54 protein-coding genes and 1 tRNA gene (1 of these 55 cut by a window edge) are annotated in these 57,241 nt (G+C 57.4%); 22 read left to right on the top strand and 33 right to left on the bottom strand.

All coding sequences use genetic code 11. The features are described 5' to 3' along the window. On the bottom strand, positions 1 to 33 hold the beginning of the coding sequence (locus tag VJ464_14015) for a Spy/CpxP family protein refolding chaperone (GenBank protein HKQ06246.1). Its footprint begins 447 nt before the window's first position; the window shows 33 of its 480 coding nt (coding positions 1-33); its start codon is at positions 31 to 33; the stop codon falls past the left edge of the window. A 226-nt stretch (positions 34 to 259) separates the two neighbouring features. Here VJ464_14015 and murA point away from each other — a divergent pair, with 226 nt between their 5' ends. Together murA and VJ464_14005 are read left to right on the top strand one after the other, a co-directional pair. Then, positions 260 to 1,522, top strand: a complete 1,263-nt coding sequence (gene murA, locus VJ464_14010) for a UDP-N-acetylglucosamine 1-carboxyvinyltransferase (GenBank protein ID HKQ06245.1) — start codon at positions 260 to 262, stop codon at positions 1,520 to 1,522. Positions 1,523 to 1,659: 137 nt separating this feature from the next. Continuing rightward, a complete protein-coding gene (locus VJ464_14005; protein ID HKQ06244.1) occupies positions 1,660 to 2,013 on the top strand; it encodes a histidine triad nucleotide-binding protein in 354 nt (117 codons plus the stop codon). A gap of 100 nt (positions 2,014 to 2,113) precedes the next feature. Here the strand turns inward: VJ464_14005 and VJ464_14000 are convergent, their stop codons facing one another. The 5 genes from VJ464_14000 to VJ464_13980 form a co-directional block, all read right to left on the bottom strand. Further along, positions 2,114 to 3,502 carry an APC family permease gene (locus tag VJ464_14000; protein HKQ06243.1) on the bottom strand — a complete coding sequence of 463 codons (1,389 nt, stop codon included), beginning with the start codon at positions 3,500 to 3,502 and terminating at the stop codon, positions 2,114 to 2,116. A 267-nt stretch (positions 3,503 to 3,769) separates the two neighbouring features. Then, positions 3,770 to 4,024 carry a type II toxin-antitoxin system RelE/ParE family toxin gene (locus tag VJ464_13995; protein ID HKQ06242.1) on the bottom strand — a complete coding sequence of 85 codons (255 nt, stop codon included), beginning with the start codon at positions 4,022 to 4,024 and terminating at the stop codon, positions 3,770 to 3,772. Next, complete coding sequence (locus VJ464_13990) at positions 4,017 to 4,208, bottom strand: hypothetical protein (GenBank protein ID HKQ06241.1); 192 nt, start codon at positions 4,206 to 4,208, stop codon at positions 4,017 to 4,019. Before VJ464_13990 ends, VJ464_13995 begins: the two co-directional genes overlap by 8 nt. Before the next feature lie 62 nt (positions 4,209 to 4,270). Beyond that, positions 4,271 to 6,442 (bottom strand): peptidylprolyl isomerase, encoded by a 2,172-nt coding sequence (locus VJ464_13985; GenBank protein ID HKQ06240.1) that lies wholly within the window; start codon positions 6,440 to 6,442, stop codon positions 4,271 to 4,273. A 57-nt stretch (positions 6,443 to 6,499) separates the two neighbouring features. Next, positions 6,500 to 8,563 carry a molybdopterin oxidoreductase family protein gene (locus tag VJ464_13980; GenBank protein HKQ06239.1) on the bottom strand — a complete coding sequence of 688 codons (2,064 nt, stop codon included), beginning with the start codon at positions 8,561 to 8,563 and terminating at the stop codon, positions 6,500 to 6,502. Between the two features lie 126 nt (positions 8,564 to 8,689). Between VJ464_13980 and argH the strand changes: the two genes are divergently transcribed. From argH to VJ464_13935, 9 genes are all read left to right on the top strand, one after another. Continuing rightward, positions 8,690 to 10,063, top strand: a complete 1,374-nt coding sequence (argH, locus tag VJ464_13975) for an argininosuccinate lyase (protein HKQ06238.1) — start codon at positions 8,690 to 8,692, stop codon at positions 10,061 to 10,063. 32 nt (positions 10,064 to 10,095) lie between these two features. Beyond that, positions 10,096 to 10,422: a hypothetical protein gene (locus VJ464_13970; protein ID HKQ06237.1), complete on the top strand. Its 327-nt coding sequence runs from the start codon at positions 10,096 to 10,098 to the stop codon at positions 10,420 to 10,422. Further along, positions 10,415 to 10,822 (top strand): type II toxin-antitoxin system VapC family toxin, encoded by a 408-nt coding sequence (locus VJ464_13965; GenBank protein HKQ06236.1) that lies wholly within the window; start codon positions 10,415 to 10,417, stop codon positions 10,820 to 10,822. Before VJ464_13970 ends, VJ464_13965 begins: the two co-directional genes overlap by 8 nt. Before the next feature lie 29 nt (positions 10,823 to 10,851). After that, entirely contained in the window at positions 10,852 to 11,322 is a 471-nt protein-coding gene (locus VJ464_13960; protein HKQ06235.1) for a cupin domain-containing protein, read from the top strand. A 74-nt stretch (positions 11,323 to 11,396) separates the two neighbouring features. Beyond that, complete coding sequence (locus VJ464_13955) at positions 11,397 to 11,981, top strand: sigma-70 family RNA polymerase sigma factor (protein HKQ06234.1); 585 nt, start codon at positions 11,397 to 11,399, stop codon at positions 11,979 to 11,981. 89 nt (positions 11,982 to 12,070) lie between these two features. Beyond that, positions 12,071 to 14,875: a serine/threonine-protein kinase gene (locus VJ464_13950; protein ID HKQ06233.1), complete on the top strand. Its 2,805-nt coding sequence runs from the start codon at positions 12,071 to 12,073 to the stop codon at positions 14,873 to 14,875. Between the two features lie 135 nt (positions 14,876 to 15,010). Next, complete coding sequence (locus VJ464_13945) at positions 15,011 to 15,496, top strand: SgcJ/EcaC family oxidoreductase (protein HKQ06232.1); 486 nt, start codon at positions 15,011 to 15,013, stop codon at positions 15,494 to 15,496. Between the two features lie 532 nt (positions 15,497 to 16,028). Next, on the top strand, positions 16,029 to 16,499 hold the full coding sequence (locus tag VJ464_13940; protein ID HKQ06231.1) for a MerR family transcriptional regulator: 471 nt from the start codon (positions 16,029 to 16,031) through the stop codon (positions 16,497 to 16,499). After that, on the top strand, positions 16,496 to 18,976 hold the full coding sequence (locus tag VJ464_13935; GenBank protein HKQ06230.1) for a VIT domain-containing protein: 2,481 nt from the start codon (positions 16,496 to 16,498) through the stop codon (positions 18,974 to 18,976). Before VJ464_13940 ends, VJ464_13935 begins: the two co-directional genes overlap by 4 nt. Before the next feature lie 389 nt (positions 18,977 to 19,365). Here VJ464_13935 and VJ464_13930 read toward each other — a convergent pair whose 3' ends face one another. The 8 genes from VJ464_13930 to VJ464_13895 all read right to left on the bottom strand — a co-directional run bounded on the left by VJ464_13930 (position 19,366) and on the right by VJ464_13895 (position 27,174). Further along, positions 19,366 to 19,944 (bottom strand): DinB family protein, encoded by a 579-nt coding sequence (locus VJ464_13930; GenBank protein HKQ06229.1) that lies wholly within the window; start codon positions 19,942 to 19,944, stop codon positions 19,366 to 19,368. 24 nt (positions 19,945 to 19,968) lie between these two features. After that, positions 19,969 to 20,856, bottom strand: coding sequence for an acetylglutamate kinase (gene argB, locus VJ464_13925; protein HKQ06228.1), 888 nt, complete (start codon positions 20,854 to 20,856; stop codon positions 19,969 to 19,971). A gap of 102 nt (positions 20,857 to 20,958) precedes the next feature. Beyond that, the gene (locus VJ464_13920; protein HKQ06227.1) at positions 20,959 to 21,966 is read right to left on the bottom strand and encodes an N-acetylornithine carbamoyltransferase; all 1,008 of its coding nucleotides are present in this window, start codon (positions 21,964 to 21,966) and stop codon (positions 20,959 to 20,961) included. A gap of 14 nt (positions 21,967 to 21,980) precedes the next feature. After that, a complete protein-coding gene (locus tag VJ464_13915) occupies positions 21,981 to 23,159 on the bottom strand; it encodes an aminotransferase class III-fold pyridoxal phosphate-dependent enzyme (protein HKQ06226.1) in 1,179 nt (392 codons plus the stop codon). A 38-nt stretch (positions 23,160 to 23,197) separates the two neighbouring features. Next, a complete protein-coding gene (gene argC, locus VJ464_13910; protein HKQ06225.1) occupies positions 23,198 to 24,229 on the bottom strand; it encodes an N-acetyl-gamma-glutamyl-phosphate reductase in 1,032 nt (343 codons plus the stop codon). Next, entirely contained in the window at positions 24,226 to 25,329 is a 1,104-nt protein-coding gene (locus VJ464_13905; GenBank protein HKQ06224.1) for a hypothetical protein, read from the bottom strand. The genes argC and VJ464_13905 overlap by 4 nt, the downstream gene beginning before the upstream one ends. Before the next feature lie 85 nt (positions 25,330 to 25,414). After that, entirely contained in the window at positions 25,415 to 26,626 is a 1,212-nt protein-coding gene (locus tag VJ464_13900) for an argininosuccinate synthase (GenBank protein HKQ06223.1), read from the bottom strand. Between the two features lie 35 nt (positions 26,627 to 26,661). After that, on the bottom strand, positions 26,662 to 27,174 hold the full coding sequence (locus VJ464_13895; GenBank protein HKQ06222.1) for an arginine repressor: 513 nt from the start codon (positions 27,172 to 27,174) through the stop codon (positions 26,662 to 26,664). A 72-nt stretch (positions 27,175 to 27,246) separates the two neighbouring features. Here VJ464_13895 and VJ464_13890 point away from each other — a divergent pair, with 72 nt between their 5' ends. The 3 genes from VJ464_13890 to VJ464_13880 all read left to right on the top strand — a co-directional run bounded on the left by VJ464_13890 (position 27,247) and on the right by VJ464_13880 (position 29,248). Continuing rightward, positions 27,247 to 27,441: a hypothetical protein gene (locus VJ464_13890; protein HKQ06221.1), complete on the top strand. Its 195-nt coding sequence runs from the start codon at positions 27,247 to 27,249 to the stop codon at positions 27,439 to 27,441. 281 nt (positions 27,442 to 27,722) lie between these two features. Then, positions 27,723 to 27,798: transfer RNA gene (locus VJ464_13885), tRNA-Thr, on the top strand. A 157-nt stretch (positions 27,799 to 27,955) separates the two neighbouring features. Next, positions 27,956 to 29,248 carry an HNH endonuclease gene (locus VJ464_13880; GenBank protein ID HKQ06220.1) on the top strand — a complete coding sequence of 431 codons (1,293 nt, stop codon included), beginning with the start codon at positions 27,956 to 27,958 and terminating at the stop codon, positions 29,246 to 29,248. 122 nt (positions 29,249 to 29,370) lie between these two features. Here the strand turns inward: VJ464_13880 and VJ464_13875 are convergent, their stop codons facing one another. The 5 genes from VJ464_13875 to VJ464_13855 form a co-directional block, all read right to left on the bottom strand. Then, positions 29,371 to 29,628 (bottom strand): hypothetical protein, encoded by a 258-nt coding sequence (locus VJ464_13875; GenBank protein ID HKQ06219.1) that lies wholly within the window; start codon positions 29,626 to 29,628, stop codon positions 29,371 to 29,373. 103 nt (positions 29,629 to 29,731) lie between these two features. Next, positions 29,732 to 30,496, bottom strand: coding sequence for an ArdC-like ssDNA-binding domain-containing protein (locus VJ464_13870; GenBank protein HKQ06218.1), 765 nt, complete (start codon positions 30,494 to 30,496; stop codon positions 29,732 to 29,734). Between the two features lie 52 nt (positions 30,497 to 30,548). Next, positions 30,549 to 30,944: a hypothetical protein gene (locus tag VJ464_13865; protein HKQ06217.1), complete on the bottom strand. Its 396-nt coding sequence runs from the start codon at positions 30,942 to 30,944 to the stop codon at positions 30,549 to 30,551. An 826-nt stretch (positions 30,945 to 31,770) separates the two neighbouring features. Then, positions 31,771 to 34,239 carry a TonB-dependent receptor gene (locus VJ464_13860; protein ID HKQ06216.1) on the bottom strand — a complete coding sequence of 823 codons (2,469 nt, stop codon included), beginning with the start codon at positions 34,237 to 34,239 and terminating at the stop codon, positions 31,771 to 31,773. A 337-nt stretch (positions 34,240 to 34,576) separates the two neighbouring features. After that, positions 34,577 to 34,942 (bottom strand): hypothetical protein, encoded by a 366-nt coding sequence (locus VJ464_13855; GenBank protein HKQ06215.1) that lies wholly within the window; start codon positions 34,940 to 34,942, stop codon positions 34,577 to 34,579. A 137-nt stretch (positions 34,943 to 35,079) separates the two neighbouring features. Between VJ464_13855 and VJ464_13850 the strand changes: the two genes are divergently transcribed. Together VJ464_13850 and VJ464_13845 are read left to right on the top strand one after the other, a co-directional pair. Further along, a complete protein-coding gene (locus VJ464_13850; GenBank protein ID HKQ06214.1) occupies positions 35,080 to 35,397 on the top strand; it encodes a response regulator in 318 nt (105 codons plus the stop codon). A gap of 389 nt (positions 35,398 to 35,786) precedes the next feature. Then, on the top strand, positions 35,787 to 36,149 hold the full coding sequence (locus tag VJ464_13845) for a response regulator (protein ID HKQ06213.1): 363 nt from the start codon (positions 35,787 to 35,789) through the stop codon (positions 36,147 to 36,149). Positions 36,150 to 36,686: 537 nt separating this feature from the next. On the opposite strand, the gene VJ464_13840 is transcribed toward VJ464_13845, so the two are convergent. From VJ464_13840 to VJ464_13815, 6 genes are all read right to left on the bottom strand, one after another. Beyond that, on the bottom strand, positions 36,687 to 37,562 hold the full coding sequence (locus tag VJ464_13840; protein ID HKQ06212.1) for a metallophosphoesterase: 876 nt from the start codon (positions 37,560 to 37,562) through the stop codon (positions 36,687 to 36,689). Positions 37,563 to 37,601: 39 nt separating this feature from the next. Beyond that, positions 37,602 to 37,979 carry a PepSY domain-containing protein gene (locus tag VJ464_13835; protein ID HKQ06211.1) on the bottom strand — a complete coding sequence of 126 codons (378 nt, stop codon included), beginning with the start codon at positions 37,977 to 37,979 and terminating at the stop codon, positions 37,602 to 37,604. A gap of 125 nt (positions 37,980 to 38,104) precedes the next feature. Beyond that, positions 38,105 to 39,493 carry an ATP-binding protein gene (locus VJ464_13830; protein ID HKQ06210.1) on the bottom strand — a complete coding sequence of 463 codons (1,389 nt, stop codon included), beginning with the start codon at positions 39,491 to 39,493 and terminating at the stop codon, positions 38,105 to 38,107. Next, positions 39,486 to 40,175, bottom strand: coding sequence for a response regulator transcription factor (locus VJ464_13825; protein HKQ06209.1), 690 nt, complete (start codon positions 40,173 to 40,175; stop codon positions 39,486 to 39,488). Before VJ464_13825 ends, VJ464_13830 begins: the two co-directional genes overlap by 8 nt. A 76-nt stretch (positions 40,176 to 40,251) precedes the next feature. Next, entirely contained in the window at positions 40,252 to 42,771 is a 2,520-nt protein-coding gene (locus tag VJ464_13820) for a TonB-dependent receptor (protein ID HKQ06208.1), read from the bottom strand. A 295-nt stretch (positions 42,772 to 43,066) separates the two neighbouring features. After that, on the bottom strand, positions 43,067 to 43,552 hold the full coding sequence (locus VJ464_13815; GenBank protein HKQ06207.1) for a hypothetical protein: 486 nt from the start codon (positions 43,550 to 43,552) through the stop codon (positions 43,067 to 43,069). Between the two features lie 454 nt (positions 43,553 to 44,006). Here VJ464_13815 and VJ464_13810 point away from each other — a divergent pair, with 454 nt between their 5' ends. Then, positions 44,007 to 45,059 carry a YncE family protein gene (locus VJ464_13810; protein HKQ06206.1) on the top strand — a complete coding sequence of 351 codons (1,053 nt, stop codon included), beginning with the start codon at positions 44,007 to 44,009 and terminating at the stop codon, positions 45,057 to 45,059. Between the two features lie 356 nt (positions 45,060 to 45,415). Continuing rightward, positions 45,416 to 46,006: a hypothetical protein gene (locus tag VJ464_13805; protein ID HKQ06205.1), complete on the top strand. Its 591-nt coding sequence runs from the start codon at positions 45,416 to 45,418 to the stop codon at positions 46,004 to 46,006. A 145-nt stretch (positions 46,007 to 46,151) separates the two neighbouring features. Here VJ464_13805 and VJ464_13800 read toward each other — a convergent pair whose 3' ends face one another. Together VJ464_13800 and VJ464_13795 are read right to left on the bottom strand one after the other, a co-directional pair. After that, positions 46,152 to 46,724, bottom strand: coding sequence for a dual specificity protein phosphatase family protein (locus VJ464_13800; protein HKQ06204.1), 573 nt, complete (start codon positions 46,722 to 46,724; stop codon positions 46,152 to 46,154). 23 nt (positions 46,725 to 46,747) lie between these two features. Beyond that, positions 46,748 to 47,296, bottom strand: coding sequence for a hypothetical protein (locus VJ464_13795; protein ID HKQ06203.1), 549 nt, complete (start codon positions 47,294 to 47,296; stop codon positions 46,748 to 46,750). A gap of 393 nt (positions 47,297 to 47,689) precedes the next feature. On the opposite strand from VJ464_13795, the gene VJ464_13790 reads away from it, so the two are divergent. Together VJ464_13790 and VJ464_13785 are read left to right on the top strand one after the other, a co-directional pair. Further along, positions 47,690 to 48,454, top strand: coding sequence for a phosphatase PAP2 family protein (locus tag VJ464_13790; protein ID HKQ06202.1), 765 nt, complete (start codon positions 47,690 to 47,692; stop codon positions 48,452 to 48,454). Between the two features lie 100 nt (positions 48,455 to 48,554). After that, the gene (locus VJ464_13785; protein HKQ06201.1) at positions 48,555 to 49,604 is read left to right on the top strand and encodes a YncE family protein; all 1,050 of its coding nucleotides are present in this window, start codon (positions 48,555 to 48,557) and stop codon (positions 49,602 to 49,604) included. A gap of 56 nt (positions 49,605 to 49,660) precedes the next feature. Here VJ464_13785 and VJ464_13780 read toward each other — a convergent pair whose 3' ends face one another. After that, the gene (locus VJ464_13780) at positions 49,661 to 50,464 is read right to left on the bottom strand and encodes a hypothetical protein (protein ID HKQ06200.1); all 804 of its coding nucleotides are present in this window, start codon (positions 50,462 to 50,464) and stop codon (positions 49,661 to 49,663) included. Between the two features lie 174 nt (positions 50,465 to 50,638). Here VJ464_13780 and VJ464_13775 point away from each other — a divergent pair, with 174 nt between their 5' ends. Then, positions 50,639 to 51,247, top strand: a complete 609-nt coding sequence (locus tag VJ464_13775) for an SBBP repeat-containing protein (protein HKQ06199.1) — start codon at positions 50,639 to 50,641, stop codon at positions 51,245 to 51,247. Between the two features lie 231 nt (positions 51,248 to 51,478). Here VJ464_13775 and VJ464_13770 read toward each other — a convergent pair whose 3' ends face one another. Next, positions 51,479 to 52,456 carry a hypothetical protein gene (locus VJ464_13770; protein ID HKQ06198.1) on the bottom strand — a complete coding sequence of 326 codons (978 nt, stop codon included), beginning with the start codon at positions 52,454 to 52,456 and terminating at the stop codon, positions 51,479 to 51,481. A gap of 269 nt (positions 52,457 to 52,725) precedes the next feature. Here VJ464_13770 and VJ464_13765 point away from each other — a divergent pair, with 269 nt between their 5' ends. Further along, complete coding sequence (locus VJ464_13765) at positions 52,726 to 53,016, top strand: helix-turn-helix transcriptional regulator (protein HKQ06197.1); 291 nt, start codon at positions 52,726 to 52,728, stop codon at positions 53,014 to 53,016. Between the two features lie 6 nt (positions 53,017 to 53,022). On the opposite strand, the gene VJ464_13760 is transcribed toward VJ464_13765, so the two are convergent. From VJ464_13760 to VJ464_13745, 4 genes are all read right to left on the bottom strand, one after another. After that, complete coding sequence (locus VJ464_13760) at positions 53,023 to 53,910, bottom strand: hypothetical protein (GenBank protein ID HKQ06196.1); 888 nt, start codon at positions 53,908 to 53,910, stop codon at positions 53,023 to 53,025. Between the two features lie 621 nt (positions 53,911 to 54,531). After that, complete coding sequence (locus VJ464_13755) at positions 54,532 to 54,819, bottom strand: helix-turn-helix domain-containing protein (GenBank protein ID HKQ06195.1); 288 nt, start codon at positions 54,817 to 54,819, stop codon at positions 54,532 to 54,534. Between the two features lie 91 nt (positions 54,820 to 54,910). After that, positions 54,911 to 55,645, bottom strand: coding sequence for a hypothetical protein (locus VJ464_13750; GenBank protein ID HKQ06194.1), 735 nt, complete (start codon positions 55,643 to 55,645; stop codon positions 54,911 to 54,913). A gap of 103 nt (positions 55,646 to 55,748) precedes the next feature. Beyond that, a complete protein-coding gene (locus VJ464_13745; GenBank protein ID HKQ06193.1) occupies positions 55,749 to 56,873 on the bottom strand; it encodes a site-specific integrase in 1,125 nt (374 codons plus the stop codon). Positions 56,874 to 57,241: the final 368 nt, after the last annotated feature.

Below are 57,241 nucleotides of genomic sequence, written 5' to 3'. Positions count from 1 at the left end.
CAACGCGGCGACCATCGCGCATGCGATGCCCATTTTTTTCATTCTACCCAATTTGCTCATTGTTACCTCTCCACTACTTTCGATATTACCTGGTCCCTTTCGCAGGCTTCAATTGCAGGCTGCGAGCAGCCTCTACTGATTAAGACACCGCGCGCGGCAAAAAGGTTACACGCATCGCGGCATCTTTTTCTGTCCAGGCTTCCGGCGCGTATGCTAACATCACTGGTCAGTAATCTGCTTTCAATGATGGTGCGAGGGGATGGATAGATTCAGAATCGTCGGCGGGCGGCCTCTATCGGGCCGCGTTGCCATCAGCGGCGCAAAGAACTCGGCACTGCCGTGCATGGCGGCGGCCTTGCTCACCGCCGAAACCGTGACACTGCACAACCTGCCTTACGTGCGTGACATCATCACCATGCGGCGTCTGCTCGAAGACCTCGGCTCGCACATCCTGATGCCCGAGCTGCGGACGTTGAAGATCGCCGCCGACAAGATCGAGCTGTTCGAAGCGCCTTACGATCTGGTCAAGACCATGCGCGCTTCGGTGCTGGCGCTTGGGCCGCTGCTGGCGCGCTTCGGCGAAGCGCGGGTGGCGCTGCCGGGCGGCTGCGCCATCGGCCAGCGCCCGATTGACCTCCACTTGTCGGGCTTTGAAAAGCTCGGCGCCACAGTGACGCTCGAAGGCGGCGATGTCGTCGCCCGCGCCAAGCGTTTGCAGGGCCGCGAAATTTATTTCGACAAGGTGACGGTCACCGGCACCGAAAACTTGATGATGGCGGCGGCGCTCGCCGACGGCGAAACGACGCTAATCAATGCGGCGCGCGAGCCCGAAGTCGTTGACTTGGCCGAATTGCTCAACAAGATGGGGGCGCGCATCGAAGGCGCAGGCCGCAGCCAGATGCGCATCGAAGGCGTCGAGCGCCTGGGCGGCGCCGAGCATACGATCATCCCCGACCGCATCGAAGCCGGCACCTTCATTGCTGCCGCCGCCATGACCGGCGGCCAGCTCGACATCGTCAATTGCAACCCGCAACACCTGAGCGCCGCCATTGATAAGTTCACCGAGACCGGCGTGAAGATCGAGCGCCCGAACGCCTTTTCACTGCGCGTCAGCGCCGCCGACCGCCTGCGCCCGGCGGATGTGACGACGCTGCCCTTTCCGGGATTCCCGACAGATATGCAGGCGCAGTACATGGCGCTGATGACGCTCGCCGAAGGCACGTCGATCATCACCGAAACGATCTTCGAGAACCGCTTCATGCATGCGCTGGAGATGATGCGCATGGGCGCGAAGATTCGCTTGAGCGGGCGGCAGGCGGTCGTCGAAGGCGACGGCGGCTTGATGGGCGCGCGCGTTCAGGCTTCGGACTTGCGGGCCTCGGCGTCGCTGGTGCTGGCGGGGCTGGCAAGCAGCGGCGAAACGATCATTGACCGCGTCTATCACATCGACCGCGGCTATGAAAAGATCGAAGAGAAACTCTGCGCCGTCGGCGCGAGCATTGAGCGATTCAGGAATGAGTGATGAGCAACGAGTGGCGAGTGATGAGTACCGGACAAGGTTCTACTCATTACTTTCTTTGCTCATCACTCATCACTGTTTTAAGTTTGACTGAGATTGAAAGCGTGGACGATAATACGGGTGAGACGATTATGGAAAACATGCCGGAACAAAGCTGCCTCTTTTGTAGCATCGCCGCCAAAGATACGCCTGCGGATTTCATTTACCAGGACGATCAGGTCGTGGTGATCAAAGATATCAACCCGCAAGCGCCAGTCCATGTGCTGGTCATCCCGCGCGAGCACAACCTGGAATCGCTCAACGACATGTCAAAGCTCGACCTCTCCTTGATGGGCCACTTGCTTTACGTCGCCGCCAAGGTCGCTAACCAGATGGACATTGCCGAGAGCGGATATCGCGTCGTCATCAACACGGGCGACGCCGCCGGCCAGTCGGTGCCGCACCTGCACGCGCATGTCCTCGGCGGGCGCAGCCTGACCTGGCCTCCCGGTTGATCCCGGGCGTGCGCCGCGCCGACTGCCCTTGACGCCGCCAGCCGCGCCGATTGCTCACGGCGCATGACCGTCGCTCGCCGGCGATTTTCCCGCCTCCCGCTTACAGACCATTTTGAGATGACTTGCCGCGCCGCCGCCAGAGCGTCAGCCCGAGCAGCGCCCATGCGCCGAGCGCAATGTATTCAAATTTACCAAAGCTGCCGGGAACCCAGGGCAGCACTTTCATGGCGATCAGCGCCACGGCGATCAGCGCGCCGATAATCCCTGTGATGCGCGAGCGCGGCGTCACCGCGCCGCCCGCCCCAAAACAGAAAGCCAGGCAGGTCGCCAGCCACCCGGTTGCAGACGCCAGCGAGCCGACTTCCGAGATCGGAATCAACACCGCCTGCCCAAGCAATGCCGCGAGCGCCGTAATCAAGCCGACAAACAAGACCGGCACTGTCGGCGTGCGGTATTCGCCGTGAATGGCCGAGAGGCGGCGGTCGAGCATCCGGCGTCGGCCCATCGCGAACAGCAGGCGCGTCGCGGTGATGAAGTTGCCGTTGAAGATCTTGAGCAGCGACAGCAGGACCGCCAGCATGATGACTTCGACCAGCAGCCTTGAGCCGAAGGCGCGCTCGAAGGCCACCGCCGTCGCGAAGCGTTCGTTAATCAGCGACGGCCACGGCTGTAACCGCGTCACCACCGCGATGACGCCGACATAAAAGATGATGCCGGCGCCAAGCGCCACAAAGATGATGCGCACGAAATGTTTCGCTTGAAAATCACGCGCCGCCTCTTCGGCGCACTTCGGCGCCGCCTCGAAGCCGGTCATGAAATACGGGACGATTTGCAGCACCAGCAGGGTCGAGACCAGCGCGCCGGTCACGCCTCTTTGGTCGGCAAACAACGGCTGCCAGTTTGCCGTATCGCCGCGCAGCAGGCCGAGTGTGGCGAAGACCACAAAGACCGCAAGCAGCCCGAAGGTGGTGACGTTCTGGAAGCGGGCGCTCAGCTGTACGCCGCGATGGTTGATATAGGTTATTAGCGCCGTCAGCCCTAGCCCGGCGATCAGGTGCGGCAGGTAGACCGGGTAGCCGGCGACGCGGTACATCTCTATCGTGTTCATCTGCGGGAAGACGTAAGCGGCGACGCGCCCGATGGCCACCGCTTCGTAGGGGCAGACGATCAGGTACGCCAGCGTCATCGTCCACCCGGTGGCGAAGCTGACGCGGTCTGCGAAGACGGCGCTCGTGTAAGCGACTTCGCTGCCGGCGTCGGGCAGTTTTTCGGTCAGCCGCCCGTAGACGTAGCCGATGGGGAAGAGCGCCAGCCCGCCGATCAAAAAGCCGAGCATCGCGCCCATCGCGCCGCCCCGCCCGAGCCAATCGTCAATCACCACCATCCAGCCGACTCCGACCATCGAGCCGAAAGCGAAGGTGAAATAATCTTTCGCCCGCAGCGTGCGCCGCAACTCGGCGGCGGGCGCGGGTGTCGTGCTTGTCGTCATGCGTGGGCCTCGTTTGCGGCGGCCCGCCACCATCACATCGGCAATCAGACCTTCGCCATAAAACAGAAAGGGCGTTGACAGGTAAAGGGGATTCGGGGCGCTGGTGCATATACGGTTCTGCCAGGCCGGTAAGCGTTCCGCCGAATCAAGCGCCTCGAATGATTTTATGCCGCCATCCTTTAGCTGATCCGTTCATATCCGCGACGAGGGGTGGCGGTGCATGACGAATAAAAGACTGGCCGCCCTTATTCCTGCCTCGCTTTCAACTCAATCATAGAATTCGCGGCGGTGAGCGATTCTGATGACGGCTACCTCATTGGCGGCATCATCTATTTCGTAACCGACGCGCCAATCAGCGATGCGAATTCGCCAAAGTCGGTGTTCGCTTTTAACCTTGACGCAGCCCGGCGGGCGGGGATCATTTCCGGGAGCGAGAATGGCGGTCACGATTCGGTTCTTGACTGATCGTTCAAGTCGTTTCATGTCTCGCTCGGCACGCGAGGTTATCGTCACGCTATACATCAATCTCTCCGGCCTGCCGCATCTCTTCGACGACTTCAGCGAATGAACGACGCGGCTCGTCGCGGCTTTCTTCGTAGACACGAATCAAGTGCAGGTCTTCCAGGAGATGCTCATACTCATCTATTGGCAGGATGACGGCGGTTCGGTTGCCTTCTTCGTCAGTGATAAATTGAACGTTTTTCATCCTCTTATCTTCCCCTCTTAACCGATTTGAGCCCCGCTATCAGACGACAGTCGGGCCGCTGCTTATTTCGGCTCGATGATCTCGACGCGCTCCATCTTATCGCCGCGAGCGATGCGGTTCACCACATCCATTCCTTCGATGACCTGCCCGAAGACCGTATAGCCGCCATCCAGATGCGGCTGCGGCGCGTGCGTGATGAAGAACTGGCTGCCGCCGGTGTCCTTGCCCGACAGCGCCATCCCGACGGTGCCCGTCTGGTAACGTCGCAGGTTGATCTCATCGCGTATCTGATAACCCGGCCCGCCGTTCTGATCGCCGCGCGGGTCGCCGCCTTGAATCACGAAGTTCGGCACGACGCGCACGAACTCCAGGCCGTTGTAATAGCCTGAGCGCGCCAGCTTCATGAAATTATCCACGGTCATCGGCGCGTCCTGACTGTAAAGCTCGATGCGGATGTCGCCCTTCCGGGTATGAATCACGGCGACGGGCCGCTGCCGCGATTCCGTGAGCTGTGCCATGCGCTGCCAGTACTTCTTGTCATGGCCTGTGGCGACCTTGCCGATGGTCAGCTTCTGCGCGCTCATATCGAACTTTGATTGCACCAGCAGCTCGGCAGCCTTGCGGCGGACGACATAATCTTCGTCGCGCGTCTCGTCGGCCAGGGCTTGCAGGTTCAGCGGGTGCTTGAGCTTCTGCGCGGCTTCGAGAATAGCCACGCGGGCGTCATTCATCGGGTCCTTGCGCGCCGCTTTATAAGCCGCTTCCAGGGCGCTCGTCACCTTCTCGCTGGCGTCATCCGTATCGCCTAACAATTCGGCAGCCGTGGCGCGCACGACGACATCATCGGCTTTCAGTTGTTCGAGCAGCGTGTCGCGCAAGCCTTCGACTTTCGCGGCCGCCATGGCATTGAGAATATTCGGCAAGGCACGGCTGTCGGGCTTTCCGTAACTTTTGCCGCTGAGTAGATCGAGCAAGATCGCGCGCGCCCGCTCGCCGCCGAGCTGCCCGAGACCCTGCGCGTAATAGGCCATCGCCCGCCAATCATTCGCCGCCAGCTTTACGGCCGCCGGCACATCAAAGAACTCTTTTTCGCCGAAGCGCGCCAGCGCGACTTCGACTTCGGGGAAAGCGCCGAGCTTGCCATCGGCCTGCCGCAAGGCTTTGAGGAAGGGCAGGGCGCGCGGGTCCTTGATGTTGCCGAGCGCCGTGGCGATCAACAGCAAGAGATTTTGCTGCGGCGGCACGCCTGACTTGTCGCGGTCGAAAGCGCGGTAATCGGCCAACTGCGCATTGCCTGAGGCGACGAGCGGGTCAACCGCTTTGGCGTCGGCGATGGCGCCGAGCGCGTTGATGGCCGCGGCGACGACGCGCGCGTCGGTGTCAGCGAGCCGCTTGATTAAGCCATCCGTCGCCGGTGCCGCTTTGGCGACGCCGAGCGCGCGCGCGGCGTTGGCCCGCACCAGCGGGTTGGTGTCGTCGAGCAAAGGCAGCAGGTGAGTCACGGCGGGCTGAATGCCGTCGCGAATGCGCGCCAGGGCGTTGGCCGCCTGCCAGCGTATGTCGGGGTCGGGCGAATGCAGTTGCGTACTGATCGCTTCGACGGTCGTCGGCTGGCGCAGGCGCAAGAGCGCCGTCAAGGTTAGCTCGACCAGCAGCTTATGATCTTCGCTGGCGAACGGTTTTTCCGGCGACGGCAGCAAGGCCACAAGCTGCTCGGCGATGCCTTTGACGCCATAATCGCCGAGCGCCGCGGCGGCCATCTTGCTGGAAGCGATCTTGCCGAGCGCTTCGGCGCAGCGGGCGCGCACCAGCACGGACGACTCGACCGCCGGGTCGATGTGCTGCACCAGGTAGCTGGCGGCGTGTTGGCTTTCGATCTCGCCGAGCGCGAAAGCGGCCAGGGCGCGCAATTCCGGGTCGCGGTTTTCGGCGCTGCGGTCGGCGTTCAATACATCAACGAGCGCGCCCAGGGCGCTCGGATAGCCGATGCGCGCCATCGCCAGCAAGGCGCGGCGGCGCGCCCCCCCGTGCGGCAGTTGTAATATTTCTAACAGGTCATTCTGCGACCAGCGCTCGTCTTCATACTGAATGATCTTCGGGTAGAGGATGCGTTGCGTGCGGTCGCGTTTGAGCGAGGGCTTGCGCGATGGCGTGGTGGTCGGCGGCGCTTGCGCCGCGAGCAATGTCGACAACAGTAGAAGAAGAATTGCTGCTTGAAAAAACTTCGTCGTCATAATCGCGTGTCAGTGATGGGTTCGGATTTGCCGCCTCAATTTTACCACCAACATCCTCTAATCGGCTCTGGCGATTTCGACCAGGTTGTCGTAAAACGTCGCGCCGCCGCCCATGTCTGTCAGCGCCTGCGAGACCGTTTGATTGACGTTGCGGTGGCCGGGGCTGAGCTTATTCCACCAGGTCGAAAGCGCGCAGGCGACGCCCGGCTTGATGCGATCCGACAGGCGCGCCACCAGTAGGCATTCGCCGCGCGCATTCCAGACGCGCACGCGGTCGCCGTCGGTAATCTGACGCGGCCCGGCGTCCGCTTCGTTGATCAGCACGAACGGTTGCTTCTCGCTCTTGAGGAACGATGCGAGATGCGAGAAGGTTGAGTTGAGAAACGAATTGGCCGGCGGGCTGAGCAGTTGAATCGGAAAGCGCGCGGCCAGTTGCGGCGCGCTTTCGGGCGATTCACGCGGCGCAATATAGTCCGGCAGCGGGTCGAGCCCTTCGCCTCGCAAGCGCTCGGAGAAAAACTCGCACTTGCCCGAAGGCGTGCCGTAACCGCCTTCGGCGAAGGGCGCGAAGGTCTCCGGCACATTCAAACGCGCCCAGCCGTCGCGCGCCAGTTGCTCAAGCGTCAGCCCCGCAAACATCGGGTTATTCGACGCCAGCGCCTGACGGAGGATGTCTTCATCAGAATCATTGAAGCAGTCCTCGGCAAAGTCCATGGCGCGGGCAAGCAGGCGGAAGACTTCAGAGTTCGGCTTGGCTTCGCCCATCGGCGCGATGGCCGGCTCGTTGTGGACGAGATAGTAATGCCCATAGGGCTTGATCACATCGCGATGCTCAAGCTGCGTGGTTGCCGGCAGCAAAATGTCCGCGTAATCGGCGGTGTCGGTCTGGAACTGTTCGTGAACGACGGTGAAGAGGTCTTCACGCCTGAAGCCTTCGAGAACCTTTGATTGATCGGGCGCAATCGCTGCCGGGTTCGAGTTGTAAACGTAAAGCGCCCGCACCGGCGGCTCTAGCTCGGTCAATGCTTCGCCGAGCCGCGACATATTGATCGTGCGGGGATTGTTGCGCGCCAGGTCGGGCCGGTGCAGCACGCCTTCGTCCATCGCGAACGCCCCGCTCGTCGACAGCAAGACGCCGCCGCCGGCGTCGCGCCACGCTCCCGTCAGCGCCGGCAGACAGGCAATCGTCCGCACCGCCATGCCGCCGCCGGCGTGGCGCTGCAAGCCGTAGTTGACGCGAATCACCGCCGGGCGCGTCGCCGCGTACTCTCTTGCAAAGCCGATGATCTCTTCTTCAGTGATGCCGCAGATCGCCGCGACCCGCGACGGCGGGTACTGGGCGGCGCGCCCTTTCAACTGCTCAAAGCCGAGCGTGTGCTTTTCGACGTAATCATCATCGCACAGCCCTTCGCTGATGATGACGTTCATGACGGCGAGCGCCAGCGCCGCGTCGGTGCCCGGTCGCAGTTGAATGAACTGATGGCAATGGTCGAGCGTCTGGTTGCGATAAGGGTCAATGCCGATGAGGCGCGCGCCGTTGGCTAACGCTTCTTTGATCTCCGGCCACAGGTGAATGTTCGAGGTCAGGGTGTTCGTTCCCCACAGCACGATCAGCCGGGCGCGGTGAAAATTCTCCATGTCTGTGCCGACCTTGCTGCCGAGCGTGGCAATCAATCCGGCGCCGCCGGCCGCCGAACAGATGGTGCGCTCAAGCTTGCTCGCTCCCAGGCGGTGAAAGAATCGCCGGTCCATGCTGCCGCCCTGCACGACGCCCATCGTCCCGCCATAACTGTAAGGCATAATACTTTCCGGGCCGTCCGCCGATTCGGCGATGGCGCGGAAACGCTCGGCGATTTCGCCGATGGCTTCGTCCCACGAGATGCGCGTGAAGCGCCCTTCGCCCTTTGCCCCATTGCGGCGCATCGGGTAGAGCAGGCGGTCGGGATGATAGACGCGCTCCAGGTAGCGCGTCACCTTGGTGCAGAGAAAGCCGCGCGTCGTCGGGTGCGCGTCGTCGCCCGTGACACTGGTGGCGCGACCGTCGGTGACTTCGACCAGCATGGCGCAGGTGTCAGGGCAATCGTGCGGACAGGCGGCGTGAACGGTTCGATGGTTTGACATAGGCGTCCTCTCGTCAATCGGTTGAAAGAGCATAACGGATTTTTGCCGCGAAATGAACCCTTGAGCTGATCTGCGTTGTGCGCGCCGCGCCGGCTCAGGTATTCTCGTCACTCGGAGAGTGATGACATGAAACTCTGGGGAGGAAGATTCACCGGCGAGGCCGATGCCGAGTTCGCGCGCTTCAACGCCTCGTTCCGCTTTGACCGCCGCCTGCTCGAAGCCGACATCGAAGGCAGCCGGGCGCAGGCCGAAGCCTTGCAGGCCGCCGGCATTCTCAGTCGCGAAGAGGTCGAGCGCATCGCTAAAGGACTCGATGAAATCTTAAGCCGTGCGCGCGCCGACGCCGCTTACCTGGACAGCCGAGACAGTGAAGACGTTCACAGTTTTGTCGAAGCCGAGCTGGTCGCAATCGTCGGCGACGCCGGCTACAAGCTGCACACGGGCCGCAGCCGCAACGATCAGGTCGCCACCGACCTGCGGCTTTTCCTGCGCGGCGGGATCGATCAAACGCTCGCCATCGTGCGCGACCTCAAGCGTGCTTTGATCGATCTGGCCGAAGCCAATCAGGATGCCGTGCTGCCCGGCTACACGCACATGCAGCGGGCGCAGCCGGTGCTGTTCGCGCATTACCTGCTCGCTTATTTCGAGATGTTCAAGCGCGACGCCGAGCGCTTGACGGATGCGCGCCGCCGCGTCAACCGCCTGCCGCTCGGCGCGGGGGCGCTTGCCGGCACTGGCTTTGCGATTGACCGCGAGCTGATGGCGCGGCGGCTAGGGTTCGATGGGCTCTGCGACAATAGCCTCGATGCCGTGAGCGACCGCGACTTCGTCATCGAGTTCGTCGCGGCGGCGGCCATTGCGATGATGCACCTGAGCCGGCTGGCCGAAGATTTCATCATCTACTCGACGACCGAGTTCGGCTTCATCGAATTGTCGGACGCCGTCTCGACCGGATCATCGTTGATGCCGCAGAAGAAGAACCCCGATTCGCTCGAATTAATTCGCGGCAAGGCGGGGCGTGTCTTTGGCCATCACGCCGCTTTGCTTGCGACAATGAAAGGCTTGCCGCTGGCTTATAACAAAGACATGCAGGAAGACAAAGAGGCGCTGTTTGATTCGCTGGATACGCTGCATGGCGCACTGCGGGTGATGACGACGGTGCTCCGCAACACGCGGCTCAACGACGAGCGCACGCGCCAGGCGGTGATGCATGGCTTCATGAACGCGACCGACCTGGCCGATTACCTGGTGCGGCGCGGTCTGGAGTTTCGCCGCGCTCACGAAGTCGTCGGTCGCTGTGTTGCGTACGCCATCGAGCAGGGCAAGGCGCTGGAGCAACTCTCGCTTGATGAGCTAAGGCAATTCTCGCCACTCTTTGAAGAGAGTCTTTATGAAGCTTTGAAGCTCGAATCATCATTAGCGAACAAGCCGGCGCTCGGCGGCACCTCGCCTGAGCGAGTCGGTCAGGCGTTGGCCAAAGCGAAAGCCGAGCTGGATTAAGTGGTTTTGTGCTGTTGTCGTATAATTGTCATATGAGTAAGCAATCTATCTCAATCACGTTGTCATCTGAGAATCTGCTCTGGTTGCGTGGCAGGGCAAAAGCATCAGATGCGCGCAGCGTCAGCGAAGCTCTCGACGAGCTGATCAGCAACGTCAGAACCGGCGGCAATGATCGCCCGCATCGCTCCATCGCCGGCGCTATTGTGATCAACGAATCCGACCCCGATTTATTAAAGGCGGACGCTGACATTCGTTCTTTGTTTCGCCGTTCACTAAATCAGTTTCCGGCAACGAAGAGAACTAAGCGTAAACCAGCTACTGTAAAGCGCCCCACCTCAAAGGGGCGAAATCGTGGATGAATTAGCCGCCGTCGTTTCAGACACGCATCCGCTGATCTTTTATGCTGCGAGGCAAAGAAGTTTAAGCAAACTGGCGCTGGCCCACTTCCAAGCTTGTGAGCGACAAGAGAAGCTCATCTACATTCCGGCAGCCGTTGTATGGGAAACCTGCTTGCTTGCGCGCCGCAATCGCATTAACCTGCGCCGCTCGGCTCGAGAGTTTTTTAGCGATCTATTCAGCAATCCGGCATTTCAGCCGCTTGAGTTGGATAATGAGCAGATATATATTGCGAGCGAAATACCTCCAAACGATGATCCGTTTGATGGCTTGATCTGCGCAGCGGCTCTTAGTCTCGGCCTCCCACTCATCACGCGCGATAGCCGCATCATAGATTCTGGTTTAGTAGAGGTGATCTGGTAGTCACGCCTCTTTGAGAGAAAAGCCATATGATGAACAATGGAACAAAATCTGATTGGAAGCATCACGGCGTGCGCGTCGTGCATGCCGATGAGCTGGACACCAACACGCCGCAGACCGAAGGGATGAATCGCGCCGCCGCCATCACTCATGCCCGCGCCGGCGCAGCCAAGCTCTGGGCCGGCACGGTCGTCATTCATGCGAACGCCAAGACCGGCGCGCATCACCACGGCGAGCTTGAAAGCGTCATCTACGTCGTGCGCGGGCGGGCGCGCATGCGCTGGGGCGAGCAACTGGAGTTTACCGCCGAAGCCGGGCCGGGCGATTTCATCTACGTGCCGCCGTTCGTGCCGCATCAAGAGATCAACGCCAGCGCCTCCGATAGCCTCGAATGCGTGCTGGTGCGCAGCGGCCAGGAGCCGGTCGTCGTCAACTTGGACATCGCCGCCGTCGAAGCGCCCGAAGAAGTCCGTTGGGTTGACGACATCCACCCCGCCACTTAAATTGACGGCGACTGTGGAATTGCATATCCTACGCGCGACAAGAGATTAACCTTACGATGGCGCGGGCCTGAGTTATGGCTGTACGAACATCTAACCAGGTGACCCATTTGCTACTTGAATGGAGTGGCGGCGATCAGGCGGCGCTCGACCGGTTGATGCCTGTCGTCTATGACGAGCTGCACCGCGTCGCGGTCTCTTACTTGCGACGCGAGGCGGCGGGCCACACTTTGCAGCCGACTGCCCTGGTTCATGAAGCTTACCTGCGGCTGGTTGATGAGAGCCGCGTTGATTGGCATGGGCGGGCGCATTTTTTCGGCGCGGCGGCGCGCTTGATGCGGCAGATACTGGTCGATCATGCGCGCCGCCGCCATGCCGCCAAGCGCGGTGGCGGGGGCTTGAAGGTGACGATCAGCGAGGCCAGCGCCAGCTATGCGCCGCCGGACATTGACCTGCTCGCGCTCGACCACGCGCTTAACGAGTTGAGCGCGCTCGACCCGCAGCAGAGCCGCGTCGTCGAAATGCGTTTCTTCGGCGGTCTATCGATTGAAGAGACCGCCGAGGTGTTGGCCATCTCGCCGACGACCGTGAAGCGCGACTGGACGACGGCCAAAGCCTTTCTACGGCGTCGGCTCAAGACCGCCGCCGAAGCCCTGGATTGAGCAGGTGGCGCAAGCTAACAGCTTGCGTCTGGTCTTGCGCAAGCTAACCGCCTTGCGCCACATCCATACGCTGATAGACAGATGATTCGATGACTCCTGAACGATGGCGACAAGCGAAAGCCCTGCTCGAAGAGGCACTGGCGCGTGACCCGGCGGCGCGTGCCGCATGGCTGACCGAAGTCTGCAAGGATGATGACTCGCTGCGCGCCGAAGTCGAATCGCTGATCGTTTCTTACGAAGAAGATCAAAACTTCATGGAGATGCCGGCGGTCGCCGCCGCACCCTCGCTTGCCGGCTCTGCGCCTGCGCCCGAAGGCCGCATGATCGGCCCTTACCGGCTGATCCGCGAAATCGGCCACGGCGGCATGGGCACGGTCTTTATGGCGGCGCGCGCCGACGATCAATACCGCAAGCGCGTCGCCATCAAGCTGGTGCGCCGCGGCATGGATAGCGAGCAGATTCTCGCGCGCTTCCGTAACGAGCGGCAGATACTGGCCTCGCTCGATCATCCGAACATTGCCCGGCTGCTGGACGGCGGCACGACCGACGATGGCTTGCCTTACTTCGTGATGGAGTATATCGAAGGCCAGCCGATTGACCGCTTCTGCGACGAGCACAAGCTGACGACCGCCGAGCGCCTCAAGCTGTTTCGCACCGCCTGTTCCGCGGTTCACTTCGCGCATCAGAATCTCGTCGTCCACCGCGACCTCAAGCCGTCGAACATTCTGGTGACGCCTGACGGCACGCCCAAGCTGCTCGATTTCGGCATCGCCAAACTGCTCAAGCCAGAGCTCTACGCTCAGACCCTGGCACCGACCGTGACCAGCCTGCGGCCGATGACGCCGGATTACGCCAGCCCGGAACAGGTGAAGGGGTTGCCGATCACCACCGCCAGCGATGTCTACTCGCTCGGCGTTTTGTTGTACGAGCTGCTTTCCGGTCACCGGCCTTATCAGTTCAAGAGCTACACGCCGGTCGAGATTGAAAAGGTGATTTGTGGGCAGGTGCCCGATCTGCCCAGTGATGCGGCGACGCGGGGACGCAACGACACGGGAACGGCATCGAAAGCGTCCTCGGCCACCGCGCCGTCACGTCCGCGCGGCACGGCGTCCCAGCTTAAAGGTGATCTCGATAACATTATCCTGATGGCGCTGCGCAAAGAGCCGCAGCGGCGTTACGCTTCGGTCGAGCAGTTTGCCGAAGACATTCGCCGTCACCTCGAAGGGTTGCCGGTCATCGCCCGTAAAGACACCTTCGCGTATCGCGCCGGCAAATTCGTCACCCGCAACAAGGTCGCGGTGAGCGTCGCCCTGGCCTTCGTGCTGCTGCTCGCCGTGTCGTTAGTCGTCATCGTCCGCCAGTCGGTGCGCGCCGCCCGCGAGCGCGACAAGGCCCGACAGGTGGCGCAGTTCCTGGCGGAAATCTTCAAGGTCTCTGACCCCGGCGAATCGCGCGGCAATAGCGTGACGGCGCGCGAGATTTTGGACAAAGGCGCCGAGCGCATTGACCGAGAGTTGAGCGGCCAGCCCGAAGTGCAGGCGACATTGATGGCGACCATCGGCCAGGTTTACGAGAGCCTCGGCCTTTACGATGCCGCCGCGCCGGTGCTGGAGAAGGCGCTCAACATCCGGCTTGCGCTTTTCGGGCGCGAGCATCCCGAAGTGGCCGAGAGCATGTTGAGCCTCGCCATCCTCAACTATGACCGCAGCCGCTACGCAGAGGCCGAGCCACTCTACCGCGAATCGCTGGCCATAAGACGGCGGCTGTTCGGTGACGAGAACCCGGCGACCGCCACCAGCTTGAACGGCCTGGGGACGCTGTTGCAGGCGACCGACCGTTACGAAGAGGCCGAAGCCGTCTGGCGTCAGGCGCTCGCCATTCGCCGCAAGCTCTACGGCGCGGAGCATCGCGAGGTCGCCGAGAGCCTCGATAATCTCGGCTGGCTGCTCTACAACAAGGGCGAGTATGAAGAGGCCGAGCGGCTTTTCAACGAAGCCCTGGCCACCCACCGCCGGCTGCTCGGCAACGATCATCCGATGGTCGCCGCTGACCTGAACTACCTGGCCTTTGTCGCCGGCACGCGCGGCCACTCTGAGCAGGAGCAGGAATCGCTCTTCCGCGAGGCGCTGGAGATTCGCCGCAAGGTCTATGGCAACAATCATCCGCAGGTCGCCGAAAGCTTGAACAACCTGGCGTGGATGATGAATCAACGGGGCAAGCCCGATGAGGCCGAAGCGCTGTACCGCGAATCGCTCGACATCCGCCGCCGCGCCCTCGGCAACAACAGCCAGGAGGTCGCGCAAGGGTTGAACAATCTGGCGAAGACGCTCATGCAAAAGAATAATTACGCCGAGGCCGAGCCGCTGTTGCGCGAATCGCTGGCCATCTATGTCAGGCTCTACGGCGAGCGCGCGGCAGACACCGCCGTCGCCATGCACAACCTCGCGGGGCTGCTCTACGAAAAGGGCGATGTGGCGAATGCCGAAGCGCTCTTTCGCCAGACGCTCGACATCCGCAAGCAGAAGCTGCCGCCGGGCAACGCGCAGATCACCGCAACGATGGTCGGGCTAGGGCTAGTCTTAAGCGAGCGCGGCAAAGCGCCGGAAGCCGAGCCGCTGCTCAGAGAGGCGCTCGAAAATCGCCGCCGCGATCTGGCGGCGGGCAACTGGCAGATCGGCGACGCGGCCAGTGTGCTGGGCGGCTGCCTGACGGCGCTGCGCCGGTTCGATGAAGCCGAGCCGCTGCTGGTTGAAGGCTACACGACGATAAAGGCTAAGCGCGGCGAGTCGGACAAACAGGCGGCGCGGGCGCGGGCGCGGCTGCTGCGCCTCTACAGCCTCTGGGGCAAGCCCGACAAAGCCGCCGCCTACCGCACCACTTCGACCGGCAAGTGACCCTCGCCTTTCCGGCTCCCCGAATCCGTTCCCGATCATTTATTCACTTAACGGCAACCGCGTGAGCGGTTCGCGCCTGTTTTTACGCATGTCATATTGCGAGAGAAAATTCCCGAACGAGATGGAGAGGAAACCATGACGAAACGATTACTTGCAGCAACCGCAATGTTGATGACCCTGTGCAGCCTGGGCGCGGCGCAAAACTCACAGACGCGCGCCAAAGACGAAGCGGCGATCCGCGCCATCATCGCCGGCCTGGCCGACGCCTGGACGCGCGGCGACAGCGATGCCTGGGGCAAGGCGTTTACTACGGACGCCGACTTCACGGTCTGGAATGGCACCTACGTCAAAGGCCGCGAAGCCATTGCCCGCGGGCACGCGCAAATCTTCGGCACGATCTACAAAGACACGCGGCAGCGCCTGACGGTGCGCAGCATCCGTTTTCTGCGTGACGACATCGCGGCGGTTCACGTCGAAGGCAGCGTTGTGAAGAAAGACGAAGAATTTCCCGCGACCCCGCAAGTCGCTCCGGTCTTCATCATGACGAAAGAGAAGGGCGAATGGCTGATCGCGGTCTTCCAAAACACCAAGATTCAACCGCCGCAAAACGCCAGCCATTAAGACCCGGGGACACGGCGGCGAGGGGAAGATAGTGGATAACCACATCGCCCATGCTTTCATGTCTCGGCGGCAACGGCTTGTTCGGCGGCTCCTCGCGAGGTTGAAACCGTATGAAGATCGGATTGTTGATGGTTCTCTTGAGCGGCGTCCGCGGCTCGCAAGCCGCGCCGCGACCTGTGCCTCAGGCTCCTCGGCTCGACGCCAACCTTGATGTGCGGCCGTCAAGATTTTTCACCTGTGTCGTTACTGCTTGATTTGGCTTTATCTCCTTTCCGGCTTCTGCCTATCAGGATAGACGCTTGGTTTTGCTGCTTCCGCTCTTGCCCGTCGAGCGGAAGCAGCGCTCCGGGCAGGAATCCTTTGCCCGTAATGACCCATCTCATCTCGCGTTTTCTTTAAACAGTTCCCAGCAGCCAGCCCATAGTACTCAAGAAAATATGAAAAATTAACTTGACAGTTAAACGTGACAGTGATATTTTCACTGTGAAGTTAAACGAGTGGGTTCTATAGTCAGGTTAAGGAGGTTCAGCGAGTGGCTGAGTATACGATTAGCGAGCTTGTCAGTTTAAGTGGCGTTAACCGCCGAAACGTACACTTTTACGTTCAACAAGGGTTATTACCGCCGCCACATGGTGCGGGGCTTGGGGCGCGCTACGGCGACGAGCATCTGCTGTGCTTGCGTGCCATCCCGGTTCTGCGAAATCGTGGTTTGCGATTGGATGAAATCCGCGAGCGATTGGCAGGCTCCGACGCTCGCTCGATAGAAGCTTTCCTTGCCGAGGCACCGCGGTCAGCGCCGCTAGATCGTGAACCTCGTTGCGGAACGATGCCAAACTCGGCAAACCCGAAGGCGCAGCATCTTGTGCGGTATACACTTGCGCCCGGAGTTGAGCTACTTGTAGATACTGCTAACTCAACAGCCAGCGCACAGGTAGCAGATTTGATTCAGAGCGCGCAGAAAATCTTTCAACCGAATCCCCAACACAATGGAGGCAAATCATGATCATTAACACCACCCCAATGATAGAAGAGCTACGCATGGGCTGCATGGTTGTCAACAACGCCCCAACCGCATCCTCCCTGCCGCTTGAGCACACGGACGTGGTAGCGCACGTAAGCGGCCCGCTTGCCAGCGTGTCAGTGGCTCAACGCTTCGGCAATTCGTTCTCGGAGCCTGTTGAGCTAGCCTACCTCTTCCCTTTACCTCATGGGGCTGCGATTGTGGATTACGAGCTGCGCATTGGTCAGCGTGTGATTCGCGCCGAGATAAAAGAATTAGAGGAGGCGCGACAGACCTATTCAACGGCTCGCGATCAGGGTCAACGCGCCGGTTTACTTGAGCAGCGCCGGCCAAATCTCTTCTCAGTAGACCTGGCCAACGTACAGCCTGGCGAGACCATACTCGCCACGGTTCGCTACCAGGAGCGACTGCGCTACGACGATGGCTGCTATTGTTTTGTTTTCCCGATGGGGATCACACCTAAGTACCATCAAGACCCGGCTGAAGCGGCCAAGGTAGATGCACCTGTAGCGGCGGCGGGCGAAACTATCGGCACCGTTGACATTGGCATTACCGTAGATGGTGGCGGACCAGCGGATGACCCGCAGAGTCCCTCGCACGAAGTTGAGATCACACGGATGGATGAGCGCCGCTTCGGTGTACGTCTGCTCGGAGACGTAATTCCCAACAAGGATTTTGTGCTGCGCTACAGGGTTGCCGATACTGCCGTGCGTGCTTCTGCATGCACATCAATCAGTGAAGGCGGTTCGACTGTGATCATCACCGCGCTCCCGCCGCGGCTCACCGATGAATTTGAGCCGATAGCGCGTGAATTCATTTTCGTTATTGACCGGTCCGGCTCAATGTCGGGAGAGCCGCTGCTCCAGGCTCGAAATGCGCTTCGATCCTGTCTGCGGTCAATGGGTCCGCAAGACACGTTCAACATCCAGGCGTTCGATGATCGCATAGAATGGTTCAGCCAGTCAGCGAACCCTGTCGTGCAGGCTGCCGTTGAGCAGGCCGACAGGTGGCTTCAAGGCATAAGTGCGCGCGGCGGAACCGACATTCTCGGAGCGATTGATTCTGCTCTGATGTTCAGCTCCGATCCTGAGCGTCAGCGTTACATCGTCTTTCTAACGGATGGGGCGGTCTCGGCAGACGATGAGGCACTGCGTCGCGTTCAGCGGCAGCTTGGCCGCGCTCGTTTATTCACCTTTGGGGTCGGCCCGTCGGTTAACCGTTCTCTGCTGATGCGCATGGCCGAGCTAGGGCGCGGCACGGCTGAATTCCTGCAACTCAACGAGGACATAGAAGAAGCGATCATTCGCTTTCAGGACCGCGTGGCCTACCCGGTGTTGCAGGACATCACACTTAACTGGGAAGGTGTGACGGCATGGGATATATATCCGGCCCGCCTGCCCGATCTTTACATCGGGCAGCCGCTCGAGCTGGTCGCCCGAATGCGCGAGAACGGTCAGGGCCCCGGCCGGTTGAGGATCTCAGGACGAAATGGCAATCTACCGATCACACTCGATGTTGAGCTACCGCCCGCCACTACTGCTGAGCCCGTCATCACCCGCGCATGGGCGCGCGCCAGGGTGGACGCTCTGCTGGACGGTCTACGCGATGAGCCGGGTCGGATAGGCGCTTTACGCGCAGAGATTATTGGGCTCAGTATCGCACACAGACTGCTGACCCCGTTCACTGCTTTTGTAGCTGTCGACAACGAAGTAGCTGAACGGCTGTCGGACAAGCCAAGGCGTGTATCGGTCGCCGTGCCTTTGCCCGAGGGTCTAAGGATGGAAGGCTTTGTCGGCGCGCCAATGGTCAATGCAGCGCCGCTGTCTGTCCCGCCCATGCAGGCTCGCGTGGTGCCTGGTCGCCCTCTTGCTCGTCGGGCGCATTCTATGATGGAGCGCGCTATGCCCGCCGCGGACGCAGACCAAATGATGGAAATATCCGAGCAAGCCCGAGTTGTTGCAAGCGCCCCATTCTCTGAGATAGCAGCCGCCCAGCAGCAGACGACTGAAGAGCAATTGCGGTGGTTAGCGCGCATACAGAACGTATCCGGCTCGTGGGGGACTGGTGAGGCCGAAGTTGAGCAGACAGCAGCGGCTATGCTCGCATTCGTGCGCGCGGGTCAGACCCATCGCGCCGGTCACTACCGACGCCAGCTTGCCAGGGCGGCCAAATGGCTGGTTGCCGCGACTGCGCAAGGTTTCGCCCAATACGCGCGTGCTCAGGCGCTGACCGAACTCGCCGCTGCTACTGGCGATTCAGCAATTGCACGCGCAGCGCAATTAGCGCAGACCGGGCCGCCCGCAAAAAGCATTGTGCTCAGCGAGCCCTTGTCTACGCTCGATCAGTTGCGGGCAGCCGCACTCGCACGTCAAGTCAAAGAGGTTGCGCCAACATTGTTCAGCGGCGCCCAGGCTGATCTGGCGCGTGTATGGATGGCAGCGCTTGTAGCCGGTCAATAACTGGAGCTACGCACCGCTTCAGAATTTGAAGGCTTGCGGTGAACTGGCGACGAACTTGATTGCGCGAGGGCAACCTCGCGCAATCAATCTTAATTCGCATACCTGTGGAGCTGTCGGCCCTGAGGGTTGGGCTCGATCAATTGAACGAATTAATAAGAGAAGCATATCGAGAATTACGCGAGAGGCGGCGCATTCCTAACGATCAAAATGAACAAGGTTGATCCGAGCAGGCTTAAGCAACGCCCGCCTAACAAACGCCTGCAACGGAGGCCGCGAAGCGAGTTTCTCACCGCTCCATCCGTGTCACACGCGGCCCCGCTGATGCCAGGCGTTAGGCGAGTTTCCGAGTCACCAGGTCTTCCGCGCCGCGAAGCGTTCTGCTTTCGCCGTCAACGGACTCCTTTCGGAAAGCCCTCCGCCTCAGACACCCGCGTGGCCTGAAGCAGGTGTCTTCTCTCGTGGTTGATGATGATTCGGTAAGCATCGAGCAGACTATAGGTGATGAAGCCTGTGACCGGGGAGGGGATTTTGATTCTCTCTAAATCCAAACCTTCGGTGGCTTTCATGTACTTGATCACCTGATCCTGTTGTTCGACGAATCGGCGGATGATCGCCTCATCAACCGTGCTGCTTGATGGGCGAAAAATCTTCGGGGCTTTCAGCCTACGTTGGGATTCAGGGGCGACGGCCTTGATGAGCAGTTTCCCCCAAACGGCGGGAAGCCAGGGCAGGCGCTCCCAGAGCGTCGTCTTTTTCTCCCCACCGAGGACCTGCTCGAAGATCGGGAAATAGGCGACGTTGGCCGTCACCAGATGGTCGAAGCACTGGGCGACGCTCCACCGCTCTGCGCTCGGCTTCCAGTTAAGCTGCGGGGCCGTCAAATCGCCAAAGGCCGCCAGGGTCTGATCCGTAATGGCGCTTGCCGCGGAGACTAATGCGGATAGATGCTCGCCTTGATTTCTTGTCATCTCCAGCTCCGTTGCTGAATCACGCTATGAGGTGATCATCGTGCCGGCGCCTTCGTCGGTGAAGACTTCGTAGAGCAGGGCGTTGCGGCGGTTGCCGTTGATGATGTGAGCGCTGCGCACGCCGCGGCGAATCAGTCGAGCAATCGCCGCGATCTTCGGCAGCATGCCGGCGGAAACCGTCTTATCTTTGACCAGCGTTTCGGCCTCGTCCACGGTCAGCCGCGAAATCCGCGATGACGGATCGTTGCGGTCGCGCAGGATGCCATCGACATCGGTGAGCAGGATGAGCTTCTCGGCTTCGAGGTGCGCGGCAATCTCGGCGGCAATCGTGTCGGCATTGATGTTGTAGACGTTACCTTGTTCGTCGGCGCCGAGCGACGAGATAACCGGCACGTAACCGTTGTCGAGCAGCAGGCGCAGCAAGCGGACGTTGATCTCGACGATGTCGCCGACGTGACCGAAATCTACCATCTCGACTTCGCCGGTCTCCTGGTTGAGCACATTTTGAATCTCGCGCCGCCGCGCCTGGATGATGTCGCCGTCAACACCCGACAGCCCGACCGTGTCGGCCCCTGCGCGCCGCAGCGCAGAGATGATGTCCATGTTGATCTGGCCGGCGAAGACCATCTTCGCCACTTCGAGGGTGTCGGCGTCGGTGACGCGCCGGCCATTGACCATGCGCTGAGCGATGCCGAGGCGCTCGGCAATCGTCGTCAACTGCTTGCCGCCGCCGTGAATCACCGCCACAGGGATGCCGACCTGATTTAGCAACGTGATCTCTTCGGCCAGCGAGTTGAGCCGCTCCTGGTCTTCGGTGACCTTGCCCGATAGCTTGACGACGAAGGTCTTGTTCTTGAAGCGCTGAATGTAAGGCAGCGCCTCGCGCAGCAGGTCTAAGCGTTCTTGAAGCATAAGAATCAGGAGTCAGGAGTCAGGAGTCAGGAGTCAGAATAAAAATGGAGGCGAAGCCGACTTCCTTATTCATTCTGTCTTCTGACTCCTGACTCCTGACTTCTACAGGATTGATGCCAGCACGGCTTTCTGCACGTGCAGGCGGTTTTCGGCTTCGTCAATGGCGGCGCACTGCGGCCCGTCGAGCACGCCGTCGGTGACGACGACGTTACGGCGCACCGGCAGGCAGTGCATAAACCAGCCGTCGGCGGTCGAGCGCATCACCTCTTCATCGATGCGCCAGCCTTTGTACTGCTGGCGCAGAGCAAGGTCTTCTTCCATGCGACCGTAGAACTGTTTCGCGCCCCAGCTCTTCGCGTAGATGATTCGGGCACCGGCGCAGGCTTCGCGCTGGTCGCGGGCAATCGTCACCCGCCCGCCGCTCGTGCGCGCAGCGCTCTCGATCTCCTGCATCACTTCATCGCCCAGATCATATTCCGGCGGGCAAGCGATGGTCAGGTCAAGACCCATCTGCGCGCTAATCAGCGCGAACGAATTGGGCACCGCCATCGGCAGCGGCTTTGGGTGATAGGCCCACGACAAGACGACGCGATGCGGGCCAAAGCCGCCGAGCTTTTCGCGCATCGTCATCGCGTCGGCCAGCGCCTGAAACGGATGATGGCGCGACGATTCAAGATTGACCACCGGCACGTCACTGTATTCAGCAAAGCCGCGCACCACCGGGTCAATGATTTCCGCGGCGTAATCTTTCATCTCCGGGAAGGCGCGCACGCCGATGGCCGCAACGTAACGCGACAACACGCGCGCCGCTTCTTTGATGTGTTCGGTCTTGTCGCCGTCCATCACGATGCGGTCGCGATATTCCAGGCTCCACATGCCACGGCCCACATCGAGCGTCACCGCATTGCCGCCGAGGTCATACACGGCAATCTCCATCGAGGCGCGGGTGCGCAGGGACGGGTTGAAAAAAACCATCGCGACGCTGCGACCGGCAAGCGGGCGCTCGCGATACTCGCCCGCCTTGACGCGCGCCGCGAGGTCAATGAGCGCCGTCAGCTCGTCGCCGCTGAAGTCTGCGGTGCTGAGAAAGTCTCTTCCCTTCAATTGCATTTCAACTCTCAAATTCAAAACTGCATGGTTGCCAGCTCGCTCAAGAACAGATCGATCTCGGCGCGCCTGAGCGTCAGCGGCGGCAACAGTCTTAGCACGCTCGGGTCGTCGGCAAGGCCGGTGATGATCTTGCGGGCGAGCAGGGCTTGTTGATAAGGCCGGGCGCTCTCGCTCTTGAATTTAATGCCGACCAGATAGCCCAGACCACGCAGCTCGGCGACCTGAGGCAGCTTGCCGAGCTCCGCGTAAAGATACTGGGAGTTGGCGCGCACGTTGTCGAGAAGGTGTTCGTCGCCGATGACGTCAATCGTCGCTTCGAGCGCCGCGCAGGCCAGCGGGCCGCCGCCAAAGGTCGTGCCCAGATCACTGAGCTTGATCTCGCCGGCGATCTCTTCGGTCATCAGCACCGCGCCCATCGGCACGCCGCTGGCGATGCCTTTGGCGAGCGTCACCATGTCAGGCACGACTTCATAGCGGCCCGCGAAAAAGTATTCGCCGGTGCGTCCCATGCCAGTCTGCACTTCGTCATAAATCAACATGGCTTCGGCGCGGTCGCACAGCTCGCGCAACGCCCGATAGAACTCCGGCGAGCCCATGCGCGCGCCGCCCATGCTCTGAATCGGCTCAAGGATCACTGCCGCCGTCTGCTCGTCGATCAGGCTCTCGATGGCGGCAACGTCGTCAAACGGCGCATAGGCGTGGCCGGCAAGCATCGGCGAAATGCCTTCGCGGTATTTGGGTAAGCCAGTAGCCGCCAGCGACCCCGGCGTGCGCCCGTGGAAGCTGCCGTCGAAAGAGACCACTTTGTCGCGACCCGTAAGCTTGCGGGCAATCTTCAACGCGTTCTCGTTGGCCTCTGTGCCCGAGTTGCAGAAGAACGCTTTGCGGTGCAGCGGGTGGGCGATGTCAACCAGCTTGCGTGCCGCCCGCGCCCGCGTGTCGTTATAGACGAGGTTCGAATAAAAGATCAAGCGCCCGGCCTGCTCGCTGATGGCGCGGACGATGCGCGGGTGTGAATGCCCGGTTGACACCACCGCGTGGCCGCCGTAGAGGTCGAGGTAACGCTCGCCCGCGCTGGTGTAGACCCAAACGTCTTCGCCGCGCTCGACGACGAAAGGGAACTTCTTATAAGTTGCGACCTGGTACTGCTCTTCAACGTCAATGATGCTTTCCGTCTGCGGTTGCGTGCTCACTTGATTCTCCTCTGCAAATGAATTGGCCGTCGCGGGCATTAAGGGTTCGTGCCTGCCAGTATCAGCCCGGTTCGCTCAGGGATGCCGAACATCAGATTCATGTTTTGCACGGCCTGGCCCGCCGCGCCTTTGACGAGATTGTCCAGGGCCACAAAGACGATCACCGTGTCGTCCTGCGTGGCATAGCCGATGTCAACGAAGTTCGTGCCCTTCACCCAGTTGATGTCCGGCGAGCCGTTGACCGGGCGAATGAAAAATTCATCGCCATAGAAACTTCGTAGCAATTCACCGACCTGCTCATGACTCGTCGCTTGATTGGTCGTCAGGTAGAGCGAGGCGAAGATGCCGCGCACCGCCGGCAGCGAATGAGTCTGCAAGACCAGTCGGCTCGTGTCTTGCCATCGCGGGCTGACGGCGGCGAGCAGTTGCTCGACTTCGGGCTGGTGCTGGTGCGCGAAGGTTTTGTAAGCGTAAAAACTATTGGCGCGCTTCGGGTGATGCGTATTGGCCGCGGGCTTAGCGCCCGAGCCGGATGAGCCGGTCTTCAGGTCGGCGATGATCTTGCCGCTAATCGCGCCCGAAGCGACGAACGGATAAAGCCCGAGCGCCAGCGCCGTCGCAAAGCAGCCGGGATTGGCGATGCGCGTTGCCTCTTTGATCTGCGCGCGGTTGACTTCCGTCAGGCCGTAGACGAAATCGCGCTGCGCCGCCATCTGCGTCTGCTCGAAGCCGTAGAACTGTTTGAACACCGCGGCGTCGCTCAGACGAAAATCGCCCGACAGGTCAATGCATTTAACGGTTCGCGGCAGCCCTGGCACGATCCCCATCGCCTGCCCGTGCGGCAAGGCGAGAAAGAGACAATCAAGCTCGCCAAGCTCAGCGGCATCGGGCACTGCGGTGAACTGCAAATCGGTCAGCCGCGCGAGATTCGGATGCACCGCATCAACGCGCTTGCCGGCGTGCTCGTTCGCCGTCACCAGCTTGATCTCGACCCGCGGGTGGAACAGCAGAAGGCGCAGCAATTCGCTGCCGCCATAACCTGACCCGCCGAGGATGCCGACTTTGATCATTGCTTCACCCCAACTGCCCACTGCTCGACTTTTTCTTTGACCAAACTCGCCAGTTGCTCGCCGTGATTGACGGCGTTGGCGGCGGCGACGCCGAGATGCTCGCGCACATAATCGGCGCCCATCTGTGAATCGGTGACCGGGCCGCTCATCACGTCAATCTTGACGCCGTGCGCCGCCAGCAGCTCGCGCCCGCCCCACGCGCCGACGAAGTCCGAAGCGCAAAAGACCAGCGCCGCCGTCGCTCGCATCAACTCGGCGTCATTGAAAATCGTTTCGACCGAATAGCCGCCGAGCAAGCCGTCGCCCAGCTCGATCACCGCGCAGTCGGGCTCGACCTGCGCCAGCTCTTCAATCACGCCCTTGGCCATCGGCGCCAGATCGTTGACGCCTACGGTTGAGGGCAAGCCGCAATCAAGAAAGCTCAAGGTCTTGACCGCGCCGTGATCCTGCATGTTGAGCGTGTCGCGCAGGCAGGCGACGCCCGACAGCTTGGCCGCCGCGACCCGCAGGCCGGCGCGCGTCAGGTGCTTGATGATCTCGGTCACGGCGTAGGTCTTGCCCGAATTCATGCAAGTGCCGGCGACCAACACCAGCGGCGTCGTCGTTGTAAGCCGAGCGCGTGACGCAACCGCGCCTTCGCTGATATTGAGAATGCGACCTTCACTTAACGGCATGCCGATGACTTCGACCTCAATGGCGTTGTTGAGACTGTGATGATGGCCGAGGCACTGGCCGACCAGGCCGCCGAGGTTGAGCAGGTGCAGACGGTCGCCGGCCTTGAGGCTCTCCGGCACGTCGCCGACGAAGCCTTTCAGCGCCCGCCGGTAACCGAGCACGCCGGCAATGATGTCGCCGGGGTTGATCTTCGCCATGCGGCCCGTCACCAACTCAAGCGTGTTGTACGTCGCGTTGTCCGTGAGCGTGCGGACGACGACGACGTTACCGGCGCGCGCTTCGCAGCGCGTCGTAATCTCCAGCTCGTGCGGCAGATTGAGGTTGACGGTTGACGAAGCGATCTTGTCAACCCGCACCAATCGCACGTCGGTGTCGGGCGCGTCTATCACCGCGGCCGTCCTGGCTATAGTCTGCTGACTGCTCATCGGTCTGCCCCCTGTGTAGCGCGAGCCGGCAGCTTGCGCCGGTATCGCACTCGGTCGGAATGATTACGCAGGCTGCCGGCTCGCGCTACTTCTCGTGTGCCGCCAGCTTCCGCATTCTTAGGCGCAAGGCGTTGAGCTTGATGAAGCCCTCGGCGTCGCGCTGGTTATAGACGGTGTCGCGCTCGAAGGTGGCAAAGGCTTCGGAGTAGAGCGACAGCGGCGAGCGCCGGCCCGTTACCATGCAGTTGCCTTTGTAGAGCTTCAGCCGCGCCGTGCCGGTGACATTCTTTTGCGTTTCGTCAATCATCGCGCGGATGACTTCAAACTCCGGCGTGTACCAGAAGCCATAGTAGATCATCTCGGCGATGCGCGTGTTGAGCGAGTCCTTGATGTGCGCGACTTCGCGGTCCAGTGTCAGCGACTCGACGGCGCGATGCGCGGCTTGCAGGATGGTGACGCCGGGCGTCTCATAGACGCCGCGCGACTTCATGCCGACGAAGCGATTCTCGACCAGATCGATGCGCCCGATGCCATGCTCGCCGCCGATCTTGTTGACGCGGTCGAGCAAATTCGCCGGCGACAGCTGCTCGCCGTCAACCGCCACGGGAATGCCGGCTTCGAATTCGATCTCGACATACGCGGGCTTATCCGGCGCCTCTTCGGGCGAGCGCGTCAGGATGAAGATATTGTCAGGCGGCTCGGCCCACGGGTCTTCGAGGATGCCGCCTTCATAGCTGATGTGCATCAAGTTGCGATCCATCGAATAAGGCTTCTCTTTGGTCGCGGTCACTGGAATCTCGTGGCGCTCGGCGTAAGCGATCAAGTCCGAGCGCGACTTGAAGCCCCACTCGCGCCACGGCGCGATCACCCGGATGTTCGGTTCCAGCGCGTAGTAGGTCAGCTCGAAGCGCACCTGATCGTTGCCCTTGCCGGTCGCGCCGTGTGCGACGGCGAGCGCCCCTTCCTGGCGAGCAATCTCGATCTGCTTTTTGGCAATCAGCGGACGGGCGAGCGAGGTGCCCATCAGATAAACGCCTTCATAGACGGCGTTGGCTTTGAGCGCCGGGAAGACAAAGTCGCGCACGAACTCTTCGCGCAGGTCCTCGACGTAGAGCTTTGCGGCGCCGGTCGCCATGGCTTTCTCTTCAAGCCCGCCCAACTCTTCGGCCTGCCCGACGTCGGCGGCAAAGCAGATGACCTCGCAGCCATAGGTTTCTTTGAGCCAGCGCAGGATGACCGACGTATCCAGGCCGCCGGAATAAGCGAGCACGACTTTATCAATCTTCTCTTTCGTCATTTGATGACTCCTTATTGAATAATTGCAGGCGATGATCAGCGCGGACGTGCGCTGCTGCGCGCCGACCGGCGGCGCGCGCCGTTGCTCTGCGGCGTTGACCTTAAAGGCTGTCGGCGCGGCGCGGCGGCTTCGACGGTGACCGGCGCGAACAGCCGGGTGATCTGCTTGATCGCGGCGCGCTGCGCGTCCAGGTCTTTGACAGCGACCATCAGCGTATCGTCGCCGGCGACCGTGCCGACGATTTCGCTGATGCCGGCGCGGTCAATGGCGAGCGCCGTCGCCGACGCCTGGCCGATGACCGTCTTGATGACGATCAAGTTATCGCCGGCAGTATCCACAGCGACTACGGGGCTGCCGGCGATAGCCGCCTGCGGCGCGGTGTAGCGGCCTTGCAGCTTAGTCAACCCGAGTTCGACGATGTCGCGCGAGATGCTTGACTGTGTCGCCTCGATGCCGCGCCGCCGCAGTTCGCGCGCCAACTGTTGCTGTGTGGCGACGCGCCGTGCGCCGATAATCTCCAGGATGTTTTGTTGCCGCGTTGTCTTCATAATTCTGATTGAATATGCGGCAATACTGCATATTCTTGAATAAGATGCATAATTATGCATCAAGGTTGGGCGATGGTCAAACTGTTTAGGCGGGATAGTGTTGGGAGAGCAAGCAAGGATGTGATCGCCGGTTTCGCCAAGAACGAGCGTTACGTCCGTGATGATGAGCCTTTGACTGATGAACTGGCTATTGCCGACTCGCGGGTGACAAGCCATTCCTTCTTCTTGAAGGGAATCGTGAATACCGGGCCGGAAAGCGTTGCGTGACGCTGGTATCCCCGACATCAACTTTCACTGTACGGGGCGGATACTTTTGGCACAAGGGCGATAGATGGTGGTACACCGATCAGCGCGGTGAAAGAAGTGAGGGGTCACATAGACAGCCACACCACAATGCGGTATGTTCATAGAACAGAAGAAGGAAAGCGTCGAGCGGTTGAAGCGGCGGCTAAAAGTAGGGTACAATCAAACCCTGCCACAAATCTGCCACAAGCTGATATGGCAACGGCGTGAGTGGCTCTTTTAATTTATAGATAAAACAAAGGGTTGCCAGCGTAGCTCAGTTGGTAGAGCATCGGTTTCGTAAACCGGAGGTCAAGGGTTCGAGTCCCTTCGCTGGCTCCATAAAAACAATGATTTAGGGCTACCTTGATGGTAGCCTTTGCTATATGGGCCACATTGAGGGCCACATTGAAAACGAAGATTGTTTCATAAGCCAATTCTGCGCGTTTACAGGCCATCCTACATTAGAGGCTGAGTAATAGCGGAAAGGAAGTAACAAATGATTCCGCTCATCAGATCATTCAAACGACATTATCATCGGGTTAAGGGATTGCTCCCAAAGATGTACCGCACAGGTTCATTTCAGTTTCAAGTCAAGTTTGACCAGACCAGTGGTGAAGCAAAATGTGAAACTCCTGATCCTAGCGAAACTGTACGATTTGTCGTTTTAATGCGGCCTTTCTTAAACCCTTTAGAACCCATCTACTACGCAAATGTATGGAGTTTCTTGCGTGACAAATTTGCAGCAGAAATTGCTCCTGAGATTGTTGAGGGAGTTGAAAAGTTCATTGCGGAAATGAACAATGGATATATTCCTATCAACTATAACGACGAAGTTCTTACCGCAGAAAAAATCTATCGGCTAGTGGCCGAGGGCAACTATTTTGCAGAGGAGGAGGAATTCTTAAACCGACTAAAAGAAATCACTAGCGTCCCAATCATGGGACCATTACTTGAGCATTCTTTCTATACCTATAATGAGCAAGCTTTTGTTTTGGCAACAAACCTTCTCAAGGTTATTCATCAGATAGAACAGACTGAGACCTATAAGGTACTTGTTGATGTTTCACCTAAAGGTGAAAACCGCTGTATTTTTTGTTTGACGACATCCGGCGATTTTTCAACCGAGGAGCATATATTCCCAGAGTCTTTGGGCAATGACGAATTAATCTTACCAAAGGGTATGGTCTGCAAGAACTGTAACAACAATGTGCTATCGCCACTGGATCAAGCATTGGTTGAATTCCCACCCATTGGAATGTTGCGAGTATATTATCTCCCTTATACCAAAAAGGGGAAGCTTCCCAAGACTGAGTTTGGTGATGTTACTATCGAGAAAACTCATCCGCGACACATTAAATGGACTGCAAAGGAAGGTGCAAATCCCTTCACAGAAGAAACAGAGCTAGAAGATGGCCGGTTCAAATTCAGCTTCCATTTAGAATCAAAGAAGGCAGCCGAGTATACTGCACTCCAAAGGGCTTTGTATAAGATTTCTTTAGGAATGGCGGCGTTTGACAAAGGGCAAGAATATGCATGTAACAGTAGATTTGACGCGGCAAGGGCATTCATCTTGGGTAAGGGGGATGCTCCGAATAAGGTACTGTGCCGCAAACATAGCCAACCGAATCCAGAGATCAGCATAGTATCTTATCTTGATTGGCCGGAAGGGACTGCCCTTGCTATCAGTATCTTTGGTTTAGTTTTTTTACTCAACCTTGAGGAGAAACCACCTATGGAAATCAATGAGATATTGACGCAGGCCGGCTTTATTTATCTCCCAGAAGAGTAAAGCAGATAATCCGAGAAACAGAGAACCAGGGCCATTCAAAGGTGGCCCTGGCTGCTTAAGAATTCCGGTTCATCTTTGATTCTTAGTCTTTGGGGGAGATACCCTTTCCTCTTATTGCTTGCTTACTCTTGCCTGAACTTCCTGATGAGAATGCGAAGATAATCTTCCTTCAGGTCCGAGTAGAAGCTGCCCAGCCGGATTACTTCATCAATGGCTGACTGAATCAATACGAATGCATCCGTCGGGTCCTTTTTCTCTTTGATGCCTTCCAGGAGCAAGATTAGGCTGTCGGGGTCGCCCTCTTGTGCTCGGAATGCCAAATCTGCGGCCTCTTTGTGCGTGAGATTGATTTGCTTTGGCTCGTCATTATCGGTATTCATGGATTGTCCTCCCTTCGTGGTGGATGAGAGAGGCAGGACTCAGGGTGCAAGTCTTGGCCTGCCTCTCCGTTGATTGTTTGGACTGTGAGCCATCACAATCCTGTTAAGATAGCTGCCCTGCCTTCAAGATTCGATCAGCAGCCCCGAAAATCTTCATCGCTGACTTTTCAGGGATTACCTCTCCCTTCAGCCAGGATTGGATGTACCCTCTACAAAACCTAGTCCCCGGCAGGCTCAGGGACTCACAGAGAAGCATCGCCACTGCTTCTGCCTCTGTCTCTCGGAGGCTTCTGGGCGTGATTTCTGAGTCCGCGAAGGAGGCTTCTGCCGTGTGGCCTAGCTCGATGTGGGCCAATTCGTGAAACAGCGTTTTATGGGGCATTGCAGCCATAGGAGAGACCGCCACCTGGCTCTTCTGAGCATAGCCTTGCACGTTGCCATTGGTTTCTGTGAATGAGATTTCCTCGATGCTTAATGCGGCAAGGGCTTTCTCTTTATTCCAGGCTGGCATCTCAGGCATCGGCACAGACTCTCCCTCGGTCTGAGCTAAGACAAACCAATGTGGCTTCCAGACAAAGGTAGTAATAACCGTTTGATCCTCTCCACTGCTTTCATCTTTCATCTTTCTGGTGAGAGGCATACATAGCCATATCGCCTTTTGGCCTTTCTTCACCTGTCGCCCTAGCTTCTGCCATCCCGGATAGGTATTGATTGGCCCTGGCTCTATACCTCTAATCTGGCATTGAATCATTGCTGCTACCTGATTCCCCAGGCTATAGCCATGAAACGCGCTGTAGGCTTTGAGAATCAATCCCGGTTGTCTGACTGCTTGCTGTAGTAGCTCTACCCATTTCGTCTGATTGTCCATAATTCCTCCATAAAGTGAAATGGGATAGGCTCTTGACCTATCCCCATCTCATTCACCGCGCATAAAGCATCAGGTAGTAAGCCCGGTCAAACTCATAGGCAGGATGGTTGCGAACATTCTTGAGGTTGAATGCCCATGCCCTGGTCTCTGCGCTACGCTTGCCAAACTCTCTGAAATCGCCCTGCCTGCTGTGGTACTCGACATGGCATGTCTCGTGAGCTGGCGATACTTGAGTCCCGCCATTGCTGCGGTAGATGGGATGATGGAGGTTTATGGGCTGGTCTTGAGTAACCTCAAGCTTACAGAAGTAGCAGATTAGAGGCTCATTTCCGATAGAGGCAGAAGCTTCTAACAGTTCTTGAGTCTGTGCCTGTGTGTTATAACCTGAATAGGTTTGCTCACCTATGAGGCTCTTGAGATCAGTAGGTGAAGAGGAGTATTCTTGCATTGTCTATTCCTTTCGTCACGGTTAGGGGTGGACAACTCAAAAGGCTAGAGGTTGCCGCCTCTGGCCTTTCGTCTTTTGGCGCTCAAGTAATCAACTCGCAATTAACTATATGCATATCGAAATAGTTTGTCAAGAAAATTCTTTCGATTGACAAAGGTTTTTATTGGGTGTATAAAATGCCTATGAAACTGCTTTCAACGTCACAAGCAGCGAAGAAGCTGGGGATTAGTCCTGCAAGAGTCCAACAGTTGATCTGGGCTAAGAAGTTACCTGCCCAACAGGTGGGGCGTGGGTATGTAATCAATGAGTCAGACTTGAAGTTAGTAGAAGATCGCAAGCCAGGCAGACCACCTAAGCAGACAAGCACGAAAGCGAAAGATAAAGTGGTGGGATAATCGTGTGTTGACGTTCATGCCCTGTAGAATGTGGGTATGAAATTGCCCCTTCCGGTTGTTCTGGGTAGTATTATAGCGTACTGGCTCCCGGCTTGCCGTCGCACTCAAAGAGAGGTAGTGGTGCCGCAGTGTGTTGATAATAAGAATGAAATTGGTTGAATGTTGACGCGAAATCGAAAGACTTCACCTACATCACCATAGCAATCAACCTTGCGAGATTCGTAGCTCTTGAATCAGACCTTATAGTCGTTCGGTCCAGATTGGCATACTCTAAAATAGCTGATTGATCCTTCATAACGCTTCTGGCCTGAGAACGCCGATTCCGTCCATCCTTCGCCGGTCATAGAAGACTGAGTCTGTTAGTTCTGCGAGTGTCCATCTCCGAACCCGCATAAAGTTATGGTTCGGAGATGGACACTCGCGTTCAGCAGTCAGAAGGTGAAGCCAAGCTGAGCCTGGAAGCTGCGCGGCGGGACGAAGTGTGTGCCGCTGAAGGTCGAAAGGAAATTATACAGCGCCTCTTTGTTCGTCAGGTTGATCGCCGACAGGCGCAACGTCACACGCTTCTGCTCGGTGCGTAGCAAGTTATCGGTGCCGACACTCAGATCAAACAGGTGACGTGGCGCGATCCGCGGCGGATTGTGATCGTCGTCTTCGGTGCCGTCCGCTGGAATGCGCACTCGCGTTGCTCCTCGATGTGCATCCGTACAATCGGTTAGCCCTTGCGTCGGCGTAGCAAAAACATTCCCGCAAAACAGGCCGATCTGCGCCTGCTGATCCGGTGTCAATGTCAGCGCCGTGGCAAAGTCTGGCACCGAGCCGGCGACCAAGCCGCTATCGTAACGCCACGAGAAAGACACATACGGCAGTAACTGCTTAAACTGATTGAACTGATACTGTACCTGCGCGTTCGTTTGAAACGCCTGATCGTGGTCGATGCGGAAGACCCCGGCTGGTAGGTCTGAGTTGAAGAACAGGCCGCCGCTCTCTGGCGGGAAGTAGCGCGCCCGCGTGTGCCCGGCGGTGAAATAGGCCGACAGCCCCTTGTAGTTGGCCAGCGTCACGCGCACTGCTACGCCGTCAATCTTCGATTTGTCCCAGGAAATCGGGAATGCAATCGGCGTATTCAAAATGACATTGAAGTCGTAGGCGTTGCGGGTGTACTTCCAGAAGTAATCCCCGTCTACGATAATGAAGCGCCCGATGCCCTGCTGGATGCCGACATTGAACTGATTGCGCCTGCCGGGTTTCAGCGGCTGTGCCGTCGCTTCGCCGAGTATACCATCTGCCAGACCGCCTGCGCCGGTCACGCTCGACAGCACCAAGTTTTCGTTATAAGGCGTCTCGAAGTTGCGCGTGTAGGAGGCGCGCAGCACCGTATTCGTGGGCTTGATGCTATACGATACGCCGACTCTCGGCTGCAACAGGCTGCCGTGGCTGATGCCGTCGTAGTTGTCATAGCGCAAGCCGAGATTGAGCGCCAGGCTGTGCAAGGTGATCAGGTCTTGCGCGTAGACTGCCTCCTGCTTGATGTCGGCGTGTCCATGAAACGTGAACAGACTGCCGCCGCGCGTCAGATCGAATGGCGCAAGGCCCGGCAGGAAATCTGGACTCGCCGGGTCATTGAAGGCCGGGTCGGTGATGCCGAATTGAAAGTTCTCCGTCAGCAGGGTGTGCTGCAACTGGACGCCAACTTTCGCGTTGTGAATGCCCTGGTTGTAGGCAACATCGGCCTTGACGCCGACATTGTTGAGCCGGCGCTGCTGGTTGATGGTCTGGGTCTCATCAGAGAAGGGATCGGCGCTGGGAAGGTACTTGACGACATCGAGCCGGTAATACGGATTGATGGTCAGCAGGGTTGACTGGTTAAACGTGTGCACATATCCAAGGGCAAGGTTGATGGTGTGCACCAACTGCCGCTGGTCTTGACCGAGGGCCTCTTGATCGAAGGTGTTCGGCACCTGAAAGAAGTTGCGCACGAAATAGAGGTTCAGGTGCAACGCATCCTGCGAGGTGGGATTGTAATCGAGCCGGTCAAAAAGGCCGGCGGTTCTTCCCTTATCGTGCAGAGGGGTGAACTCCGGCGCGTCGAGAAAGCGCCCGGAGCGCTCGAAGTTGAAGGCCGTGAAATTGCCTGCCTTCGCGCCACCGAAGCCGAAGGTGGCTTCTTCCTGTGTCGTGCCAAACGTGCCGTAGAGCGCCGAAAGACTGCCGGTCGGCTTGTGCAGTCCGAGGCCTGACTTAGTGATGGCATTAATCACCATGCTCGTCTTGTCGCCGAACTCGGCGGGCACTGAGCCGGTGATGACTTCCAGCGATTGAATGGCATTGACCGGTATCTGCGTCGAAAACGCCTTGCTCTGCTGGTCGGAGATGGGCTGGTTATCGAGCGAGATGGAAGATTCAAAGTGATCGCCGAGCGGGTGGGGCGCGCCGTTGGAGTCGGCCGCGACGCCCGGCGCCGCCGCCGTCACCACATCACTTAATCCCGACCCCGGACTCCTGATGGGCATTCGGTTAATCCGCGACTGGTCAATGTCGGTGTGCGCTGACGGAACATTTTCGATGAGAATTTCGCCACCCGTGATTTCAACACTTGCTTCGGTGCCGCCTACGGCAAGCGGAATCTTCAAGCTCAGCGGAACCGATGAGCGCACATCCAGCGCCTGTTGCGCCGAGTTGAAACCACTCGCCGAAACGCTCAGGCTATACTTGTTTGGCGGAACATTAATGAAGCGGAATGCTCCTGCATCATCTGTCGTCGCTTTGCGGTTGTAACCCGTCTGCGCGTTTTCGAGTGTCACGGTGGCTCCGGGGATGACGGCGCCGTTGGGGTCTGTCACCGTACCTTCAACAGTTCCTGCGGTCAAGGATTGCGCCAATGCCGGCAGCCCGTCCATTGCACTCGCCACAAAAATGAAGAGGACGGCTATTGCTGCCCCCCTTTTCAAGTCAACCCGTGAGAAAACCCGGCAGGCCAGAGCCCATGATGACGCCACCGAGCCAGTAATGAATGTATGTAAAGCTAGCATGTGCATCTCTCCTTATCGATCAGCAGAATGAATATCCAATAGTCGCCTAGCCAGCCCTGCGACCAGAAAGCGTCCTTGGATCATTTATGCAGTTGCCGAATGCCTACGCGCCGCTCCACTGGAAGCGGATACGCAGGCAGGGCTTTTGAGGACATGCGGAAGACTTGCGCAATGGCCTCAAAAAGACGGGTGGTCTGATCAGAAGTTAAACCAGTGGTGGAGCGCGACCGAAGAGAGACGTGATCAATCGTTGCGAGAGCGGTTCAACACGCAGCGTCTGGCAAGCGATGGTTTGTGGAACAAGTTCAAGCGTGGTGGCCGCCGGGTGCGGGTAAGGAACGAAGTTGCGCTGCAAGCGGCAGGATAAACAACTGGCATCGCTGCCGGCATCATTTTTGGTTTGCGAATCGCTGTCGCTTGTCGTGACGATGATGGAAGACGAAAGGCGTGGCGTGCTGTGATGATGCGTCAAACAGACAAACAGCGCGTGCATCATCAGGCAAAGGAAGACGAGCGCAGAGAGGCGCGCCCGTCTGCTCTTCTTATTTGTGAAGTTGCCGCGCTGTTTCACAGACCGCCCTCTTCACGAAACATCATTCAAGAGGAATTTAACGATAGTACATCAGATGTTGTCAAACAGGGGAAGTGAATAACCACGCAACAAGCTGCATAAAACTGTTCCTGTAAGAATTGGACTATATAACTCAAGTGTCTGATCAAAGCAGTCGGGAACAAAGAGACTCCCAGGATTATCCAGCCTCCTGTAAGATAGACCCCGCCTTAGAAGTTGCTAAGGGAGAGCGGTTTGGTCTCTACGTCATTGACAACCACTTTCCTGACGGTACGGGCGTCGAGTTGTGTAGAGCGATACGAAGCTTCGATGCCGAGACCCCGCTCATCATCTACTCCGGTACGTCAACGTCGGAGGATCTCGAAGAAGGGCTGCGGGCCGGGGCGCAGGCGTTCGTCTTGAAGCCGTACCTTGATGCTCTACTAATGACGATGGCGAAACTGCTCAACGCCTGAATCCTTATGGCTCTTCTTGCGGATTACTTGCCCGAAGACTGCGCGGCCTGCAAAGGGTCGGGCTACACGTCGCATGGCTGCTGCAAGCGCTGCGGCGGCAAGCGTTAGCGACGCCACTTCCCCGCGTTGCGACCACCCAGGCGACGCGCCTACAGAATGTCTCTCTGCCCGTAAGCGACTGGGAGCGACGGCACAGGCATCGGCACATCGCGTTAACGCTTGCCGGTCTTTCTCATTGTACTTCGCTGCTCGTTGTCCGCCTGCCGCCTGTTCCCCTATTTTTTACAAAGCAATGGGACGGCCAATACTGTTGACCTGCCATTTAGTCCATTTTATGATACATACTACTTTGATTTATATCTTGAACTGGAAAGTGTAAAGGTTATCAAATGAACATGTCTGCACCATCTATCCTCATCGTGGAAGACGAACCAGCCCTGGCCCGTCTTCTCGATGTTCTACTCAGCATTGATTACAAATGCACAGCAGCCTTTAGTGTGAAGGATGTAATAGACAGGTTGAAGGCTGGCCCGTTCGAGTTGATGCTACTTGACGACGAACTGCCTGACGGGTCGGGCTTGGCGCTCCTGCCGTTCGTCCGTTTGGTCGCGCCTGATATGGCGGTGATTGTCCTGTCAGGCAAAACGGATGAACAGACAGTTGAGAAGGCCATGCAGAACGGAGCAAGTGATTTCATTGGAAAACCTTTCAATCTTGCTCAGGTGCATGAGGTGGTGAGAAAAGTGCTATGACAAAAGGGCGACTGCTGCGGCATAACGCTCCTATTCAGTGGGGCCGCAAAATCTAACGCTTTGTCCCGTCCTTGGCCTCTTCTTGCTGCTGCCGCTGCTGCGGTTTTGCTGCTGCTGCATCACCGTTCATGCCGGGCAGTATCTTGCGAGGCACATCCTGGCGATGAAACGCCCGATTGGAAACAGGTCGCGCGACGTGTCACCTTTTTGCCCTTAGCGCCGAATACTTCATGTGGCTGGTAGCTGGTCCTGTGGCCTGACGCACTAGCATGGCGCCGGTCTGCGCCAGTAACGCTGCGTCACGCATCTGCCAACGGGCAGGCTCAACCCAAACTGGTCCACCTAGAGTTGCGCAACATAAGCGCGAAGTGGAATCTGCCTATAAGAGATTAGGCATCGGCCCTGAACCGGTTCGCGATCATGTTCGAGGGGAGAATGCCGCTTGATTAACCCACGGCCATTTACACAAACGGCTGCACATAGCCGTGCCGATGGGTGCACCCGCAAACTCACTTACACAGAATCCAACTTAGGCCCCTATCTGCCTTTGTTGATGACGACCTGGTCGAGAATCGCGCCGTTAGAACCAACCGCCTCAACCTTCATCTTCGATGCGTCAACTTGTACAACCAGAAACGAGTTGACGGTATCGTTGCCAGCCTCGAACACTTCGCTGCGGCGGTCGATGTTGCCCTTGCGCAACTGGCCGCTCGCGCCTTCGGTAAAATAATAGATACCCTTCTGCGGCTTCATGCGTTCGTAGACATGATCGTGCCCCGCAAAAGCGGCGTCCACTTTGTAGCGGACGAACAACGGCTCTAGATGTTTGCGGAGATTGAGATCAGAGCCGTGCTTGCGCGCCGAACAGTATATCGGGTGATGAAAGAAAGCCACCTTCCATCGCGCCTTTGATGCTTTTAACGCAGCTTCAAGCCAGGTGCGTTGCTCTATGGTCATCACGCTTGAATCGAGCGCGAAAAAGTCGATCAGGCCCTGCGCTTTACTGAACATATAGTAGCGATGGCCCTCCATGCTGAACTTATCGTAATGGAGCGCGGCCTCGGTGCCGCGCTCAAGGTCATGGTTGCCGAGCGAGGCATAAAACCTCACGCCCTCTTTCAGTAAGTCTTTGTACGGGTCTTCAAAACGCGGCTTGAATAAAGCGGCCTCGCCGTGCGGATAGATGTTATCGCCGAGCATCAACACAAAATCGAAGCGCACCTTCTCGCGGTAGGCTTTCATCTGCCGGGCGACTTCATATTGAGGCGCTTGCCCTGTACCTGAATCCCCAATGACGGCAAAGGCAAGCGCCTCCTTGGACTGACTCGCGACAGGCGCCGTGGCCGGGCAGGCGAAGGCCAACGCCAATAGAAAAGCAATCGCCGTGAGCCTGCCTCTGAGCGATAATGGCACGGTATCCCCTTACCTGTGTTCGTCAGTCACGCCTGAAGATCAAGGCTTCTTCGTCGTCTCTTTCTTCTTGCCCGCTGCCTTCTGCTCGGCGGCCCTCTCTTTGGCCTCCTGCTCTTTGGTTTCGGATTCTACTTTGACCACCTTGCCGGTGAGGGCATCAACCTGAACTTCCTTGATGCCCGCTTTGGTGCCAATATCAAACGAATAGACTAACTGTCCATTCTCGCGCTCAAGCTCGGCTTCTTTGATCTTGCCACCGGGCACTTCCTTCAACGCTGTGGTGCGTGCTTCTTTCATTGTGACCTTGGCTTCTTTAGCCAGCTGCTTCTGGCTGCTCTTCTTGTCGCTTGCGGCGACCGAAAAAGCGAGTGCCAGGATCAATGCGAGTCCAATTATTGATCTGCGGATGCTATGCATTGTTATTCCCTCTATGCTCCAGATTTGGCAGGCCACCAATCACCGCTCTGATAGAAGCGATGAACGTCCTCAACTTGATTATACGGATCGAAGATGAACGTACGATGAATCGACGGAAATGCTGATCAGAGCGGCAAGGTGACCGTGAACGTACTTCCCCGACCGAGTTGGCTGGTGACGCGGATCGCTCCCTTGTGAGCCTCGGCGGCCCACTTGGCTATCGCCAGGCCGAGGCCGCTGCCGCCGTCGGCGCGCGAGCGCGCCTTAGCGATTCGATAAAAACGTTCGAAGACCTGCGGGAGCGCGTCGGCGGGGATGCCGATGCCGGTATCTGACACGCTGATTCTGACCGCCTTTGCCTCCGCCTCAATGCCAACGATTACGGAGCCGCCGGCGGGCGTGTACTTGATGGCGTTGTCGAGCAGGTTCAGCAACATTCGCCTGAGGATATCCTCATCACCTGAAAAGCTCAGGTCAGGGGCAGGCTCGGCTTGCAAGGATATTCCTTTTTGCGCCGCCAGCACCTGTGCGGCCCGGCAGCACTCATCCACCAGATCGTTGAGATAGAAGTCGGCCATGCGCAGCGGGCGCTGGCCCGCGTCGGCTCGCGCCAGCTCCAGCATATCGTCGACCAGCCGCGACAGGCGCTTCGCCTCGTCCTGGATAATGGCGAGCGCTGCTTTGTATTCAGCGGGGTCGCGATCCTGAGTGAGGGCGACATCGGTCTCGCCGCGAATGATCGACAGCGGTGTCCGCAACTCGTGTGAGGCGTCGGCCATGAAGGTCCGCATGCCCTCGAACGAGCGGTCGAGCCTTGATAGCAGCTCGTTGAAGACGCTGGCCAGGTGGCCGAGCTCGTCTTTGGCATTCCTGATTTGCAGGCGTTCGTGGAGGTTGCGGGCGCTGATGCGCTCGGCCTGATTCGACATCGCCACGACTGGTGCTAGGCTCTTGCGCGCCAGCAAAAAACCGCCGACCCCTGCGGCCAGCAGGGCTGCGGGCAGGCCGAAGTAGAAGGTCCGCTGGATGGCTTCGAGCTGCTCGCCCAGGTCGTGCAGCGGAGCTGTGATTAATACCACATATTCCCCTGCTTTGGTTTGCAGCGGCATCCATACCTGCCGCGCGCCTTCTTCCCCGAACCCGGAAACGGTGCGGAAGGCCATCTGTCCGTGGGACTCTGGCGCGAGCAATGCCTCCGGGGGGGTGGGCGGGTGACCGTCGGGGTAGTTGGTCGCCAGCACGTGATCGCCCTCATAGATGGCGACGTAAACGTCCGGCAGTTGCAGCGTACTCAAGGTGTCGGCCGCGCCTGCGGCGGCATCCCCACCGCGCTCGCCGGTTTCGACCTGGAATGAATTGACCACCGTCTTCGCGGCGCTGGCAAGTGACAGGTCGAGCCGCGAATAAAGGCTCTTTGAAAGCGCCAGATAGATGGCGAGGCTGAAGCCCGACAGCAGGACGCCGAAGACCAGCACGTACCACAATGTCAGACGCACACGCACACTGCTAAACACGGTCTTCCTCCAGGTCGGCAGAGAGCAGGTAGCCTTCGCCGCGCCGCGTGTGAATGAGCGGCGGCTCAAAGCCGTCGTCAATCTTCTTGCGCAGCCGCCGGACGTAAACGTCAATGATGTTCGAGAAGGGGTCAAAGTTTTCGTCCCAAACGTGCTCGGCGATCTCGTCGCGTCCGACGAGTTTGCCGGCTCGCAGGACGAAGAACTCCAGCAGCGAATACTCCTTCGCCGTCAGGCTGATGGGCCTCCCTGCGCGTGTGACAGCGTGGCTCGACGTGTTCACCACGAGGTCGGCGACCTGGACGGTCTCCGGCCAGAACTCCTTCCTGCGTCTGAGCAAGGCGCGGATGCGCGCCAGCAGTTCTTTGAAGTCGAAGGGCTTGCCGAGATAATCGTCCGCGCCGCAATCAAGTCCTGTAACGCGGTCTTCGACGGCGTCTCTGGCCGTCAGCATCAACACCGGCTGCTTGATGCCCTGGGCGCGCATCTGCTGGCAGACTTCAAAGCCGTTCTTCAGCGGCAGCATCACGTCGAGGATGATCAGCTCATACGCGTTGCTGCTCGCCTGATGCAAGGCTGCCTCGCCATCTGCGGCGATGTCAACGGCGTAGCTCTGCTCGCGCAGCCCCTTGGCGACAAAGTGGGCGACGCGCGGCTCATCTTCGACCAGCAATATCCTCATAAGCCCATCCTGAACCAGCACTCAATCTCACGCCCCACTTAGCGGCCGCGTCATTTCAGTCATCCCGATTGCCGCATTAAAACTTGAACCGAAAGGAGAGCTGTAATCTTCGCGGCGGCTGTGCCGTGACCGCCTTCCCGAAGAAGGGCGAACTGAGCGTGCCGACGAAGTTCACGTAATTGACTCTATTCAACACGTTGAAGGCGTCTACGCCAACATTGACCGTCGGGCTTTTATCCTTCTTCGCTTTGCTTAGCAGAAAATCATGCGACCAGCGCAGGTCAACGTCGAAGTATCCCGGCCCCTGCAAGCTGTTGCGCGGCACCCCCGCCGGGCGCGCGTTCGCAACCCCAGTATGAAAGTCGTCGCGGCCCGTCGTCAGTGTGTACGGCGCCCCGGAGTAGGCCGACACCGCGACGCCGAGGTTGAGCAACTTGCCGGGGTTGAATGTCCCCAGAAACTCGAAGCGGTGTCGCCGATCAAAGTCGGCTCGCGCCCACTCGCCCCTCAGGTCGTAGTCGTTAGCAGGGAAGAAGGTGATGCCGCTCGTGTCGTTGGATGTCCGGCTTAATCTGTATTGCGCCATCCCGGTGAAGTAACGGCTGATGTTGCCCCGAAAAGAGATCTCAAGCGCATTGCTCTTGCTGTTGCCTGACGACTCTATCTGGCGGATCACGCCAAAGGTAGAGTCGGGCCGTACGAGGTAGTTAGGAGGCGGTGGCGCGTTCAGGTCGCGCGAGCGAAATAGTGAAACGCCGCGTGAGCCGATATAGGTGACCGCCATCGTCGCTTTCTTCAGCTGTCGTTCTATCCCGCAGCTATACTGCAGCGTATATGGAATATGAACCTGCGGGTCCAGCCGCGTGACACTCACCGGTTGCGCCGACAGCGGCGCGCCGCCGCTGAGCGGGTCGGGGAATCCTGGGTTGGTTAACACATACAGCCTGAGTAGCTCGCCGTTGAATTGCAAGAAGTCGAAGATGGGGCGCGGCCCTGTGCGATCATAGAAGACCCCGGCACCGCCGCGCAGCACGGTCTTGCCCGCCTTGCCGGGCGCGTAAGCGAACGACAGGCGCGGCGCGAAATTGTTATTGTCGCCGATGAAATTCTGCCAATCGCGCCGCAGTCCGACCGTGATCATCAGGTTTGGTCGCAGCCGCAAATCATCCTGGACAAAGAAGTCGATGATCTTCTCGTAGAAGACGAGGTGGCCGTTGCCTTGCTGCTGTTGGAAAGAAAATGGGTGGCCCGCTGCATAATCGGCCAAGCTTGAGAAATAAAACGTCCCGCCCTGATTGATGTTGTTATCCAGCCCGCGCCGGCTGAAATCGGGAATATCAATGCCGCCTTTGATGGTGTTGCGCCCGCTGGTGTAGGCGACGATGTCGGTCAGCTCGAAATGCGACTCGGTGCGCAACTGGTCGGCCTGGGCGCTGCCGCCGATGAAGGTATCGGCGACGACGATCCTCGGGTCGTTGCTGATACTCCTGATGGGCGCATGGTAATGCCCCAGCAGAAAGCGGAGCTGATTGAACAGCCTCGGTGAAAAGAAGTACTGGTCATTGATACGAATCTCGTTTTCGGTCAGCTCAGATATGGTCCCGGCCTCCGGCAGCACAATGCCGCCCACCCCCTGGTTGCGGTTGGAGCGCTTCTCGTACGAGTAAAAGAACGATGCGTTGTGCGTGTCGCTGAAGGTGTGGTTGATCTTGCCCGAAGCCAGCAGGTTGCGTACCGGCGTGGCGACGTTCTCCTGGATGCTGCCGCCGGGAGTGAGCGCGAAGACGACTGCTTCGAGGTCTTCTTCGTTGCGGTTGATCGAGAGCAGAAAGGTGGTCTTCTTGCTGTGCCGGATCGGCCCTGTGAAGATGCCTTCATAGATGCGGCGCTGCTCGGGCGGGCGGGTCAGGGCAAATGGGTCGCGCGCGTTCAGGTGGTAGTCACGGAAGAGAAAGTTAAAGGTGCCGTGATACTCAGGCGAGCCGGGCTTGGTGATGACTTCAATCCGCCCACGGCCTGGGCGCGCAAACTCGGCTGAGTAAGGGTCGTTGTTGATCTTCACCTCTTTGATTGCCGAAGCCGAGACGCCCAGGTTGTTGACCTCCATGCCGTCGACGATAAGCGTCGCGCCGCTGGTTCCGACCGACCCCGAATCGAGGAAGCGGGACATCGTGCCGACGTAGTCCTGATCGAAGACGGGGATGTTGCTCAGCGCCTGGCCGCTCAAAGCGTTGCTGTCTTGATTGTCGCTCGTCTCGGTGCTCACCTGGTTCGAGTCGCTGGTGACTGTGGCCTCCTGATGGCCTCCTGAGACGGCCAGGACAACGCGCAACGGCGCGGGTGTTTGGGTAGTCACCTTGACAGGCAGGTCAGTGGACTCGAATCCCGCCGACTGTATATTGAGGTCATAGGCGCCGGATGGAACCTTGGTGAATTTGAAGTTTCCGGTGCTGTCGGTAATTGTTGTTTGAACGACAGCGTCTCCCGACCGCAACTCCACTTGAGCGCCGACAATGACCGCGCCGGCAGGGTCGTGTACGGTGCCTGAAACCGTACTTAGAAGCGAGTTATCCTGCGTCCGCGCTGCACCTGTCATTGCGATTAGCGCAAAAAAAACAAGCAGAGTCATCCACTTCATCAAAACCAGTCTCATAGGTTCAGACATACTCCAATCATAAGTAGGGCGTAAGGAAAAACCTTCTCAGAAATTGTAGCCGACTGAAAGCCCATATATAGATGCTCGCCCTCTGTCGCGCGGCTGGATGTGCGGCGAGAAGCTGAGCCGCGTCAGCTTGCCGCTAAGCGTGTCCAGAACTTAACGGATTAGAGACAGGCAGAGAACGCCATGCTGTCTCTAATGCTTGAAACGTATTGCCCTCGGTTTCAAGCATTCATTGCTCGTCCTTAGGCAACAGCTTGCCGTACGGACTCACTTTGATCTCGGACTTCTTGCCGGCCTTCCTAACGTGGGCTTCGTAGGCGACGACCGCGTTGTTCTTGGTGATGGACTCGACCTTGAGCACTTTACCTTTGTCCGCATTATGCTCGATGGTCACCCTCACGTCTGGTGCCAGGGATGCTAATGCGACCTCCTCTTCGATCTCGACGACCGCACCATTCGGATCAATGAGCACGTCCTTGCCATGACCATTGACCTTCATCTCGACTTCATAAAAAGTCTGGCCGTGCTCGACCTCTTTCGAAAAGCCCTTGACGGTCGCGCCACGACTTTGCTCGCTAACAGTCTGCTGCACGGCCTGTGGCAAGTCCTTCATCTTCACACGCCGTTCGCTGTCCTGAGTGAGCACAGACCCGACCAGCAACAAGCTAAGGCCAATTGCCGTTGTTGTCACCCCCAGCACGTTTTGCTTTCTCATAACTCTTGTCCTCCACTATCCAGCATTAACTTCATCATCTTAAAGAGATTGGGTGAACTCACGCAGTGCAGCAATCTCAGGTTATGTTTCCAAGATCAAAAGAATAGCAAATCATTGATGAACAGATGATTAACAGCAAAAGAGGAGGCAATGGGTGGCTGACGGAATACCCCTGAGTGCTACCCCTACTGTCTCATCAGCGATTGCAACCGCCGCAGAGCGTGCAGACTTCGCCCGCACACCAAGGGCTGCGCGGACCTTTTTTTCGGGCCTGTTAATCGTCCGTTCATCTGCCATTCGTTACAATCTAAAATCGGGTGGTTTCGGGTCAGGTAAGGAACAGCCAAATCAGGACGAATGCCTTGCCAGGATGTCGGGTAATCAGGCTGTCCCTTGATGCAAATGAGTTGGGAGATCTAACTCGCCCTGGCCGAAGTACGAACGAGGAGAAGAAATGAGCACAACCCTTAGAGGAACAGCTTTGCGTTGCGTTACGCTCGTATTGTTGCTTGCCGCCGCGCCGGCTCTACTGGCGCAATCGTCATCGGTATACCACGTCACTCGCACCTACACGCTCGGCGGCGACGGCGGCTGGGACTACGTCATTCCCGACCCGCCGAACCACCGGCTTTTCATCGGTCGCCAGAACCGTGTCATGGTGGTGGACGAAAACGACGGCAAACTGCTCGGCGAAGTCACCGGCATCAACGGCGCGCACGGCGTCGCGCTGGCCGAGCACACCGGCCACGGATTCGCCACCTCCGGTAACGATGCCTCGGTCGTCATGTTCGACCTGAAGACCTTCAAGGTGTTGGGCCGCATCCCGGCGGCTGAGGATGCTGACGCCATCATCTATGATCCCGTTTCTGACCGCATCTTCACTTTTAACGGCGATGCCCATTCGTCGACGGTCATCGAGCCCGGCGCCGGTAAGCTGATCACCAACATTGATCTCGGTGGTAAGCCCGAATACGGCCTCTCGGCGGGCGACGGGAAGGTCTACGTCAACATCGTAGACAAGGGCGAGGTGGTGGAGATCGACGCCAGGAAACTCAACGTGACGCGCCGGTGGTCTGTCGCGCCGGCCAAGCAGCCTGTGGCGATGGCGATTGACACCAAGCACCACCGCCTGTTCAGCGGCTGTCGCAGCGGGGTGATGGCGGTCTCAGACTATGAGGCAGGTAAAGTCGTGGCGACGGCGCCGATTGGAGCAGGCGTTGACGGGGCGGGCTATGACCCGGCCACCGGCGACGCTTTCGCCTCAAACTACGACGGGACTCTGACCGCTATTCATCAAGACGGACCTGACAAGTACCACGTCGTGGAGAACGTGCAGACCGCGCAAGGGGGGCGGAACATGGGGCTCGATCCGTTGGCGCATCGCGTATTCGTGGTCTCCGCGAAGTTCGGGCCTGTACCGACTGAAACAACAGCAGCCAACCCTAGAAGGCGGCCTCCGATGATCCCCGGTTCTTTCATGGTAATGGTGGTAGAACGCCAGCCCTGACGAGAGTGATAAGATAGTTCAGACCTTCGACCGATCGCAGTTGGACGAGCAGGGCGGGTGGCCTTCTTGGCACTGAGCGCTTCTGCCCGTCCTATCGAATGAAGGTGGGCGCCATTTTCTGGAGGGAATTTATGTTTCATGAATGGCATCGATCTCGCCGCCTTCGCGTCTTTTTGCTTTTGTGTGGTCTTCTCTTTTTCGTCAAGGTAGGCTCTGCATTTGCTTACGACCTAAAAGATAACCATCAGACGGCCCCAGCGCCGCAAGCTGGTACATCTCAGGCAACTGGGCAGGAGTCGGCAGCGCAGGAGGTGACAGGCACGCAGGCAACGGCGCCGGCACCTCAAGGTCAACCCGTGGTTTTCAGCGCGGCTGACGACAGGGGGAGTCGCACGACGGCGGGCAATACAGGGCAAGCGGGTTCATCAGCGACGCCACAGACGCCGTTGACGCCGGGACAGAAATTCAAGTATTCGCTACATAGCTCGTTCGGGTCCCCGATGCCTTACGCGCTGTCGGTGCTTTCGGGCGTCTTCAGCGAGGCGACTGACAATGACCACGGGCGTCACATGAGTGCCGGCGACTTCCTGGCCGATTCGGCGACGCATGCGGCGCGCAGCTTCGCGTTTCGGGCGACGGCCAACTTTTTCGAGAAATTCGCCTTCGCCGCCGCCTTTCACCAGGACCCGCGTTACTTCCGTTCCGATAAGCACGGCTTCGCGCGCATCACGTATGCCGTCAGCCGCGTCTTCATCACGCAGGGCGACAACGGCCACAACCAGTTCAACGCCTCGTTTTTTGCCGGCGGGCTGGTGACGGCAGGCATATCAAACGTGTGGTCGCGCCCGGATGACCGCACGGTCAGCAGCACCTTCGGGCGCTTCGGATTGCACGTCGCCTACCGGGGACTGTCGAACGTCATTCATGAACTGTTCGGCAGGCATTGAATTGAGGGAAGCGGCGGGAATCTACTCGCGCAATAAACAACGGCGCTCCTCAATCTGGGGAGCGCCGTCAGTTCCTCAAGGTGGTAGAAGTCTATGCGGACCGGCATCTTCCGGCCCGCGGTCGAGAAATCTCCCGAGAACCGAGTTATCGGTTGGTCTCGGCTTTCACTTGATTCGCCTTCTCAAGCGTCTGGCGGGCGTAGTCGGCGATGTAATCCCTCATCCCGACCTCCACCCAACTCATGCCATACTGCCGAGCTTCGGCGATGGCGCGCTCACCCGTCCATTTTTCTTTAGCAATCCGGTAGCAAGCGATGATCGTCCCGGTGCGGTCAGAGCCGTGCTTGCAGTGGATGAAGACCGGCCCGTTCTCCTGGTCATCAAGGATGGCCATCACCTGCTTGACTTGTGCATCTGTCGGGCGGCTGAGGCCCGGCATGGGGACGCCATAATAGCGCAGCCCAAGCGCCTTGGCTTCGGCTGCTTCGGCGCGCGTCAGGTCGTCTTCGCCGCGCAGGTTGACGACCGTTTTGATGCCCATCTCGGCCAGCTTCTTCAGGCCGCCTGGCCCCGGCTGGCCTCCGCGGTACAGGTGATCCTGCACCTTGCGGAAATTCGGCAGTTCTTTGTAACGTACTTCGGTTTGCGCGACGCTGATTGAAACCAGCAGCGCCAGCGCCACTACACTCGCGCTGAACCTGTTGAGTCTACTCTTCATCACTGACTAACCTCTAAGGGCGGCTACTTGCTAGTACCTGCATCCACGACGATGCTCTTCTGGCTCTTCTGCGCGTATTCGTAAACGTAATCCTTCAGCGTGCCGTGGCCGAAGCCGCGCTCGAACTCGTACCGCTTCATCTCGGCGAACGCCTGATCGGCGCTCCACTTGTCATGGGTAATGCGGTAGATGGCCGTCATCGTGCCGGCGCGGTGGCGACCGCCGTGGCAGTGGATGAAGACCGGCTGGTTGGCCGGGTCGTTGACCAGCTTTAAGAATTGCTCGGTCTTTTCCGGCGCCGGCCATGAGCTGTCGCTGAGGCCGATGCGGTAAAACTTCATGCCCGCGTCTTCAACGTCCTGCTGTTCACTGGCTTCGCCGTCCTGCTGGAGGTCGATGACGGTTTTGACGCCGAGCGCCTTGAGGTCCGCGTAATCGCGGCGGCTTGGCTGAGAGCCGCGGTAGAACTTGTCGTTGACCTTGCCGAAGTTCTTGATCCTGATGTTGGACAGTCGGCTGTCCGAACCGGTCTGCGCAACTGCAACAACGGCCAGAGCCAGTACCGATGCCATGGCCGCAGATGCGGCGCGAGAGAGTCTCCGATTGACGCGCATTGTACTTCCTCCTAGAAATACCTAACCCAAATGTTCGTATAGTATGGGGATTCAGTGATTATGATGCGCCAGGTGAGGAATCGTTGTAAAGCACATTCTTACGATTTTATTGCGGCTGGCATCCGGCAACTCGCAGGATGCTTGAAGTTGCGCCGCCCGTACGGCTGTTTTCAGCCGCCTGCACCTATCCGGACAGAATCGCTTCAGACGATTTTGCCAGCCTTTAAGCTCCACAAATGGCCGACTTCTGAAGCTTGCTAATTTTGTCATTTTGGCCCTTGTTTTGCCTAAATCGATCAGTAAGGGCGCTCTGAACGGAAGGAGGACTGATGAATCGGGCCGGTGGGCAGCGTGAGTTATCAAGTCATCAAACACTGCAAGGCGCTCAAGCCCATGTGTTTCATCGAGGGTAGTCATCTGAAAACCTCCCCCACAATTCATGAGACGTTCTCACGGTCGTCCGAGCGCGGCGGCCAAATGCACCTAGTAATCGGACTGGGAGCCGCGCTAGCCGCGCTCTTGTTTTTTCTCTGGCTCGTAGAGGAGGTGCTCGAAGGCGACACACAAGCGTTCGATGACAACCTGCGAACGCTGATACATCAGTATGCCTCGCCAAGCCTGACTACGGTGATGCAACTCTTTTCATTTCTCGGCTCTCTCGCTTGCCTTTCTGGCTTGAGCACGCTCGCCACTCTTTACCTTGCAGTGCTCAAGAGGTGGCGCGACCTGACCCACCTGGCCATCATCATGATCGGCAGTTTGATTTTAGAGAATGGGCTGAAGATTGGTTTCCACCGTGCCCGGCCTGTTTCCTTTTTCGGTACTCCGACGCCGCCGACCTACAGCTTTCCGAGCGGCCACGCGCTGCTTTCTCTATGCTTTTATGGTGCTACGGCTTACTTGATGACTCGCCGCTTTACAAGCAATAAGACGCGCATTCTACTACTTCTCATCACCGCATTGCTGATCGGCCTCATCGGCTTCTCGCGCATCTATCTGGGCGTGCACTATCCTAGCGATGTGATCGCCGGTTACCTGGTGGCGACCATTTGGGTCATGTGCGTCGCACTCGCGGATCACTTCTACCGCCGCGCAGCCCACCGCCGCCCAAGTTGACAACGGCCCACCAAAGGATTAGAAACACTTGCGCCAGTGGCTGAACCCGTCGCGCCAGGCGAAGGCTTCAGAAGCATCTTTCCGAAGGGGACCATCTGTAATGTACAATCCAAAGATCAACTCCATTACCTTCCTGCTCTGTGCGCTTGTGCTTGCGTCAATTGCCAGCACCAAAGTCCAGGCGCAGCAGGCCACCGGATATCACCTGTCAAACCGCATAGCGGTCGGCGGCGGCGAAGGCGGGTGGGACTATCTCACCGTCGATAGCGAGTCGCGCCGCCTCTACCTTTCGCACGGCACGCAGGTGAACGTCGTGGACGCCGACAGCGGCAAGCTGATCGGCACCATTCCCGACACGCCCGGCGTTCACGGCATCGCCATCGCCGCCGAGTTCAAGCATGGGTTCACCAGCAATGGCCGCGAGGGCAAGGTGTCGATGTTCGATCCGGCGACGCTGCAACTCATCAAAAAGATCGACGTGGGGGAAGGGCCGGACGGGATTTATTATGACTCGCGCACCAAGCGGGTCTTCACCAATAATCATGGCTCACACGACATCACCGCCATTGATGCGAAGACCGGCACGGTCGTTGGCACAGTGAAAGCCGACGGCGACGGCGAGCAGGCGGTGATCGGCAAAGACGGGTTGATCTACGTCAACAGCGAGAATACCTCGGAAGTGGTGGCCTTCGATCCGCAGTCGCTTCAGGTGAAGCATCGTTTCCCCATCGGCGTGGCGAAGACGCCCACGGGCCTTGCCTATGACGCCAAGACGAACCGGCTCTTCATCGGCTGCCGCAACGCGCCGATGATGGTCGTCATGGACGCTGTGAGCGGCAAGGTGATTACCAGCCTGCCAATCGGCAAAGGGGTAGACTACGCTGGCTTTGATCCGCAGTCCGGGCTGATCTTTTTCTCGTGTAGCGAAGGGGTCTTGAACATCTTCCATGAGAAGTCAGCAGACCAGTACGAAGACGCCGGCGCGGTGAAGACGCAGCAGGGCGCCAGGACCATGGCCTTCGACACGAAAACCCGAAAGATCTTTCTCTCGGTCGCCGAAGTCGAGGAAACATCAGCGACAGAAGCCGGACAGCGACCACAGCGCCGCATCAAGCCGGGGTCATTTGCCGTTCTGGTGTTGAGCAAGTAATCAGGACCTTGGCGATCCAAGTCCTGGAGAGTTAGATCGCCAAGGCGCGATGGGGTCTAGGCGCTCTGGATTCTGCGACCGGAAGCGTCAGGCATCCGCCCCGATCTTCTGTAAGTCAAGATGATCAGTACGACCATGACGGCAGCAATAACCAGTGAAGAAACGATGCGGCTCAATTCGAGACCGCCCTCTTCGTGTGGTTTGGTCAAGGTGTCACCGAGTGTCGCTCCCAGAGGTCGCGTGAGAACATAGGCCGCCCAGAAGAGCGCGCTATCGGAAATCTTCGTGAAGTAGTGCGCCAACGCCACCAAGGCCAACAGGCCGGCGAATACCATGGCGCCCCGCTCGAACCCGAGGCCCGCGTCATCAGCCGTGAAGTCGCCTAGTGCGGTGCCGAGCGTATTGGCCACCAAGATAGTTAGCCAGTAGAAGGTCTCGTCCTTGCGCGTTGTGATGTTCTCGAACTCGATCCGTCCCATGACGCGATGCCAGATGAAGAGGATAATCAGGACACCACAGAAGAGAATGATCGATGATTTTATGTAGCCGAGGCCGACCGTACGATCCAGGTAATCCGACATGGTCGTGCCGACGGTCGTGGTCGCCACCACGACGGCCCAATAGATGAACGGATGGTAACGCTTGGAGGTGACCTGGGCCGAGAGCGTGACGGCGAAGAAAGCGAGAAAGATCAAGCTGCTGATGGCGTAGCCGAGCTGCAACGTCATGGATAGGGCATCGCCGCCGGTTTCGCCCACAGTCGTGGCGAGGATCTTGATAATCCAGAAGGCGATGGTGACCTGCGGGACCTTACTAATCCAATTGCCGTGATTGTTCTCATCTGGCCGTGATGAATGCATTAGAATCATACCCTCCCTATTTCGTAAGTACTCCCCAGCGCGGCAGCCACGCTTTGATACTCTGAGTGGCAATTTCGATGCCGCCCTTTATCGAATTAAAGAAAGAGGCTTTGGTCCCTGATGGCTTAGGAGAAAGGAGAAGATATCTTTAGCAAGAATGATTTTCCCTCGCCTTTGGCTAGGCCCACCCAACTTGCACTTCGTGTAAGTGCCGCCGCGTGCATACCAGATACGGCCGTCTTTGCCCCGGATACTCTACAAGAGGTCTTTGCCACCTATCTTGGCAGCAGCGGCCACGATCTTCCCAGGGGCATCGCACTCGACCCGCAGGGCAACATCTACATCGCCGGCCAGACCACGTCGCCCAACTTTCCAACCAAGAATGCCTTCCAATCCACGCCGCCTGCGCCTAATGGCGTGCAGCAAGGACAGGGCAATAGCTTCATCGTCAAAATATCTGCGATTGGCCCCATTCAATCGGGGCGGGACTTCTCGCTCGGATTCGATTCGCCAACCGTCACTGCACAGGCCGGCACGAAGGCGCGCATCAAAATCAACATCAACCGCACGGGCGGCTTCACCGGCAATATCACCGTCGCGCCCGGTCTGCCCGGTAGCGGCATCAAGCCGAAACCGAACGCTTCGATCACCACGACTGACTCAAGAGTGACATTCAAATACAAAACCGGCGCGGCCTCACCCGGTCAGTATCCGATTACTTTCACCGGCACGGATAGTTCAGGCAAGCTGCGTACGGCGACTGTCACACTGATTGTCCAGTAGTGCGCGCTTTGCCAGGTTTCGGTCGGGGGATTTCGCAGAATGCCTAGAGAGTGAAATTATCGAGCCGATTTGACAGCTTTTCAGGTAAGTAGTAGGCTGAAAACGCCTGCTTATGCGTACTCCATCCGCAAAAGCGAAATCTCAAAATAGCCTCAAAGGAGAGATACGATATAGCTGTAGAGAGCAATAAAGCGACCCTTGGTAAAGTTTCTTAATTGTAGACAGTGACAGTTAAGGCCGCTTCCATTCTGATCCATCCTCGAAAATGATACGCCCCACCCGATACCGCGCCGACCATTTTTGCGGTAGGAAATATGTGCCTAAAGACACTGACATTTCTCCAACTTGGCGGGCTTTAACCTTTCCTTCGAGATTTAGATGGAGATGATCAACCGTGACCTGACGCATAGAGTCAATAACCATGACCTCGACCTCCAGCCCGGAGATCGTACGTGCTGGATCATCATTTCGCAGTTTCAAAAAACACCATCCCCAATCGGTTGATTGGAATTTCGGATGCGCCGTGTCATGCAAGCTGACAGAAAAGACAGTGATAGGCATCGGGACAGCTTCAATCTTGATTGCGGGTGATTGCGAGTCCGGCTTTTCTTGTGACTGGCTGGAAATGCTTGGCGACGGAAGCGTTGAAGGGAACAATTCTTTGCGGCTCTTACAGAGGTTGATTGCATGTGCAAAAGCTTTGGATACTCGGTCGGCCATCTCAAGACTATCAAAGGGAAATCGCGCATCAGCAATCCACTTTGATTCTTGTTTGAGCGGCCCTGCGAAAGTGGCATTCATTTCTACCTTGATCTTCGGCTTACTATCGAGCGCATGGAGTACCAGAGTAAAATGCCCTTCTTTCCCATCAATGTTGGATTTTGAAGGATCAATATCTCCTAGCGAAAAGGTGAACCTTTGCTGGATTTCTAATCCAACTGAAGCCGATTTATGAATATATTTGTATGTGAGAGTACATTCATCAAAGCTGACGAGATCAACCTTTTGCACGGCGTCTCTATTTGCAATTGTCTCGGTGAAACTCGCATAAGCATTTAGCTTCTCCTTTAACCAGTCGAGGGTTTCCTTAAGTGATGGAGCATCTTCCTGGCGGCTACTCTTTTGAGCCATTCCCTCTTGTATTGATAGGAGGAGAAACACCATCGTCATAAATAGAACCAGTCGCAAAATTCTTTGATTCTTCTCCATAAACTATCCTCTGCAAGAAGGCTCAGAACTTTAGCCAGCTTGAGTACAACTTTGAAGTGATCCTTTCCTCTTTATCAGAAGATCGTTGTTTGTTATGTTGGTCTGCGGTGATATGAGCCGACCAATCGGACAAGGCTTGTAATGAAGCCCGTCAGGAGATTGCATGATTGCAGCCCCCTGACGGATTACAAGCACCGAATAAGTTTATACGTAAATACGTATAGAAGCAAGTTTGCTATCACCGCCCCATCGGGCAGAAGGAGCGCCCGATGGGAAAGGTAGCCCGCCCGAAACCTAAATTCTTAGCCAAGAAACTCAAGGAGATTCGCGTCGGTTTCGGCCTGTCTCAATCAGAGATGCTAAAGCAGTTGGAGTTAGATGAGAGGGTGTTTTATAGCGCGATCTCAGGTTATGAGCTTGGCACTAGAGAGCCGTCCTTACCCGTTTTGCTCAAGTACGCGCGCCTTGCAGGAATTTGTCTGGACGTGCTGGTTGATGATGAACTCGACCTGCCTGCGAAAGTGCCTGCTAAGAAGATCAAACATTTAATCAAGGAGTAGACAGGATCAGTCAGTTCCTTTTGGTATATTTGCACCTGACTTGGGGCTTTCGTGTTCTAGCGGTTCTGCTACTGCTGCATCACCATTCAAGCCCGGCAGTTCTCTCTTGGGCGCGGCTTTTATGATGATTTGCTTGATAGGGAATAATGAGCGAGTCTGACCATCTTTGCCCTTCGGCCCGGCCACTTCATGCTGCTCATAGCTGGTTGGGGCGCCAGCCGCCTGACGCATCAGTAGGGCACCGGTCTGCGCTAGCAACGCCGCATCGCGCATCTGCCATCGCACCGGTTCAAGCTGCGTGATCGAAACGATAATGGCCGGCAATCCAAGGCTATTAATCATCTCCTCAAGCCTATCAACGATAGCCTGATTTGGCATAACGCCCTCTTCATCGGGCGTGCGAAGCTGTTTGAATACTTCCCCGATCTCGCCAGCGTCGGTAATCAACTTCAGGCCTGTCGGCACTTTCACTTTCGCTAGGGCAAAGCCCAGCATCTCAGAGGCCCGCTGCATCAATTCGCTGCCCTTTTGGTGCTCAAGCTCGCGGTCTTTGCGGTGCTGCTCTCGCCATCGCTCTTGATCTTCCAGCTGCTCATGCTCGTCAAAGGCTTCGGCCCTTTTGTCCCACATGTAGCGATGGCTCGCGTCTCTCCATGCGTGAGGAACCGTTTTTATCGCGCCCTTTCGCGCCCTTTCGCGCCTCTCAATGTTAGGGCTATTACGGTCGGCAGCGTCGCGCTCTTTCTTGTAAACCGCGAGCTTGCTACGAGTTCGGCCCATTTTCAGGTAGGCTATAAAGCGGTCAAACCATAGGGCAGGCTCATTCTCGCCACGTTCCCACATTGGTGTTGCCAGCTTGAATTCTCCTGCCCCATCGCGCCCCTTTGTGCCCATTTTACGTTGCTCCGACTAGGATTCAGACATCAATCGCGCCCCATCGCGCCCCTCATGCCACAGAGATTCACGCCTCTTCAGATTTGACACATCCGCACTTGTCCTGCTCCTTGTCAGTTTCAAGGAAGCCAGAGGCTTGCTGCTGCCGCCTGCCCCTTGCTGCTACCGTCCTATTCCCCGCTATTTTCAGGAGTCGTAAGGGCTGCTGCTGCTGCCTTATATTTTTGAATTGACCAGGGGCTAGAGCCGAGTTAGCGCACTGAGACCTTCCCCCGGTCTCAGTAAGCCTGACCAGTACGCCGTCGCCTCGGTCGCTTACAGGGCGGTTCTCCTACACTGGGGTAGCCGAGCGATTCCGACTCAGCCGGGCCGGATTATAGTGCGCTGTAGGACACAGGGCCGAAGTCACAGGGCCGGTCGGCGGTGACGCTTGATTCGGGCCAGCCGGAGCTTGGTTGTCCACTACGTCTCAAAGCTCCGGCTGGTGCTCGTGTTTGCCGCCTATCTATTGAGGCATTACCTGTTTTACTTCGGCTTCCTGTACGCCAAGTGCTTCCCGCGCACTGCACAGCCAGTTTTAGTACTCTTGGGAATCACTGTGCGAATCGTAGCATGGCAGAATTAGTACATATCAAGTTTCCGTCTATTACGCCGTGAGGTATCTCGCCTCTCACAGCTTTTGAGAAACTCCTCAATATGCTCAGGTAGATAAAGCAGCTTGGTTGCTGTTAACTTACAGTATCGAAGTTTGCCGGATTGTCGGCTGCGCAAGGCAGTCAAGCGGCAAATACCAAGAACCTCACACAACTCTTTTTCAGTCAACCCTACCCTACCAGTCTCAGCAAGCTTCTTGTAGACACCGAATAACTGCTCTGCCGCCCTTCCCTTTACTGTTTCAGTATCCTTCATCGCTCTTCCTTCACAATGAGAAGCTTCTGCGAGCAATCGCAAGCAGAGAATAGCAAAGAGCGAATGACTTTGTAACGGATAGCTATTGTGGCTATTTGTCTTCCGAATTTTGGCTTTCTAATAGCTTAACTAGATTATTCCAGCGCAATCCAGGATGGTACTGTTTACACCACATCCTAAGTGTCCTAGCATCAAGATTCCCTCTATAGTTGGGTAAAAGATAGGTCATCTTTTCGGCTACAAGCTCCTGATTAAACGAGACTATCTTCTCCCCGCGCGCTTTCTTGATGGCTTCTCTTAGCTTTTTTTCAAAGTCTACTTTGCCATTGAAGTAAAGGTTGCCTATGGGGTGACCACGCCCTGGCACATCTAAACGCTTCTTGAGCTGTTCCTGTTCGAGAAGGGAGATAATGTTTGCCATTTGAGTGGGGACATTCGTGAAGGTATTTTCATTTTTCTGCCTGGCAACTGAGTACAAAGAAGCAACTACAGCCTCATGCGTAAGCTTATATACTGCTTCCAGAATGGTTTGAGGCAAGTACTTTAATATGTAATTACCGGCTGGGTGCAGATAGTCTCTCAACCATTCTTCATGTTTCTCTTGAGTGCTTATATCTCTGGCAAAATCTACTAGCTCTGCTGCCTCCTCTAACTCAATACCATTGTCGATCAACTGTTGCTGAATCTCGGATCGAGCCAAGCGAAGGTAGCTGATTATATAGTCGAAAATTCCATCTAAATCATATTTGACATCGAGAACGGCTTTGTTACCTGCGGTAATGACAAATGAGCGTGTGCTAATTTTATCTGGAATGTTGTCCGGCATTAGCTACTCCTAAAGTATTGCCCTGAGCGCGTTATCCCTCTTCAGCCCAGCATTGAAAAATCGTTCTATAAGAAAAGCTGAATTAAGATAATGGTCAGGTGAATCAGTGTACTACCAACTCCTCCTTCTTGATTACACGATTGAATTCATCGAGCACAGCTGCGGCTCTCTTCGCGGTCTCCACGTTAGCATTCACATATCTGTATGTAGTATTAGCCTGGGTGTGACCAAGCATGCGCCCAACTTCAGACAATGGCATTTGAGCAGCTACAAGTCTTGTGGCATGAGTGTGTCGCAAATCGTGAAAGCGCACATCAGATAGTCCTGCTCCTTTCCGAACTGTGTTAAATGATTTCTTCACATTATCGCTGATCCCGAAGCAGAGAGCTTCCGGCTGTTTTGTAGATACTTCGTATAAAGCTTCTAACTCACTAAACAGACGTTCGGTTATTGCGACCTGCCGTTCTCTCATGGTCTTAGTGTTAAACGCCCTCACTGTAATAATACGACTGTCGAAGTCGATATCAGACCATTGAAGCTTGAAAATCTCCCCTCGTCGCATTCCGGTATCTAGAGCACAAATGATAATAGGACGAAGATGAGCGCGCGGACCTATACAGGCTTCAAGCAATCGCTCCTCTTCTTGCTTGGTTATAGTACGTTCTCTTGGTTTTTCGTCACCAGGAGTAATTAAAGATACGCTACCATAAAAAGGGTTCTTAATTATCCACCCGCTCCGTGCGGCTACATTGAAAATTCGACGCAGCAGGGACAGTTCGCGGTTTACAGTCGCAATAGAGCGTTGTTTGCCATGCCTCGTTTTGGTCTGTAATCTGATTGCACGAAAGCGTTCTATATCGCCGTGTGTAATGGCCCTCAGCTTTCGCTTGCCAAAATAATCCTGTAATACGGTTAATCTCAGCCGGAAATCATATGCTGATCGCAAACCGGCAACCTTGCGGTCATCTATGTACTGAGGTTCCACTAAGTAGGTTTCTTTGTAGAATTCCGCCAATTCATTGAATGTCATCTGTGCGCTTTCAAGGGCGCGTTCACCATGATCTTCATATTCACGCAGGAGTAACTTCACTAACTCTCTAGCATGGCTCTTGTTCTCCGCACGACGTTTGATGTACCTGCGCTTACCTGATTCATCTGTGAAAGTAATGCGGGCGTACCATACGTTCGCTCCACGCTGGAATATCATTCCACGACGCTCTTTAGCCATAACATTCCTCCTATTTAGGGCCACATTTTGGGCCACATTCAACTGTTACACGAACAAGCAAACGCTAATTATAATAGCACGTCCTAACAAGCTAAGGCTAGTAAAATTAGTATTTAAAGAATAAAACGGTAGCGGACGTAACCAAGTATATACAGGGCTGATAAGGATTCGTAAACCGGAGGTCAAGGGTTCGAGTCCCTTCGCTGGCTCCATAGCTTCTACATTTAGGGACAAGTGCAAGCACATCCGAAACACAAAAAACACGAATCGCTGACAAGTGCAAGCACATCCAGAACACTATCTGATGTATCTTGGCGGCAACTGATAAGCGACCTTGCGAAGTAGCCTCTGGCTAGCTGGCTCACTTC

The sequence above is a fragment of the Blastocatellia bacterium genome (assembly GCA_035275065.1).
Lineage (GTDB): Bacteria > Acidobacteriota > Blastocatellia > UBA7656 > UBA7656 > DATENM01.
This window is presented reverse-complemented; position numbering and strand designations above follow the sequence as displayed.

Excerpts from the sequence above, each read along its gene's own strand:
- VJ464_13930 (HKQ06229.1), bottom strand. The coding sequence starts at position 19,944 with ATGACAAGAAATCAAGGCGAGCATCTATCCGCATTAGTCTCCGCGGCA.
- VJ464_13875 (HKQ06219.1), bottom strand. The coding sequence starts at position 29,628 with ATGAATACCGATAATGACGAGCCAAAGCAAATCAATCTCACGCACAAA.
- VJ464_13950 (HKQ06233.1), top strand. The coding sequence starts at position 12,071 with ATGACTCCTGAACGATGGCGACAAGCGAAAGCCCTGCTCGAAGAGGCA.
- VJ464_13765 (HKQ06197.1), top strand. The coding sequence starts at position 52,726 with ATGGGAAAGGTAGCCCGCCCGAAACCTAAATTCTTAGCCAAGAAACTC.
- VJ464_13990 (HKQ06241.1), bottom strand. The coding sequence starts at position 4,208 with ATGAAAAACGTTCAATTTATCACTGACGAAGAAGGCAACCGAACCGCC.
- VJ464_13870 (HKQ06218.1), bottom strand. The coding sequence starts at position 30,496 with ATGGACAATCAGACGAAATGGGTAGAGCTACTACAGCAAGCAGTCAGA.
- VJ464_13970 (HKQ06237.1), top strand. The coding sequence starts at position 10,096 with ATGAGTAAGCAATCTATCTCAATCACGTTGTCATCTGAGAATCTGCTC.
- argB (HKQ06228.1), bottom strand. The coding sequence starts at position 20,856 with ATGCTTCAAGAACGCTTAGACCTGCTGCGCGAGGCGCTGCCTTACATT.
- VJ464_13900 (HKQ06223.1), bottom strand. The coding sequence starts at position 26,626 with ATGACGAAAGAGAAGATTGATAAAGTCGTGCTCGCTTATTCCGGCGGC.
- VJ464_13755 (HKQ06195.1), bottom strand. The coding sequence starts at position 54,819 with ATGAAGGATACTGAAACAGTAAAGGGAAGGGCGGCAGAGCAGTTATTC.
- VJ464_13825 (HKQ06209.1), bottom strand. The coding sequence starts at position 40,175 with ATGAGGATATTGCTGGTCGAAGATGAGCCGCGCGTCGCCCACTTTGTC.
- VJ464_13980 (HKQ06239.1), bottom strand. The coding sequence starts at position 8,563 with ATGTCAAACCATCGAACCGTTCACGCCGCCTGTCCGCACGATTGCCCT.
- VJ464_13985 (HKQ06240.1), bottom strand. The coding sequence starts at position 6,442 with ATGACGACGAAGTTTTTTCAAGCAGCAATTCTTCTTCTACTGTTGTCG.
- argC (HKQ06225.1), bottom strand. The coding sequence starts at position 24,229 with ATGATCAAAGTCGGCATCCTCGGCGGGTCAGGTTATGGCGGCAGCGAA.
- VJ464_13785 (HKQ06201.1), top strand. The coding sequence starts at position 48,555 with ATGTACAATCCAAAGATCAACTCCATTACCTTCCTGCTCTGTGCGCTT.
- VJ464_13960 (HKQ06235.1), top strand. The coding sequence starts at position 10,852 with ATGAACAATGGAACAAAATCTGATTGGAAGCATCACGGCGTGCGCGTC.
- VJ464_13750 (HKQ06194.1), bottom strand. The coding sequence starts at position 55,645 with ATGCCGGACAACATTCCAGATAAAATTAGCACACGCTCATTTGTCATT.
- VJ464_13770 (HKQ06198.1), bottom strand. The coding sequence starts at position 52,456 with ATGGAGAAGAATCAAAGAATTTTGCGACTGGTTCTATTTATGACGATG.
- VJ464_13820 (HKQ06208.1), bottom strand. The coding sequence starts at position 42,771 with ATGACAGGTGCAGCGCGGACGCAGGATAACTCGCTTCTAAGTACGGTT.
- VJ464_13810 (HKQ06206.1), top strand. The coding sequence starts at position 44,007 with ATGAGCACAACCCTTAGAGGAACAGCTTTGCGTTGCGTTACGCTCGTA.
- VJ464_13955 (HKQ06234.1), top strand. The coding sequence starts at position 11,397 with ATGGCTGTACGAACATCTAACCAGGTGACCCATTTGCTACTTGAATGG.
- VJ464_13890 (HKQ06221.1), top strand. The coding sequence starts at position 27,247 with ATGGTCAAACTGTTTAGGCGGGATAGTGTTGGGAGAGCAAGCAAGGAT.
- VJ464_13815 (HKQ06207.1), bottom strand. The coding sequence starts at position 43,552 with ATGAGAAAGCAAAACGTGCTGGGGGTGACAACAACGGCAATTGGCCTT.
- VJ464_13845 (HKQ06213.1), top strand. The coding sequence starts at position 35,787 with ATGAACATGTCTGCACCATCTATCCTCATCGTGGAAGACGAACCAGCC.
- VJ464_13745 (HKQ06193.1), bottom strand. The coding sequence starts at position 56,873 with ATGGCTAAAGAGCGTCGTGGAATGATATTCCAGCGTGGAGCGAACGTA.
- VJ464_14005 (HKQ06244.1), top strand. The coding sequence starts at position 1,660 with ATGCCGGAACAAAGCTGCCTCTTTTGTAGCATCGCCGCCAAAGATACG.
- VJ464_13780 (HKQ06200.1), bottom strand. The coding sequence starts at position 50,464 with ATGCATTCATCACGGCCAGATGAGAACAATCACGGCAATTGGATTAGT.
- VJ464_13895 (HKQ06222.1), bottom strand. The coding sequence starts at position 27,174 with ATGAAGACAACGCGGCAACAAAACATCCTGGAGATTATCGGCGCACGG.
- VJ464_13760 (HKQ06196.1), bottom strand. The coding sequence starts at position 53,910 with ATGGGCACAAAGGGGCGCGATGGGGCAGGAGAATTCAAGCTGGCAACA.
- VJ464_13945 (HKQ06232.1), top strand. The coding sequence starts at position 15,011 with ATGACGAAACGATTACTTGCAGCAACCGCAATGTTGATGACCCTGTGC.
- VJ464_13905 (HKQ06224.1), bottom strand. The coding sequence starts at position 25,329 with ATGAGCAGTCAGCAGACTATAGCCAGGACGGCCGCGGTGATAGACGCG.
- VJ464_13795 (HKQ06203.1), bottom strand. The coding sequence starts at position 47,296 with ATGGCATCGGTACTGGCTCTGGCCGTTGTTGCAGTTGCGCAGACCGGT.
- VJ464_14000 (HKQ06243.1), bottom strand. The coding sequence starts at position 3,502 with ATGACGACAAGCACGACACCCGCGCCCGCCGCCGAGTTGCGGCGCACG.
- VJ464_13920 (HKQ06227.1), bottom strand. The coding sequence starts at position 21,966 with ATGCAATTGAAGGGAAGAGACTTTCTCAGCACCGCAGACTTCAGCGGC.
- VJ464_13880 (HKQ06220.1), top strand. The coding sequence starts at position 27,956 with ATGATTCCGCTCATCAGATCATTCAAACGACATTATCATCGGGTTAAG.
- murA (HKQ06245.1), top strand. The coding sequence starts at position 260 with ATGGATAGATTCAGAATCGTCGGCGGGCGGCCTCTATCGGGCCGCGTT.
- argH (HKQ06238.1), top strand. The coding sequence starts at position 8,690 with ATGAAACTCTGGGGAGGAAGATTCACCGGCGAGGCCGATGCCGAGTTC.
- VJ464_13865 (HKQ06217.1), bottom strand. The coding sequence starts at position 30,944 with ATGCAAGAATACTCCTCTTCACCTACTGATCTCAAGAGCCTCATAGGT.
- VJ464_13995 (HKQ06242.1), bottom strand. The coding sequence starts at position 4,024 with ATGTATAGCGTGACGATAACCTCGCGTGCCGAGCGAGACATGAAACGA.
- VJ464_13860 (HKQ06216.1), bottom strand. The coding sequence starts at position 34,239 with ATGGACGGGCTGCCGGCATTGGCGCAATCCTTGACCGCAGGAACTGTT.
- VJ464_13800 (HKQ06204.1), bottom strand. The coding sequence starts at position 46,724 with ATGAAGAGTAGACTCAACAGGTTCAGCGCGAGTGTAGTGGCGCTGGCG.
- VJ464_13835 (HKQ06211.1), bottom strand. The coding sequence starts at position 37,979 with ATGCATAGCATCCGCAGATCAATAATTGGACTCGCATTGATCCTGGCA.
- VJ464_13935 (HKQ06230.1), top strand. The coding sequence starts at position 16,496 with ATGATCATTAACACCACCCCAATGATAGAAGAGCTACGCATGGGCTGC.